General features: G+C 40.6%; 48 protein-coding genes, 1 tRNA gene and 1 pseudogene (1 of these 50 running past the window's edge). 14 read left to right on the forward strand and 36 right to left on the reverse strand.

Going from position 1 to position 57671, the window contains the following annotated elements; genetic code table 11:
- Positions 1 to 66: 66 nt before the first annotated feature.
- From HC725_RS13330 to prmB, 3 genes are all read right to left on the reverse strand, one after another.
- On the reverse strand, positions 67 to 747 hold the full coding sequence (locus HC725_RS13330; protein WP_190332317.1) for a hypothetical protein: 681 nt from the start codon (positions 745 to 747) through the stop codon (positions 67 to 69).
- A gap of 329 nt (positions 748 to 1076) precedes the next feature.
- Entirely contained in the window at positions 1077 to 2162 is a 1086-nt protein-coding gene (gene aroC / locus HC725_RS13335) for a chorismate synthase (protein WP_190332318.1), read from the reverse strand.
- Between the two features lie 251 nt (positions 2163 to 2413).
- Positions 2414 to 3346 carry a 50S ribosomal protein L3 N(5)-glutamine methyltransferase gene (gene prmB, locus HC725_RS13340; protein ID WP_190332319.1) on the reverse strand — a complete coding sequence of 311 codons (933 nt, stop codon included), beginning with the start codon at positions 3344 to 3346 and terminating at the stop codon, positions 2414 to 2416.
- Between the two features lie 115 nt (positions 3347 to 3461).
- Here prmB and smrB point away from each other — a divergent pair, with 115 nt between their 5' ends.
- Positions 3462 to 3992 (forward strand): endonuclease SmrB, encoded by a 531-nt coding sequence (gene smrB / locus HC725_RS13345; RefSeq protein WP_190332320.1) that lies wholly within the window; start codon positions 3462 to 3464, stop codon positions 3990 to 3992.
- A gap of 77 nt (positions 3993 to 4069) precedes the next feature.
- On the opposite strand, the gene sixA is transcribed toward smrB, so the two are convergent.
- From sixA to HC725_RS13370, 5 genes are all read right to left on the reverse strand, one after another.
- Positions 4070 to 4528, reverse strand: coding sequence for a phosphohistidine phosphatase SixA (sixA, locus tag HC725_RS13350; protein ID WP_190332321.1), 459 nt, complete (start codon positions 4526 to 4528; stop codon positions 4070 to 4072).
- A 134-nt stretch (positions 4529 to 4662) separates the two neighbouring features.
- Entirely contained in the window at positions 4663 to 5895 is a 1233-nt protein-coding gene (locus HC725_RS13355) for an ABC transporter substrate-binding protein (protein WP_190332322.1), read from the reverse strand.
- Positions 5892 to 7325 (reverse strand): ATP-binding protein, encoded by a 1434-nt coding sequence (locus tag HC725_RS13360; protein WP_190332323.1) that lies wholly within the window; start codon positions 7323 to 7325, stop codon positions 5892 to 5894. The genes HC725_RS13355 and HC725_RS13360 overlap by 4 nt, the downstream gene beginning before the upstream one ends.
- Positions 7312 to 8019 (reverse strand): response regulator transcription factor, encoded by a 708-nt coding sequence (locus HC725_RS13365; RefSeq protein WP_190332324.1) that lies wholly within the window; start codon positions 8017 to 8019, stop codon positions 7312 to 7314. The genes HC725_RS13360 and HC725_RS13365 overlap by 14 nt, the downstream gene beginning before the upstream one ends.
- Before the next feature lie 94 nt (positions 8020 to 8113).
- Complete coding sequence (locus tag HC725_RS13370; RefSeq protein ID WP_190332325.1) at positions 8114 to 9604, reverse strand: PTS transporter subunit EIIC; 1491 nt, start codon at positions 9602 to 9604, stop codon at positions 8114 to 8116.
- 341 nt (positions 9605 to 9945) lie between these two features.
- Here HC725_RS13370 and HC725_RS13375 point away from each other — a divergent pair, with 341 nt between their 5' ends.
- Positions 9946 to 12756: an insulinase family protein gene (locus HC725_RS13375; RefSeq protein WP_190332326.1), complete on the forward strand. Its 2811-nt coding sequence runs from the start codon at positions 9946 to 9948 to the stop codon at positions 12754 to 12756.
- Positions 12757 to 12834: 78 nt separating this feature from the next.
- The gene (locus tag HC725_RS13380; RefSeq protein ID WP_190332327.1) at positions 12835 to 14604 is read left to right on the forward strand and encodes a family 20 glycosylhydrolase; all 1770 of its coding nucleotides are present in this window, start codon (positions 12835 to 12837) and stop codon (positions 14602 to 14604) included.
- 118 nt (positions 14605 to 14722) lie between these two features.
- On the opposite strand, the gene fadJ is transcribed toward HC725_RS13380, so the two are convergent.
- Together fadJ and fadI are read right to left on the reverse strand one after the other, a co-directional pair.
- Positions 14723 to 16864, reverse strand: a complete 2142-nt coding sequence (gene fadJ, locus HC725_RS13385) for a fatty acid oxidation complex subunit alpha FadJ (RefSeq protein WP_238928507.1) — start codon at positions 16862 to 16864, stop codon at positions 14723 to 14725.
- Between the two features lie 92 nt (positions 16865 to 16956).
- A pseudogene (gene fadI, locus HC725_RS13390) lies at positions 16957 to 18261 on the reverse strand (acetyl-CoA C-acyltransferase FadI); the annotation flags it as partial.
- Between the two features lie 412 nt (positions 18262 to 18673).
- Here fadI and HC725_RS13395 point away from each other — a divergent pair.
- From HC725_RS13395 to HC725_RS13405, 3 genes are all read left to right on the forward strand, one after another.
- Entirely contained in the window at positions 18674 to 19222 is a 549-nt protein-coding gene (locus tag HC725_RS13395) for a sigma-70 family RNA polymerase sigma factor (protein WP_446751370.1), read from the forward strand.
- Positions 19215 to 19934, forward strand: coding sequence for a DUF3379 family protein (locus HC725_RS13400; RefSeq protein ID WP_190332328.1), 720 nt, complete (start codon positions 19215 to 19217; stop codon positions 19932 to 19934). The genes HC725_RS13395 and HC725_RS13400 overlap by 8 nt, the downstream gene beginning before the upstream one ends.
- A gap of 379 nt (positions 19935 to 20313) precedes the next feature.
- The gene (locus HC725_RS13405) at positions 20314 to 21645 is read left to right on the forward strand and encodes an outer membrane protein transport protein (RefSeq protein ID WP_190332329.1); all 1332 of its coding nucleotides are present in this window, start codon (positions 20314 to 20316) and stop codon (positions 21643 to 21645) included.
- 110 nt (positions 21646 to 21755) lie between these two features.
- Here the strand turns inward: HC725_RS13405 and HC725_RS13410 are convergent, their stop codons facing one another.
- The 11 genes from HC725_RS13410 to HC725_RS13460 form a co-directional block, all read right to left on the reverse strand.
- A complete protein-coding gene (locus tag HC725_RS13410) occupies positions 21756 to 22511 on the reverse strand; it encodes an MlaA family lipoprotein (protein WP_190332330.1) in 756 nt (251 codons plus the stop codon).
- Between the two features lie 142 nt (positions 22512 to 22653).
- Positions 22654 to 23889: a c-type cytochrome biogenesis protein CcmI gene (gene ccmI, locus HC725_RS13415; protein WP_190332331.1), complete on the reverse strand. Its 1236-nt coding sequence runs from the start codon at positions 23887 to 23889 to the stop codon at positions 22654 to 22656.
- Positions 23886 to 24416, reverse strand: a complete 531-nt coding sequence (locus HC725_RS13420; RefSeq protein ID WP_190332332.1) for a cytochrome c-type biogenesis protein — start codon at positions 24414 to 24416, stop codon at positions 23886 to 23888. Before HC725_RS13420 ends, ccmI begins: the two co-directional genes overlap by 4 nt.
- Positions 24416 to 24997 carry a DsbE family thiol:disulfide interchange protein gene (locus HC725_RS13425; RefSeq protein ID WP_190332384.1) on the reverse strand — a complete coding sequence of 194 codons (582 nt, stop codon included), beginning with the start codon at positions 24995 to 24997 and terminating at the stop codon, positions 24416 to 24418. The genes HC725_RS13420 and HC725_RS13425 overlap by 1 nt, the downstream gene beginning before the upstream one ends.
- A gap of 20 nt (positions 24998 to 25017) precedes the next feature.
- A complete protein-coding gene (locus tag HC725_RS13430) occupies positions 25018 to 27000 on the reverse strand; it encodes a heme lyase CcmF/NrfE family subunit (RefSeq protein WP_190332333.1) in 1983 nt (660 codons plus the stop codon).
- Complete coding sequence (ccmE, locus tag HC725_RS13435; RefSeq protein WP_190332334.1) at positions 26997 to 27530, reverse strand: cytochrome c maturation protein CcmE; 534 nt, start codon at positions 27528 to 27530, stop codon at positions 26997 to 26999. The genes HC725_RS13430 and ccmE overlap by 4 nt, the downstream gene beginning before the upstream one ends.
- Positions 27527 to 27733: a heme exporter protein CcmD gene (gene ccmD, locus HC725_RS13440; protein ID WP_190332335.1), complete on the reverse strand. Its 207-nt coding sequence runs from the start codon at positions 27731 to 27733 to the stop codon at positions 27527 to 27529. Before ccmD ends, ccmE begins: the two co-directional genes overlap by 4 nt.
- Positions 27733 to 28509 carry a heme ABC transporter permease gene (locus HC725_RS13445; RefSeq protein ID WP_190332336.1) on the reverse strand — a complete coding sequence of 259 codons (777 nt, stop codon included), beginning with the start codon at positions 28507 to 28509 and terminating at the stop codon, positions 27733 to 27735. The genes ccmD and HC725_RS13445 overlap by 1 nt, the downstream gene beginning before the upstream one ends.
- A gap of 129 nt (positions 28510 to 28638) precedes the next feature.
- A complete protein-coding gene (ccmB, locus tag HC725_RS13450; protein WP_190332337.1) occupies positions 28639 to 29307 on the reverse strand; it encodes a heme exporter protein CcmB in 669 nt (222 codons plus the stop codon).
- Positions 29307 to 29927, reverse strand: coding sequence for a cytochrome c biogenesis heme-transporting ATPase CcmA (gene ccmA, locus HC725_RS13455; RefSeq protein WP_190332338.1), 621 nt, complete (start codon positions 29925 to 29927; stop codon positions 29307 to 29309). Before ccmA ends, ccmB begins: the two co-directional genes overlap by 1 nt.
- A 281-nt stretch (positions 29928 to 30208) precedes the next feature.
- Positions 30209 to 31501: a DUF2254 domain-containing protein gene (locus HC725_RS13460; protein ID WP_190332339.1), complete on the reverse strand. Its 1293-nt coding sequence runs from the start codon at positions 31499 to 31501 to the stop codon at positions 30209 to 30211.
- 285 nt (positions 31502 to 31786) lie between these two features.
- On the opposite strand from HC725_RS13460, the gene HC725_RS13465 reads away from it, so the two are divergent.
- Positions 31787 to 31862: transfer RNA gene (locus HC725_RS13465), tRNA-Arg, on the forward strand.
- A 92-nt stretch (positions 31863 to 31954) separates the two neighbouring features.
- Here the strand turns inward: HC725_RS13465 and HC725_RS13470 are convergent.
- On the reverse strand, positions 31955 to 33805 hold the full coding sequence (locus tag HC725_RS13470; protein ID WP_190332340.1) for an ABC transporter ATP-binding protein: 1851 nt from the start codon (positions 33803 to 33805) through the stop codon (positions 31955 to 31957).
- 254 nt (positions 33806 to 34059) lie between these two features.
- Between HC725_RS13470 and HC725_RS13475 the strand changes: the two genes are divergently transcribed.
- The 4 genes from HC725_RS13475 to fhuB all read left to right on the forward strand — a co-directional run bounded on the left by HC725_RS13475 (position 34060) and on the right by fhuB (position 40182).
- Positions 34060 to 36174, forward strand: a complete 2115-nt coding sequence (locus HC725_RS13475; RefSeq protein ID WP_190332341.1) for a TonB-dependent siderophore receptor — start codon at positions 34060 to 34062, stop codon at positions 36172 to 36174.
- Between the two features lie 108 nt (positions 36175 to 36282).
- Entirely contained in the window at positions 36283 to 37053 is a 771-nt protein-coding gene (locus tag HC725_RS13480) for an ABC transporter ATP-binding protein (RefSeq protein ID WP_190332342.1), read from the forward strand.
- 97 nt (positions 37054 to 37150) lie between these two features.
- Entirely contained in the window at positions 37151 to 38083 is a 933-nt protein-coding gene (locus HC725_RS13485) for an ABC transporter substrate-binding protein (protein ID WP_190332343.1), read from the forward strand.
- 128 nt (positions 38084 to 38211) lie between these two features.
- The gene (fhuB, locus tag HC725_RS13490) at positions 38212 to 40182 is read left to right on the forward strand and encodes a Fe(3+)-hydroxamate ABC transporter permease FhuB (protein ID WP_190332344.1); all 1971 of its coding nucleotides are present in this window, start codon (positions 38212 to 38214) and stop codon (positions 40180 to 40182) included.
- Between the two features lie 41 nt (positions 40183 to 40223).
- On the opposite strand, the gene HC725_RS13495 is transcribed toward fhuB, so the two are convergent.
- The 5 genes from HC725_RS13495 to HC725_RS13515 form a co-directional block, all read right to left on the reverse strand.
- The gene (locus tag HC725_RS13495) at positions 40224 to 41012 is read right to left on the reverse strand and encodes a transporter substrate-binding domain-containing protein (protein ID WP_238928508.1); all 789 of its coding nucleotides are present in this window, start codon (positions 41010 to 41012) and stop codon (positions 40224 to 40226) included.
- A gap of 99 nt (positions 41013 to 41111) precedes the next feature.
- On the reverse strand, positions 41112 to 42506 hold the full coding sequence (gene yegD / locus HC725_RS13500) for a molecular chaperone (protein WP_190332345.1): 1395 nt from the start codon (positions 42504 to 42506) through the stop codon (positions 41112 to 41114).
- Between the two features lie 44 nt (positions 42507 to 42550).
- Positions 42551 to 43288 (reverse strand): siderophore ferric iron reductase, encoded by a 738-nt coding sequence (locus HC725_RS13505; protein WP_190332346.1) that lies wholly within the window; start codon positions 43286 to 43288, stop codon positions 42551 to 42553.
- A gap of 140 nt (positions 43289 to 43428) precedes the next feature.
- The gene (locus HC725_RS13510) at positions 43429 to 45591 is read right to left on the reverse strand and encodes a TonB-dependent siderophore receptor (protein WP_190332347.1); all 2163 of its coding nucleotides are present in this window, start codon (positions 45589 to 45591) and stop codon (positions 43429 to 43431) included.
- 240 nt (positions 45592 to 45831) lie between these two features.
- Positions 45832 to 46914 (reverse strand): ABC transporter substrate-binding protein, encoded by a 1083-nt coding sequence (locus HC725_RS13515; RefSeq protein WP_190332348.1) that lies wholly within the window; start codon positions 46912 to 46914, stop codon positions 45832 to 45834.
- A 191-nt stretch (positions 46915 to 47105) separates the two neighbouring features.
- Between HC725_RS13515 and HC725_RS13520 the strand changes: the two genes are divergently transcribed.
- Genes HC725_RS13520 through HC725_RS13530 form a run of 3 tightly spaced genes read left to right on the forward strand, consistent with a single transcriptional unit; the run spans position 47106 to position 50196 of the window.
- The gene (locus HC725_RS13520; protein WP_190332349.1) at positions 47106 to 48158 is read left to right on the forward strand and encodes a FecCD family ABC transporter permease; all 1053 of its coding nucleotides are present in this window, start codon (positions 47106 to 47108) and stop codon (positions 48156 to 48158) included.
- A 2-nt stretch (positions 48159 to 48160) separates the two neighbouring features.
- Positions 48161 to 48934, forward strand: a complete 774-nt coding sequence (locus HC725_RS13525) for an ATP-binding cassette domain-containing protein (protein ID WP_190332350.1) — start codon at positions 48161 to 48163, stop codon at positions 48932 to 48934.
- A 44-nt stretch (positions 48935 to 48978) separates the two neighbouring features.
- Complete coding sequence (locus tag HC725_RS13530) at positions 48979 to 50196, forward strand: MDR family MFS transporter (protein ID WP_190332351.1); 1218 nt, start codon at positions 48979 to 48981, stop codon at positions 50194 to 50196.
- Here HC725_RS13530 and HC725_RS13535 read toward each other — a convergent pair whose 3' ends face one another.
- The 9 genes from HC725_RS13535 to HC725_RS13575 all read right to left on the reverse strand — a co-directional run.
- Positions 50197 to 51228, reverse strand: coding sequence for a cytosolic protein (locus tag HC725_RS13535; RefSeq protein ID WP_190332352.1), 1032 nt, complete (start codon positions 51226 to 51228; stop codon positions 50197 to 50199).
- A gap of 80 nt (positions 51229 to 51308) precedes the next feature.
- Complete coding sequence (locus HC725_RS13540) at positions 51309 to 52082, reverse strand: cytosolic protein (RefSeq protein WP_190332353.1); 774 nt, start codon at positions 52080 to 52082, stop codon at positions 51309 to 51311.
- Between the two features lie 73 nt (positions 52083 to 52155).
- Positions 52156 to 53175 (reverse strand): AraC family transcriptional regulator, encoded by a 1020-nt coding sequence (locus tag HC725_RS13545; protein WP_190332354.1) that lies wholly within the window; start codon positions 53173 to 53175, stop codon positions 52156 to 52158.
- On the reverse strand, positions 53175 to 54479 hold the full coding sequence (locus HC725_RS13550; RefSeq protein WP_238928509.1) for a tetratricopeptide repeat protein: 1305 nt from the start codon (positions 54477 to 54479) through the stop codon (positions 53175 to 53177). The genes HC725_RS13545 and HC725_RS13550 overlap by 1 nt, the downstream gene beginning before the upstream one ends.
- The gene (locus HC725_RS13555) at positions 54476 to 55171 is read right to left on the reverse strand and encodes an energy transducer TonB (RefSeq protein WP_190332355.1); all 696 of its coding nucleotides are present in this window, start codon (positions 55169 to 55171) and stop codon (positions 54476 to 54478) included. Before HC725_RS13555 ends, HC725_RS13550 begins: the two co-directional genes overlap by 4 nt.
- A gap of 13 nt (positions 55172 to 55184) precedes the next feature.
- Positions 55185 to 55592, reverse strand: coding sequence for an ExbD/TolR family protein (locus HC725_RS13560; protein ID WP_190332356.1), 408 nt, complete (start codon positions 55590 to 55592; stop codon positions 55185 to 55187).
- Positions 55589 to 56131, reverse strand: coding sequence for a MotA/TolQ/ExbB proton channel family protein (locus tag HC725_RS13565; protein ID WP_190332357.1), 543 nt, complete (start codon positions 56129 to 56131; stop codon positions 55589 to 55591). Before HC725_RS13565 ends, HC725_RS13560 begins: the two co-directional genes overlap by 4 nt.
- On the reverse strand, positions 56131 to 57540 hold the full coding sequence (locus tag HC725_RS13570; protein WP_190332358.1) for a MotA/TolQ/ExbB proton channel family protein: 1410 nt from the start codon (positions 57538 to 57540) through the stop codon (positions 56131 to 56133). Before HC725_RS13570 ends, HC725_RS13565 begins: the two co-directional genes overlap by 1 nt.
- Before the next feature lie 11 nt (positions 57541 to 57551).
- A protein-coding gene (locus tag HC725_RS13575) for a DUF3450 domain-containing protein (RefSeq protein ID WP_190332359.1) crosses the window boundary here: on the reverse strand, positions 57552 to 57671 show its end. 744 nt of this gene lie beyond the right edge of the window; only the last 120 of its 864 coding nucleotides appear in the window; its start codon lies beyond the right edge, outside the window; the stop codon is at positions 57552 to 57554.

Raw genomic sequence — 57671 nt, forward strand, 5'->3', positions numbered from 1 at the left:
AGCTGGAATATTAGAAATTAGCAATAGCTGAGCAAATAAGTGGATCAATATTAAAACGGTGAATTTTTAAAAAAGTGGATCAGATTTCAACTGGTGTTGACAATTAATACCATGAACTAAAACAACCGGTGATGCTACGTCAAATTCCGCAGAGACCCAATCAACGGACATACACCAACCTTCATTGTTGACGTCCACATCAATTTTAATCGTATTGATTTGACCAAATCTAATTGTATCAATCGGAATCTCAATATTTGTATTTTGCCAAACATCATTCGATCCTTTTAACTGAGCAATATATTCACCATTAAAGTAAACCTTATCAATTTCTGGTCCATCGATATCATATGTCGGCATACTAATTTTTACATTGCCAGATATTGTACCTATAGATTGAAGTCTTCCTACATCGTCACTATTTATCTTCCCATTAGAATCCAGAACGCTATTATTTAATACTTGTGGGATATATAAGTTAATCATTAAGTCATCATTTGAACAACTAGTATCCAGCCCACCTCCACTATCAATAACATACGTTCCCAGCGATTCTTCAGGTGGAGTAAACTGAGAGGTACTAAATTTCGCCATAGCTCTCATCATTACAGAACCATTTATTGCTCCTGGGCCATCATTATTTGCATAGCTATTATTAGCGATAAAAACCGTACTACTAATAACTAATACTACTAATACTACTAATACTACTAATACTACTAATACTACTAATATCTTACTTACCATATTAATCCCTTAGTATAAAATCATAATGTTATATTAATAAAAAATATATTTATTAATCATGCTTTAAACATCCGAATAAAAATAACAACATTTAAATATAGGCAGTAATGGAAAAATTAATTTTTCTAGTTTATGAGATTGATAACGCAACAATGAATGAAACAAGTGTTTGTAGTCTAAAAAGTAATAACAATACTAATGATATTAAAGTAGTTAATAACCCTATTATTTATATTCATGTGTCATGATATAGGCATAAAAAATGGCTTATCTACTTTTTAATCAAAGCAAATAAGCCATTCAATGATTTCTGCAATCAATACATATGATTAAATCTTCGGTGTCTGTGTCTCCACGCCTTGATTCTGTCCACGATGGCGCAATAAGTGATCCATCAGTACGATCGCTAACATGGCTTCAGCAATCGGTACAGCGCGGATGCCAACACAAGGGTCATGGCGTCCTTTGGTGATTAAGGAGGTTGATTCGCCATTCCGCGTAATGGTTTCACCCGGGACAGTAATGCTTGAAGTAGGTTTCAGGGCGATACTTGCTACAATATCTTGCCCAGAAGAAATACCACCTAAAATACCGCCGGCATGATTCGATTTAAATCCTTGTGGCGTCATTTCATCACGATGTTGACTGCCTTTTTGGTTAGCTACTGCAAAACCATCACCAATTTCGACACCTTTAACAGCGTTAATACCCATAAGTGCATGAGCAATGTCAGCATCTAAACGATCAAAAATAGGTTCGCCTAAACCAACGGGAACATTGGTGGCAACGACTGAAAGCTTGGCACCAATTGAATCACCTTGCTTTTTAAGATCGCGGATCAACGCATCAAAAGCTTCCACTTTGTCAGCATCAGGGCAAAAAAATGGATTATTTTCAATTTCATGCCAATCTACTTTATCAATAGTGACATCACCCATCTGTGATAAATAACCACGGATTTCAATGCCAAATTCTTGCTTTAAATATTTTTTAGCAATGCCACCAGCAGCAACACGCATTGCCGTTTCTCTAGCAGATGATCGACCACCACCACGGTAATCACGCACACCATACTTTTGATGATAAGTATAATCGGCATGACCAGGACGGAATTTATCCATGATTTCTGAGTAATCTTTTGAACGTTGATCAGTATTTTGAATCATAAGCCCAATAGAAGTGCCTGTGGTTTGGCCTTCAAAGACGCCCGATAAAATTTCAACTTCATCTGGTTCACGACGAGCAGTCGTATAACGCGAGGTACCTGGACGACGACGGTCAAGGTCTTTTTGTAAGTCGGCTTCGGTAATTTCTAACCCCGGAGGACAGCCATCGACAATGCAACCTAACGCTTTACCATGACTTTCACCAAAAGTGGTTACTCGAAAATGTTGACCAATACTATTCCCTGCCATGAATCCCTCTTTTACTTTGCTCTTAATGCCGATCTTAATTTCTGTCTAGCTTGTCTATATGAACAAAGTCTATATAAACCAAGCCTCCATAAATAAAGTTAATCGACCAAATATTTATCATGACTAGATAGTGTCGCCATGACATAAACTTGTAAACCCTATTTATAAAAATAATCTGCGTTTTTTAAGATAAAAATGCCAGTATCCGAACAATACTGGCATTCAAAATTCATACTGGCTGCAATTTCTTGTTATTTTTTATAAATAGAGAACTCAGCAGCGTGCTCAACTAGCTGATCACGAGTTAATAAAAACACCCCATGACCACCATTTTCAAACTCAAGCCAAGTGAATGGAATGTGCGGATATTGCTCCATTACATGCACCATTGAATTGCCAACTTCACAAATCAAAATGCCTTGTTCTGTTAAGTAATCAGGTGCATCAGCAAGAATTCTGCGCATAAGTTTGAGGCCATCTCTTCCTGCCGCTAAACCTAGCTCTGGCTCATGGCGGAACTCTTGTGGCAAGTTATCCATATCTTCTTGATCGACATACGGTGGATTACTCACGATAATATCGTATTGATCTTGTGGTATATCGTTCAATAAATCCGAACGAAATGGGAAGACTTGCTGCTCTAGACCGTGATCGGTAATGTTACGTTCAGCGACATCTAAGGCATCAACCGAAATATCGACAGCATCGACCTCTGCGCCTTCAAATGCATAGGCACATGCAATCGCAATACAACCGCTCCCCGTACATAAATCCATAATGCGCGTTGGTTCTTGAATTAACCAAGGCTGGAATTTATTTTCGATCAATTCACCAATTGGTGACCGTGGAACGAGAACTCGCTCATCAACATAAAATTCAAGCCCACAGAACCATGCTTTGTTGGTGAGATAAGCCGTCGGCGTACGTTCATTTATACGCTGAATTACACGCTCAACAATACGCAAACGTTCACTATGAATTAGCCGAGAGCTTAATACATGCGGTGGGACATCAATCGGAAGATATAAAGTAGGTAAAATCAACTGAACCGCTTCATCCCAAGAGTTGTCTGTACCTTGGCCATAAAACAGACCAGCAGCGTTAAAACGACTTACCGTCCAACGGATCATATCTTGCAAGGTATGCAGTTCCGATACCGCTTCATCAATAAAAATTTTATCCACTTAAGTCTCCGGTCTTGTGTCCATCTAGTATTTATACGCACATCAACCATTACGATGCTCGCAACTTAGCCATGCTTGAGGTTACAATACTGCCCCTTATCAGTAAGGATTTTCCATGAGTGAAAAAGACACCAACATAGATGATGAATTTGCGCTGTTTCAACTAGAAATAAAGGGCGTAAAAAAGTTGCCACAGGATACCATAATCCATGAGCCTAAAAAGGCTTTACAGCAAAAAGAAATTCGCCGTACTTTTCGTGAAGCCAAAGATAATGAGTTCTACTTTTCGGATGAATTTGTGCCAATGCTCAGCACCGATGGACCAACACGTTATGCACGAGATGATGTTTCTAAATATGAAGTAAAACGCTTACGTCGCGGCGTTTATGTACCGGATGTTTTTCTTGATTTACATGGTATGACACAAAACGAAGCCAAACGTGAGTTAGGTTCAATGCTGGCTTATTGTGTCAAAGAAGGTATATCTTGTGCCAGTGTTATGCACGGTATTGGTAAACATATTTTAAAACAAAAAGTGCCACTTTGGCTCGCGCAGCATCCGGATGTAATGGCCTATCATCAAGCGCCACTTGAATTTGGTGGTAATGGCGCTTTACTTGTTCTTATTTCGATTCCTGAGAGATGAACACCCTCAATACACTCACCATCAAGCTATATATAAATATAAGCAAGCTATGCATAACCCAACTATTTATCCAAAAATTATAATTGCCAAAGAACCTCACCATTACGCGCCTCTAGATCATAGTCAATGCATACCATGCCAGATGTTGGGAACATAGGTGGATGAATACCTGTCACAAAATCTGCAGTTAAGTAACCAACTAATGGCAAATGAGAAACTAAAATAACGCTTTCTAATGTTTGAGCTTGAGCAAGTGCGCAAACATAATCAACTACAGAGTCAGAGTCTCCATACGGAGTAATATCGTCACATTCTTCAATCTTATTCGCCGTTAAAACCTGTGAAAGTATTTTCCACGTCTGCTGTGCTCTCAAATAAGGGCTAACCAATGCCAAATCAAATTGGTCTACTTTTTTTTGTTTGCAGTTTTTTGCCACTTGCAGTGATTGCTTCTGACCAAGTTCACTTAATGGTCTTTCCGCATCTGTCGCCGCAAATGGCTCAGCATCGCCATGGCGCATAATAAAAATCCGCATACATCACCTTACTAACAGTATTACGTCTAAATTGATAATAGCAGTATACCAAGATATTACGTGCGTTTGTCGATGCAAATAACACTCTGAGGAAATATCTTCTACCACTAAGTAGAATGCTCACATTGACGACTTTATTCTATTTTTGATATCGCAATAACATTGGAAATAAAAGCCTGCTCTGTCATTTTCGTGTTGATGAAGTACTTATAAATCTCATTCACTAAAAGACGCTGCTTTCTTGGATCGATGGCCATTGAATCCGTCATACTCGGTAATAACGTATTACTTACTTCTGAACGGGTATAATCTTGATTCGACTTTCGAGAACAAGCATTATAATCACTTACATCGATATCATTCCTTGGTGGAATTGAACCTTTCAATCTGTTGAAATCATGAAGGAATTTCTTTTGTGACAATTTTTTAAAGAGTTGTTCTACTTGATCAAAATTCTGACTACCACTTAAGCTAATTAAGCTATCCATATTGAATACAAAATTATCTTGTGTCTGTGGCGCAACAAAACAGGCAATATTATTTTGCGTTTTTTCATTTGCCACATTTAACTCACCAATAACCCAGTCGCCAGTAATTTGCATCGCAGCTTGACCTTGAAATAATTTATCCGTTTCTTGTTGCCATGTAGATTGAGTTAAATCTTTATTGATTGCCAAAGAGATCTCTCGGAAAACGGAAAGAACCTCATGAGTTTTGGCGCTATTAATAGTCTCTGCATTAATATCAACCAGCGCATTGTGATAATACTCACTACCACCTAATCCCAGTGCAATATTTTCAAATAAAATCGAAATTTGCCATGAGTCCTTTCCTAGCGCTATAGGTTGAATTCCCATCGATTTAAGCTGATGGATAGCAACCAGTAAATCTCTCCATGTAGTTGGCGGAGTAAGGTGACTTTGCTTAAAAACAGCCTTATTAAGCCACAGCCAATTTGTTCGATGAATGGTTAATGGGAGAGAAACATAACGACCTTCAAAGCTGTTAATCTGAGTGACCAACGGCCGCAGTGTATGTTGCCAGTCTTGAGTCTTTGCCAGTTTATCTAAATAATTAACAAAGCCTAACTGTGCCCAAGACAGAATGTCGGTGCCTTCAATCTGAGCAACTTCTGGTGGCGTGCCTGCTATCGCTCTAGCTTGTAAAACATACATGGCATTTTCACCGCCAGATCCTACAATCGATTTAGGCTCCCAACCAGAATGCTGTCTATCCATAACCTTCTCCAGGTAAGATAATGCATTGAGCTCACCTTTCGAAGACCACCAATGCAATAACTCCAATGGTTTAGCTTGCGAGGCAAAACTGAGAGTGATTAACAGTAATAAAGCGATAAATTTTTTCATACGTTATTGATAAATTTAAGTTGAACGGTAATGCCATCACCAGAATTATTTTGAATTGTTATATCGCCACCATGGGATTTCATAATGTTATAAGCGATACTCAACCCAAGCCCTGTTCCTGAAAGACTAAGCGCATTATCCCCTCTAAAATAAGGCTCAAATACTTTTTCGATATCGTTTGAATCTACTCCAATACCGTCATCAATAAAATTAATCTTGGTATACATTTCATCTTGCTCCACCGTAATCGAAACATGCTCCCCATACTTAATGCCGTTATCAATAATATTTTGCATACAGCGTTGAACGGCAAGTGGCTTACCTAAAATATAACATTCTGGATGGCTGGGTAGTTGAACTTGAGAGGCGCTATAAGGCGAAGCGCAATGCTTTAAAACCTGTTCAATATTGATCACATCAAGTTCTTCATGGATATCCGTATCCGACATGCACTGCAATACATCTTTTGCCATTTTATCTATATCATTCAACGATTTTTCAAACTTCTCTCGAGTAATGGGATCATCAAGCATTTCTGTTCTTAATTTTAAGCACGCCAATGGTGTACGTAGATCGTGAGAAATGGTTCGAAACAACATTTCGCGGTCAATAATAAAAGACTTTATCCGGCGATCCATTTTATTGAATGCATAAATTGCAGCTTGTATTTCAACGCTGCCCTCTTGCTTTAATGTGATACTTTTCGACTTTAAATCCATTTGAGTCGCGGCTTTCGCCAAATTACGAATAGGTTTAATTTCTTTACGCAATGACAGCCAACTGATCACAAAAATCAATACTGCGGAACACACAATTAAAAAAATCAGGCTGGAACTAATAGGAAAGCTATTCTCAGATAAATAACTCATTGGCAACATAGCGGCTAAATAAAACCAATCATCTTGCTTAATTTTTACCTGAATAACCAAAACGGGTGGATTATCTTCTTCATTAGAAAGACCAAAAGCCGACCACTGATTAGGTAACTCATTAATGAAGACTTCACTATTCAACACTTTCAAATCATCTTTTAAAGTGAAATCGACATTCACCATATCCAAACTCAATTGTTTAGATAACTCAGTTTCTACTTTTTGTTTTATGCTTCTCATTTTATCGGAGGCAGTCAATGTATTAGAGTCTATTTTGTGGTTGTTTAAGGACACAAAAAAACGATTCCCCCCGATGTCTCGCAACTGATTAATCACTAAATAACGATAATCACGAGGAATATTGACCAAAAAAGAGACGGTAGAAGATGAGCTCAACGCTAAGTTGATCGCTTCATTTTGCAGGCTTTTCAGCTCCATATTTTGGTTTTGTTTATACCAAAGAAAGCCCGTAAAAAGCTCCACAGAAATAATAACAACCATAAGAATAATACTGGTGCGGTTAACCAAAGACTTTGGCTTAAATTTATGCAGATTCATGATAATAATCTACCGCAAGTAAATAACCTTTATTACGCATGGTTAAGATAATACTCCTATCATGGTCATTAAGCTGAGTTCTTAACCTAGCAATTTGCACATCAATTGTTCGGCTACTTGGATCGGTCTCTCTGCCCCAAATTTCTTGAGAAATAACATCGCGAGAAAGCACCGAATTTCTATTCATAAGGAATAAGTTGAGTAGCGTAAAATCGGCACCTGAAAGCTGTTTTACTTCCCCATTTTTTCCTGTGATTTTCCGAGTAATACTGTCCAAGCACCATTGATCAAAGAAAAAATGACGAGAAGTAAACGAGGACTCAGCATAGCTAGAACGACGTAAATTAGCCTTAATTCTAGCCAATAACTCTCTAGGACTAAACGACTTCGTCACATAATCATCTGCGCCCATTTCTAATGCGGCTACCCTATCTGCCTCGTCGGTTATTGCCGTAAGCATGATAATTGGCACATGAGAAACTTTACGAATGTGGGCACATAGACTAAAACCATCTTCACCAGGAAGCATAATGTCTAACACAATAAGGTCGGGTTTTTGCACAGCAAATTGCTGCTTCATTTCACTACCATTGTGCGCCACATCCACAATAAACCCAGCCTTCGTTAAATACTCACTCAAGGCATCAGTCAGCTCATGGTTATCATCGACAACGAGAATATGTTTATAGTCCATAGCACCTTTCCGTTAGTCATATATCCGAAAGTTTAAATGACAAAAAACCGCTACCATCTCAATAGTAGCGGTTAAATTTAGCACGCTAACAGTATCAAGACTCGTTAATAATATCCGAGACAAACTGAGCTTTCGCACCCAATATGACTTGAACGCCAGAGCTCCCAATCATAATGACACCCATTGCGCCCAGATCTTCTAGTGCGGCAGAATCGACTTGAGATTGATCTTTCACTTCCAAACGTAATCGCGTGATGCAAGCGGCAGACGATAAAATATTTTGTTTACCACCAACATGGTTAATAATTAATGCCGTAAGATCTTTATCATCTAATGTGATTTCTTTACGCATTTTATCTTCGCGACCAACCGTTTTAACATCAAATTTACGGATAACAAATCTAAAGACCACGTAATAAAGGATCCCCATTGGCACACCAAATAAAATCACATTCAAATAATGCGTCTGATAACCATTAAGTGATGGCAAAATACCGAATGAAATATAATCAATAAGGCCAGCAGAAAACGACTTAGCAATATGTACGTCCAGCAAATACATGCTCATGTACGATACACCAGCCATAATGGCATTAAAGACATATAAAACTGGCGAAACAAAAATAAAGGCAAACTCAACCGGTTCAGTAATCCCAGTAAGGAAACATGTCAACGCCGCTGAAAATAAAATGCCCGCCGCAATTTTCTTTTGATTACTTTTGGCTTCGTGATACATCGCTAAACATGCGGCTGGTAATGCAAAAAGCATCAACGGGAATTCACCCTGCATAAACTTACCCGCACCGTGATAGGTTGAACTATCAAAAGATTTAACACCATCTTCGAACATTTTAAACCAAATCGTTTGGTCACCATGAATAATCTGCCCAGCTTCTGTCGTATAGTTACCAAAGGTGAACCAAAATGATGGGTACCATATATGGTGCAAACCAAGCGGAATTAACGCACGTTCAGTCATACCAAAAATGAATGTTGAAATAGCTTGGTTCTCACCATTAACCACGACAGATAAAGAGTCGATCCCCGATTGGATATACACCCAAACTGACGGTAAAAGTAGCCCGAGAATGAAAGCAAAAAAAGCGGTGGCAATTGGGACAAAACGTTTACCAGAAAAGAATCCTAGAAATTCAGGTAATTTAATTTTATGAAACTTATTGAACGTAACCGCGGCAAGTACGCCGGCGATTAAACCACCGAAAACCCCAGTCTGTAGGGTTGGGATCCCCATCACCATGGCATATCGACCACCTTCTGCTGCCATCTCAGGTGTAATACCTAATGATGTTCCCATTGTTCCATTCAGCACGAGCATCGCAACAACCGCCGCTAATGCCGCAATTCCTGACTCTTTTGCAAGACCAACCGCGGAACCAACTGCAAACAATAAAGCCAAATTATCAAATAAAACCCCACCCGCATTAGTCATCAAAGGCAAATTGAATTTATCACCAAATGCGAGTAACAAGCCGGCGGCAGGTAGAATTGAAATGGGTAACATTAACGAACGACCAATAAGCGATAGCTTAGAAATCGGTTTGGATAAGAGAGCAAGCAATGACATAGCAAATTCCTTTTATATTATAAACTCAGGAACATTGTACAAAGTCAGTCGCCACTTAAGGTTACATATTGAACTCTCTTTGTAAGCAAACTGTTACATAGCCAATGCCAGATAACCCATCAAGGTAACAATTTATACCGAAATAAATACAAATCATTTGCAGCCGTTCATTAGAAGGTCATAATTAGAAAATCGCTGAGTTTCTTTGTTTTGCCTAAATAAGATCGAAGCGAATTCAATCTAAAGTTGGATCAAACTAAAACTAATCAGCATTAAAAGTCCGTCTTCAACGATTAGTTTATCAATATCAGCCAATCGTCTTCATCCTGAGGGAGTACAAGGTGCATATAAGTCCAAACGACACCAAAAAATATCGTTATCTCACGCTTGAAAATGGATTACGTGTGTTGCTCATCCATGATGAAGATGCTCAAAAATCAGCCGCCGCCTTAGCCGTTAATGTCGGACATTTTGATGATCCTATCCACCGCGAAGGACTTGCCCATTATCTTGAACATATGCTATTTTTAGGAACCGAAAAATTCCCTCATGTGGGCGAGTTTCAATCCTTTATTAGTCAGCATGGTGGAAAAAACAACGCATGGACAGGTACCGAACATACCTGCTTCTTCTTTGATATTGCTTCAAATGAGTATCCCGAAGCGCTTGATCGGTTCAGCCAATTTTTCGTCGCGCCATTATTTAATCCCGAGGCGTTGGATAAAGAACGCCAAGCGGTGGAGTCTGAATTTCGCCTAAAGTTAAAAGACGATATGCGCCGTATATATCAGGTGCATAAAGAAGTGATCAATCCCGCTCACCCGTTTTCAAAATTCTCAGTTGGCAATGTGGAGACGCTCAGTGACATAACGGACTCAGATGGAAACCAAACCCATTCTATTCGAGATGAAATCATTGATTTTTATCAACAATATTACTCAGCAGATTTAATGACGGCTACCTTAATCAGCCCGCATAGCTTAACTCAACTAGAACAAGCCGCGAAGACGTATTTCGCTGCAATACCAAATCAAAATCTCGCTGGAAAATCAGTCACTCAACCATTATTAAGACCAGAAGATAACGCTAAATTTATCACCATTGAGCCAGAAAAAGATTCTCGGAAACTCATGATAAATTTTAACTTCCCAAGCATGAATCAATTTTATCAAACCAAACCTTTATCTTATGTTGCACACCTACTCGGTTATGAAGGTGAAGGCAGCTTATTGCAGCGTTTAAAAGACGATCAACTCATCACAGCGCTCACTGCGGGTGGTGGTATTAGCGGCAGCAATTTTCGTGAGTTCTCGATCAGCTGTTCGCTAACAAAGCTCGGGCTAACGCAAATCGATAAAATTATCACCACCATCTTTCAATACATTGAGCTTATCAAGCATTCGGGTATTGAAGAATGGCGATACAAAGAAAAACAAGCGGTGCTTGAGTCTGCATTTCGTTTTCAAGAACCTTCGCGATCAATAGACACCGCCAGTCATTTGGTCATGAATATGCAAAACTACCAACCTGATGATGTGATCTATGGTGATTATCAAATGGCAAAGTTTGATGGTGAGCATCTACAACAATTAATCGCTCAATTTACGCCTGAAAATATGCGCGTCATGGTAGTTGCCAAAGGTTTAAACTACGACCGACAAGCAAAATGGTACAACACGCCTTATGCTGTGAGACATCTCACCGAAAAAGAAATAACGCGATGGAGTACGTCTTATTTGCTATCTGACATCTCGCTATCTGACTTACATTTGCCTGAAGAAAACCCTTATATTTGTTATAACCTAGATCCTGCACCACTTGAAAGCACCAGTGAAACACCAGAACTGATTGAAGATAAACAAGGGTTTCGCTTATGGCACTTACAAGAAACCGAATTTAGAGTACCTAAAGGGTTAGCTTTTATCGCGATTGACAGCCCGCATGCCGTTTCAACGCCACGCACGATCGTCAAAACCCGCCTATGTGTCGAAATGTTCTTAGATTCATTGATCAAAGAAACCTATCAAGCTGAAATCGCTGGCATGGGGTACAACTTATACGCACATCAAGGCGGTGTAACATTAATGCTGACAGGCTTTAGTGAAAAACAACCTCAATTATTGGATGTGATTATTCATCGTTTTGCTTCTCGTGAATTTAGCCAATCACGCTTTGATTCAATTAAACGACAAATGCTTATCAATTGGCGTAACGCAGAAAAAGACCGCCCTGTATCTCAATTATTCAATGCAATGACCGGAATATTGCAACCTAACAATCCTCCTTATCCCGTATTAATTGAAGCATTAGAGTCTATAGAAGTCGATGAGCTACCTGTTTTTGTGGATAAGATGCTTTCAACATTGCATATTGAAATGTTTGTTTATGGTGACTGGACCAGAGGTTCTGCCATTGATCTTGCCACCAGCCTAAAGAAAGCCTTACAAGTTAAAGGTCAGACCTATAAAGAGTCATTGCGCCCATTAGTTATGCTTGGTGACAGTGGAACTTTTCAACGCGAGTTGCACTGCGAACAAGCCGACTCTGCATTGGTTTTATATTATCAATCACCAGATGTTAAGCCTCAACATGTTGCCTTATACACTTTGGCTAATCACTTAATGTCAGCTGCTTTTTTTCATGAAATTCGCACCAAGCAACAACTAGGTTATATGGTTGGCACAGGAAACATGCCGTTAAATCGACATCCAGGTTTAGCCCTTTATGTTCAATCACCGAATGCAGCCCCAAGCGATTTGCTTTCGTCCGTCGATGAGTTTTTAAATGCCTTTTACATGGTGTTGTTAGAGTTAAATGAAGATCAATGGCAAAGCAGTAAACAAGGCTTGCTGAATCAAATTCTAGCCCCTGATAGTAATTTACGTTCACGCGGACAACGTTTGTGGGTGGCGATAGGCAATAAAGATCTCAGCTTTAATAATCGTGAGATTGTTTCAGAAGCCATCGTTAATTTAGATCGTAGTGAAATGATCCGTTTTGTGGTTAATACGCTAAAACCAAGAACCGCGAACCGCCTAGTGATGCACTCCAAAGGATTAGAGCATCAAGACGCTGAAGACTTAGCCATCGGACTAGAAATTGGATCAATTGAAGAATTCCAACTCAGGCCTAAAAATGTTGATTTAGGCTAGTCTCCTTTTTTGCCCTCCTATGAATTATCCTCTAGGAGGGCTTTTTGTAAGTTTATTTTTTGAAATCAAGGAAGTGACATGGAACAAATAGGCCAATATTTATTCCCACGCCCACAGCAGATAATACTGCATCAACCCAAACAACCGAGCCAAGTATCACTCGCTATCGTGAATATTCCGAGCACGATTGATGCCAAGATCAGCCACTGCTCACAAGTTACATATCAACAAGATGCTACGTTGGCAAAGCAGTCATACCAGTTAACCATATCGTTAAATCAAATTCATATTGCCTATTGCGACTCCCAAGCTTTACTTTATGCACATTATGTACTGCGCCAGCTACTACACAACGGTCAAATACTTCACTGCTTAAAAATCAAAGATCAGCCTGATTTTTTAAAGCGCGGGATATTGTTGGATATTAGTCGCGACAAAATACCGACTATGGAGCGCTTACTTGAACTGATCGATTTGTGGTCTGAACTACGAATCAATCAATTACAACTCTATACTGAGCACACTTTTGCTTATCAGAATCATCAAACCGTGTGGCAAGATTACGATCCATTAACCGCGCAAGAAATTCAATTAATCGATCAATACTGCCAAACAAAAGGAATCGAATTAATTCCTAATCAAGCCACCTTTGGGCATATGGAGAAATGGCTCTGTCATTCTGATTATCAGCATATGGCAGAGCAAATCGATGGTTTTTATGACCAACGTGGGGATTTCCGGCCTCAATCCTTTGGGCTCAATCCTTGTCATTCTCAAGTGCCTCAATTCATTGAATCATTACTGAATGAATTATTGCCTAACTTCCAAAGTAATACGCTGAATATCAATTTTGATGAAACGATGGATCTTGGCGTAGATGGCAGCAAACAAGCCTGCGATGAAAAAGGTAAAGGGCAAGTTTACTTAAACTATCTTCAAACCATTTTGTCCATCACTGAATCTAAGGGAAAACGATGCCAGATATTCAGCGACATGCTATTTCATTACCCTGAAATTTTGCCGCATTTACCCAAAGATTTAGAACTGCTAAATTGGGGTTATGAAGAAGATCATCCTTATGATATTGAGCATAAAAAACTGTCAGAGTTTGGTTACCCTTTTCAAGTCGTCGTCTCAACGAACTGCTTTGCATCCGTTATTGGTCGCAGACAAGCGGCAGAAGTGCACATGCGTAGAGCCGCAATTTCCGCTAAAAAATATGGCGCACAAGGTTATATGATTTCAGAGTGGGGAGACATGGGCCACGCACAACCTTTTTGCGCCCCGCTGCCTTATTATATCTTTGGCGCAGCAATGGCATGGGGTGAATCTCAACATGCTGAACTTAATCTTCACGAGGGGTTATGCTATTTTTATCCGCGGGAAGACCCTGCATTATTTCAACATTTATTAACGCTACAAAATCGCTATTTGAGCTCTGGAGTGACCACTCCGAACTGTGCTTTTTATGGCCCTTTTATATTCGATCAGATATCTAAACGCCATATTAAACGCGCCGAAATACAAGATGAGCACACCTTAACATCTGCCATTAATCAACTTCAAAGTGATAAAATACAATTAAGTAAGCATCAAACAACGCCTTTGCAACAACAGTTGAATTGGGCTGTCGATACCATGATACTCGCTAGCCATATTGCCTTGTATTATCAACAACAAAACACCCGAGAACTTAACGAGTTATCTCACACCAGCAAAGCACATTTATTGAGCTTATTAACCTTAGTAAAAGATCCTTATTTCGATATCTGGCAACACGATTACCGACTTGGCGGTTGCCAACAAAGTTTCTCTCGTCTTTTAATATTGGAAGAGCAATTAAAATAATTAGATAAGATCCCCAATAAAAATCCCGACAAACTTATCCAATTTGTCGGGATCCTGATTGTTTAATATGAGCTTTAATTAACCTGACCGCGATTAAAATAACTCATATCCATTTTCGTTAAGAAGGATAGAACTTATCGCCCGTACCTGCTCTGGTTAATAAGCCATCTGAAGGTGCAAAACGTGAACCGTATTTACCTGCGTATTCATTCATGGTTTCAACCAATTTTTTCGCGCCAACTTTATCGATATATTTAAATGGTCCACCTAAGAATGGAGGAAAACCAATACCAAATATTGCGCCAATATCACCATCACGAGCGCTGGCTATAATACCATCATCTAATGCACGAACCGCTTCATTAAGCATTAACAATACACAACGCATCGCGACAACTTCTTCACTCAGAATCGATTCTGGTTTTAATTTCAACAAGCTATAAACTGACTTATCGACTTCTTTTTTCTTGCCTTTATAAGTATAAAAACCTTTTCCGTTCTTACGCCCTTTACGATTATCTTTGAGTAGAATATCAAATACGTCTGGCGCACTAAAACGCTCACCTAGCTCCTCTACCAAAATAGGTGTAATTTTGGCACCAATATCAACGCCAACTTCATCAAGTAAGGCAATTGGGCCCACAGGGAAGCCAAAGTTTAACAATGCTTTATCAATATGCTCAATTGGCTCGCCCGATAACAATACTCTTGCCGCTTCATTCATGTATGGCGCAAGAATACGATTCACATAAAAGCCAGCCTTATCTTTCACCACAATCGGGGTTTTACCTTGCTTGCGAGCAAATTTTACCGTGGTAGCAATAACCTCATCAGACGTACCTTCATGCGGGATCACTTCCACAAGCGGCATTTTATCCACCGGACTAAAATAATGCAGACCAATCACATTTTCAGGATGCGCGGCACCTTGCGCTATTTTTCCAATCGGCAATGATGATGTGTTACTGGCGAAAATAACGCCTTTCTTAGCATTGCTTTCAACATCTTTCACCATAGATTGTTTTAAGCTCAAATCTTCAAATACGGCTTCAATCACCATATCTTTGTGAGCAAAACCCGTAAAATCAGTACCGCCAGAGATATATTGCATCTGTTGTTGTAGCTGCGCTTTAGTTAATGAGCGGCGCTTAACTAACTTGCTTAATAGTTGGTAGCTATAATTCATCGCATGCAAAATACCATCATTCGATACATCTTTAATCCGCACTGGTACTTTGGCTTTGGTTGCCGACACATAACCAATACCTGCTCCCATTAAACCGCCACCTAACACCGCTACGTTGGTGACCGTTTTTGGTTTTGCATCACTACCGAAATCTTTTTTCATCTCAGTTGTGGCAAAGAAAATTGAGCGTAAAGCTTGAGATTCAGGCGTCATGACTAATTGGCCAAACTCATGAGCTTCCTTAGCAAAGCCCTTTTCAATACCATTCTCTAAACCATATTCAATAACTTTTAAAATCGCTTTTGTGGCTGGATAATTACCACGGGTTTTTTGCTTCGTTTTTTTCGCCGCTTGTTCAAAAATAACTTTACGACCCATTTTAGTATTCGCAATCAACTTTTCTTTAATGTCGATTTTTACTTTACGTTTAGGCTTTGCGATATAGTCCTTCGCAGCTTCCAATAAAATTGATTTTGGTACGCATACATCAGCAAGGCCTAATTTAACCGCTTTTTTAGCGCGTAATAATTTACCCGTTAAAATCAAATCTAGACTATTTAATAGACCAATAAGACGAGGAAGACGTTGCGTGCCTCCCGATCCTGGTAACAAACCTAACTGCACTTCTGGAAGCCCTAACTTAGTCGCACCATCATCACTACAAACACGATAATCACAACCTAAAGCCAATTCCAACCCACCGCCTAAACATGGCCCATGAATGGCAGCCACTACCGTAAATGGCAATGCTGACAAGCGAGAAAACATTTGTTGACCTTGCGTGGCAAGTTGCTCGGCTTCTAGTGAAGATTGGCATGCTTCTAACATTCGTACATCTGCGCCGGCAATAAAATTATCAGGCTTGAGAGAATGAACAATGAGGCCTTTCACTTCTGACTTCTTACTATCAAGCTGATCGAAAATAGTTTTCATTTGATCCGAAAATTCAGCTTGAAGCGTATTCATTTTTTCATTAGGAACATCAATGGCAAGCCAAGCAAGATTATCGCTATCAATAGTGAGAGTGAACGCCGTTTTATCCATTGAATTGGCCTTTACGTTTTCAGCAGTCATTATTTATCTCCTTTATTGCTTGTATTCTGGCTGGCTGCGCCGTGTTTTTTATCTGTACCTGAGACAGTTCCTGATTTATCCGCTTCCACTTTATCAACTTCAAGAATCACAGCTGCGCCTAATCCACCAGCCGCACATGCTGTCGTTAATGCCAAGCCACCGCCACGACGTTTAAGCTCACGTAACGTTTGAGTCATTAATCGCGCGCCCGTCGCTGCAAATGGATGCCCATAAGCAAGCGAACCGCCAAGTACATTAAATTTATCCATATCAATCACGCCGATAGCTTTATCGCGCCCAAGCTTTTCTTTGGCAAAGGTTTCGGAGGCAAACATTTTCACATTCGCTAAGGTTTGGGCTGCAAACGCTTCATGCATTTCGATTAAATCGAGATCTTTTAGTTCAATACCAGCGCGATCCAATGCAATTGGTGTCGCGTAAGATGGCCCCATGAGCATATCTTCATGAACATCAATGGCTGAAAAAGCATAAGAACGAATATAGCCGAGCACTTCTAAACCTAACTCTTTCGCCTTGCTTTCACTCATCATCAAAACGGCGGCAGCGCCATCGGTTAATGGTGTACTGGTTGCGGCAGTCACACTACCAAATTGACGGTCAAAGGCTGGACGTAACTTAGAATACTGCTCTAAGCTTGAGTTATTGCGAATGTTGTTATCCTTTGCTATCCACTCTTTGAATGGTTCAGGATACGCGGTCATTACTTCGTCTTGAATTAAACCATCTTCCCATGCTTGAGCCGCCAAAGAATGAGACCGGTGAGCTAAAGCATCTTGCTCTTCTCTTGGAATTTGATGTGTTTTTGCCATTTGTTCTGCGGTTTGTCCCATTGACAACCCAGTAGAATATTCCGCTACGGCAGGAGGAACCGGTAAGAGGTCTTTGAAAGATAACTTACGTAAAATAGACAATTTTTGCGGTAAGGTTTTTGCTTTACTTAATTCTAATAGGCCTTGAGCCAAAGCTTTCGATACGCCAATAGGAAGAACAGAAGACGAATCTGCACCACCTGCAATACCAATCTCAATGTTCCCTGCCATAATACTTTCTGCCACGTTGACCGCAGATTGGAAACTGGTCGCACAGGCTCTAGTCACACTATAAGCATCTGTCGATACATTCATCCCAGTACCGAGAACAATCTCACGAGCAATATTGGGCGCAGCAGGCATTTGCACCACTTGACCAAACACCACTTGATCGATGAGAGAAGGATCAATACCAGTACGAGCCAGCAATTCACTGACAACCATTTTACCTAAATCCACTGCTGGTACTTCTTTAAAGGCAGTACCTTGGCGAGCAAATGGCGTTCTTAGTCCAGAAACAATAGCGATACGATCACCATTACGAGTTTTCACTTCCTGCTGAGTCATGCTTTATCCTTATTTAAGTAAAATGAACATACCCTCGCCCTTTTTGGGCATAAATAAATGGGTCTACGTGAAATGGTCAATCATTGCAAAAAAAGAGGTCTGACCTGTCATTGTATACAAAACTAGAAAGCATAAAAACGTGATGCCAATATTGCTTAAAATATTAGTGCAAACTTGTGATCTTATCGATACTTCTGACGATTTAGTTACCTTGAAAAAGAAAACTCATACCTGATTAACATTTTTTGTAATAATGACTTCCTTTATACACTATAAGAAACCACACTTTACTAGTTCACACAGTCATTTTAGGGTCAAAACTGATAAGTAATCAAATAATTAGCAACCTCAATACTAATAAATTTTGTATGAGTAAAATATTAATAAGGGATTAATTGTGTCAATTAGCCAAATCTTTAGAAAGAAAAATGCACCTGACTCGGTCATTAAAGATATGGACAGACAAAAACGCTATGAAAGCTTAGTTCGAGCTTATCATCGAGATCTATATCGCTATGCCTATTGGCTATGCAAAGACAAACATATTGCCGAAGATTTAGTGCAAGAAACTTGCCTGCGTGCATGGAAGTCATTAGATAGCCTGTTAGATGAGAAAGCGGCTAAACCTTGGCTAATTACTATTTTAAGGCGTGAAAATGCACGTCGTTTTGAACGCAAACAATTCGATCTTGTTGATATTGATGAGCCGGGGAACAGTGGTTCAACCAACGATGACCCCCATCACCAACAACAATGGTTACAAAAGCAAATTATGAATTTAGAACTGGAATATCGTGAACCGTTATTTTTACAAGTTATTGCGGGTTTTAGTGGTGAGGAAATTGCACAGATCCTCGACTTAAATAAAAACACGGTAATGACTAGGCTGTTTCGAGCACGAAACCAACTAAAAGAAAGCTTGGAAGCATCAGAACACACTTTGGGAGCCCATAATGGATGATTTAGAGTTTCGACGCCGTATATTGTCAGATCCTAAAGACCGCAGTGACGAGGTGCTACACAAAATTCTTGCCGATAAAAACAATCGCCAATATGCAGATAACCTCTCCTCACTCGATAATAAACTTGAAAAAGCTTTCAGTGTAGATGTACCTGATGACCTTGCCGACAAAATTATTTTTGCGCATTCACCCGCCAAAAAACAGGTAAGCATGAGTAGCCGCATGTTTGCGCTGGCAGCATCCATCATTTTTACCATTGGCCTCAGCGTGGGGCAAATTAATTGGGGAACTATTCTAATATCTCCAGCACACGCTAGCTTAGAAGATATGGCCATGGAGCATATTACTCATGGCGAGCAATTTGCCTATGACATTGATGAGGCCAATTCAGAGCAAGAAGTAAATGCTAAACTCAGCACTTACGCTTATAAACTCAATGGTGCCTTTCCATATCATTTATACTATCTCAATCATTGTAGTTTTGGTGGTAAACATTCTGCATTACACATGGTTTTTGCGGGGAAAGAAGGGAAAGTAACCGCGTTTATTTCTAAAATTGAAGTACCGAAGTCTGATGTGTTTTTCCAACAAGGATTAAAAGGTGAAATAGTTCCGTTAGACAAAGGTAGCTTGGTTCTTATTGGTAATGAAAATGAAAATATCCAAGCACTTTCACAGAAAATAGCCTTATTACTCTCCCTCAATACATAGAGTTCGATATTAATTACTAAAAAATATCTGAGTAAAAAACCAATAACACATGTGAAATACTTTTCATTTTTCACATGTGTTTCTATCTATCTCCCCCAAAATCTGATTTTATAAAAACTTCATTTAAAACATGTCGATAACTAGAAAACCCAGTAGCACATACATTCCCCAAAAAGTGCAACCTTATCCTAAGATTCACACCACAAATAACAACAACAAAATAGCAACAAACAAAGTTAACAATTTTAGCATCACAATCTGCGACATTAAGCTCTTTTGCCTACCAATTAATCAATGGTCGGATATGTTCAATTAATCATCCCCCCCATAATGCGCATCCTTTATTGCTTCACCCCATTTTTAAATAGGTACATCTACTATGAAAAAGCTGAGTGTATTCACCACCTCAACGCTGACCGCTGCGATGATACTAGTATCCGCCCAATCTCAAGCGGCAGGCTTTCAATTAGATGCACAATCTGCCACTGGAGCTGGGCGTGCTTTTGCCGGTGATGGCATCATTGGCGATAATGCCTCGGTGATGGCAATTAACCCAGCAGCGATGGCACTTTTTGATAAAACATCTTTCTCGATGGGCGCGACCGCTATTAAGCCAAAGATTTCAGTTTCTGATGGTCAATACTCTAGTGATATTAACAATAACTCAGGTTCAGTAAGCTACGATGATGCAGGCAATTTAGCCGTCGCACCAAATATGTTTTTAGTGGTGCCATTAAACAACAAATGGGCGGTTGGCGCAGGTTTGTACTCTAACTTTGGTACTGCATCAGAATTTGATTCTTCTTTTCCTGGTGAGTACGGCGGCACTTCAAGCATCATCAGTGCGGATCTAGCCTTAGCCGTTTCCTATCGCTTAAATCAACAATGGAGCTTTGGTGCAGGATTAGATGTCATTTATGGTCATGGTGAGTTTAAACGAAACTTAGATATTAATACTTCAGGAAGTTTTAAACCTGAAGGCGCTGGTATGACATTTAATACAATTTGTAATCAACTTACTGGAAATTCAGGCAAAGGATGTTCATTACCATATAATGTAAATCATAATTTCAATGCTGCCGATGTTGATGCCAGTGGCGTAGGTCTTGGATGGAACGTCGGCACCACTTACGAATTAGACGAAAATAATCGTTGGGGATTCTCATACCATGCCAGCCCTGAAATAACCGCCAAAGGAAAAATGGATGGCCTTTTACATGCAACTGGTGCGGATGAACTATACGTTCCCCTTCCTGATTTTGCGCAATTTTCTGGTTATAACCGCTTTAAAGGTACCCGATTCGCACTAAGCTATACCGTTGGCTGGACCGATTGGAGCAAGTTTGACAAACTCACTACCAACGGAAGCCCTAATACGCTAGAAAAATTTGAGTGGCAAGATACTTGGAGCGTTGCCGTAGGTGCTACCTATTATTTGAATCAGAAATGGACACTACGTACGGGTTATAAATTCGATCAAGGCGCACAAGATCAAATCACCACGATTGCCGTTCCTGATTCAAACCGACATTGGTTATCTGCTGGCTTCTCTTACGCTCCAACAAAAGATTCTAGTATCGACTTCGGCTTTACCTATCTACTTGGTGTTGATGTTGATGCTGAACAAAGCTACGACAATATTTCGAGTATTGAAGCCACGACACACACAGATGCAATAATAACAGGGATTCAATACAGTAAATCCTTCTAAGTAATCTGAAATCTGGATAAAAGAACAGCCTCATCAATTCTTGACCAGGCTGTTTTTATTTTTAAGGGCCATGTTTTTAAAATCATAGCGTTGAGAGCTTTAAAACATCGTTAGTAATCATGTCCTAAATACTGATCCAGTAAATCTTCATCCACCACAGGTTCAGGTTCTTTTTCAATTTCAGCTTTAAAATCTTGATGCTGTAAATAAATACTGCGGCTTAACGCATATGGATCAGGAGAGTTACGGAGCATACCTTCTTGTGGAATTAACTCATAACGGGTTTCTAAGCCCTGAATTACCCATTTACCGGCACTTTGCCAAAAAGTCAGCCAATAGAGAGGCATATATAAACTATCCGCTTGGTCAGCAAGATCTCGCGGAGTTAAGGGCCCGTATGCTGGCATCATAAGATAAGGACCATTTCCGACACCATAATAACCCAGCACATCGCCAAACTCTCGGCTCGAACGAGTAATACCTGCTTCACTGGCGACATCAATAAACCCCAGTAAACCTATAGTGGTATTAATCCAAAAGCGATTGAAACTATCTAAGGCTTTACCACCATTTCCCATAAATAAATTGTTCAGTGCACTGGCGGGCTCCTCTAGGTTATCTAAAAAATTAGAAAGCCCAGCGGTCAATGGTGTTGGTAACCATTCCATATATGCGATGGAAACTGGACGTACTAGGTAAGGATCTAAAACGTCATAGTTTAGATCCCACATCGTCCGATTAAAGCCCTCCAAAGGATCATTAACAGTAGATGGATTTTCAGAAGATTCAGGCGCACTGCTGCACCCTATTAGTAAAAATAAGCTAAATATAGAGGAAAGAGAAAACGAGGCATTTACCTTGCTCAAATCACCACATCCTGTGAAAAAAGTATCGAATAAAAAAGGCAAGTCATAAGAATAACTTGCCTTTCATCTGTCACACCCAATATTGTACTAACGACTGGAATGTAACACGTAGCCTAATTGTATTGTATCTCTCTAGGTAATATCAATATTTCTTATCAATAGATATCACAACATTGTCACCTAAATGGACAGGCAAACTTTCACCATGCCAGTCATGATCACGTGTGGATACATTGCCGTCACTATCAATACGAGCACGAACCATGATATCAGATAAGCTTGATAACTTACGTTGCTTCATCATGCTATTACTATCATCAAGTACGACCGTTACTGGGAACTTCGATAGTGGGTAACGTGCAGCGGCAATTGGCATTGGAGCACCATCGGCGCTATGGATAGAGACAATCAATACACCAGATTCCGGTGTAGGCACATCAGGCGCGAGAGAAATAGTAATACTAACTGGCGTCCCTTCATGCTCTACTTTTTGTGGATGTTCTTCACCACTTAACTCACGCTGAGCCGTTTGGATACTGCGTTCTAACATCGCATACCGAGAATCACCTTCTCCAATTACATCTTGTAATTCACGCCAATACTGGATGGCTTGCTCGTATTGAGCATTTTCATAAGCATTAAAAGCCATCAAGGAATAGACTCGAGGATCGACTTCTGGCTGCTGTAATAGTTGATGTAAAATCGTACCTGATTTCTCAGTATTGACAGGATCTGATGAAAACATTAGCGCCTGTGCCAAGCTGAGTTGCACATCTGGGTTATTAGGCAGTAAACGATCGGCTTTGCTTAATGCTCCAATTGCCGTTTCAACATCACGATTTGCCATCGCAATACGTCCTAACAATACCCAACCTGTCCCATCATTAGGATGGCTTTGTAGGCGAGTTCGCATCGCAAGCGTCAAATCAGCCATTTGCTGATCAGTTAAGTCAACACCTTGAGGGTTCATTAAATTTTTAGTTAGTTCAGGTAAGCTATTCTCCACCTTTTTCCAGTGTGCGACTTGTTCGCTAGCACCAAAAATTGCATACATTCCATAAGCGGTGACGGCCATGAACAACATAAAAGGGATAACCATCCACTTCATTTTTTTGTGTGAAGTAGTAAGATCATGTTGAGAGTGAGGAATATCATCTAGCAAGGATTGTTTTAAATCCGTCACTAAATCATTTTTATCTTCAATGATGCCAGCAGAATCTTCCGCTTCTAATTCATCTAAGCGATCTTTAAAAAATGCTTTATTGAGTTCATCTCGCTGTGCCGCTTCATCAATATCTCTTGATTTGAACAAAGGATAAACTATAAATATCGCAGCAACTGCCAGTAATAAAACCGTACCAATCCAAAAAACTATCATGCGTCGTTACCTTTTTTATCATCCTTGCCAGCGGTCTCTGTGACATTTTCAGATGTCGTATTTTGCTTAGACAAAAGCTGTTGCAAACGTTGTTCGTGTTCCTCATCCCACTGCTCAGGGTTTTCTTTCTCGATCTTAGCTCTACTGCGAGTACGCAGAAAAATAAAGCCAAATCCAAATAAAACAATACCTAGCGGAGCCAGCCACAAAATAGCCGTTGAAGGGGTAAGAGGTGGATTATAAGTAACAAAATTACCGTAGCGAGCAACCATATAATCAATAATTTCTTGTTTTGATTTCCCTTGCTTCGTCATTAAATACGTTTTTTCACGTAAATCTTTTGCTAGCTCAGCATTGGAATCAGAAATCGAATTATTCTGACATTTAGGGCAACGTAACGTATGACTCAACTCTTGAAATTGAGCTTCTTGTGCTGGCGTATCAAAATCAAACACTTCGATCGCAGCCAGCGCTGGAAAGCTTAAAGACACGAGTAAGACAATTATCAATGAAGCGAATTTTTTCATTAGTTCTGCCCCATCGGTGTCGGTGGTAATGGACTTTTTTGCCCTGCTAATTTGTTATAGAGCGGCAATAAAGTCTCATTCCAATTATTAATATTCACATCACCAACATGACGATATTGTATCTTACCATCAGCATCAATAAGGAAAGTTTCTGGCGCGCCATAAACACCTAGATCTAAACCAAACATACCATTTCCATCAAACAGAACGATTTGATAAGGATCACCCAAATCTTTTAGCCACTTTTCCGCTTTAGTTCGGTCATCTTTGTAATTCAAACCGATGATATTTACACCTTGAGAAGACAATTTATTTAAAAATTTATGCTCGGCATAACAAGTAGGACACCAAGTCGCCCACACATTCAAAATAAGTGGCTTACCTTTAAACAAAGATTGATCGTAGGTCTTAGCTGGTTGGTATAAATCTTCAAGTTCAAAATCCGGCACTGACTTACCGACTAAAACGGATTCTAATTTTGTTGGGTCGTCACCTTTCGCATTACGAGTAAGCTGAGTAGCAAAGACTGCAACCAATGCAATGAATAAGACCAAAGGCACAAATAAAATTTTACGATTCATACTTTTTTTATCTGCCATCCTTACGCCTCCTGTTCAGATTTATTTGAATCATCAGACACATTCAATTTTTTTCTGAAACGGTAGCGTTTATCACTGATGGCTAAAATACCACCAATGGCCATAAAAATTGCACCTAACCAAATCCAACGAATGAAGGGTTTGTAATAAATACGCACTGCCCAAGCATCGCTGCCTTCAAGCTGCTCACCCATTGCAACATATAAGTCACGAGTAAAACCGCGATCAATCGCCGCTTCTGTCATCATTGAACGAGCCGTGTGGTAAAAACGCTTTTCGGCATGCAAATCATTCACATATTGACCATCTTGCGTGATCCGGAAATCAGCAATAAAACCATCATAATTCGGGCCATCATGATTGCGTAACCCCGTGAAATGAAATTGATAGCCTTGGATATCAAACGTCTGCCCCGGCTCTAAGCGTACATCACGCTCAATGCTATAGTTTTGCACCATAGCAATACCGATAATAGTAATGGCCAATCCAATATGTCCCATCATCATTGACCAGTGACTACGTTGCAGCTTAGTAATACCAACAAAGAAAGAATGGCGGTGTGTTGCTCGTTGGTATAATTCGAACGCGTGCATCGTCACGATCCAAATTGCCAAGAACCAACCTAACGAAGCGAGTGGCATAAACTGTTTTGAAGATAGCTGTCCAATTAAAGCCGCTAATGCGACCGATACGACCGCGGACACCAAAATAGGAATTTTAACGTTAGAAAGATTATCGCGCTTCCAACGAATCAGCGGGCCAATCCCTAAAATTAAGCTAAACGGCACAATCAGCCATGTGAATAAGCTATTAAAGAAAGGTGCACCAATCGAGACTGAACCCATACCAATTTGCTTGTGCACTAAAGGTAAAAGCGTACCAATCATCACGACAACTAATGCCGCAATCAGCAATATGTTATTAGACAATAAAGCATTCTCACGCGAGATTAATGAATAATTACCTCGAACTCGAACTTTTGAGCCTTTCAATGCAAACAACAATAATGAGCCACCAATTACGATAGCTAAGAACGCCAGAATAAACATTCCGCGTGCCGGATCAGAGGCAAATGAATGCACAGACACCAAAATACCAGAGCGAACAAGGAATGTACCCAGTAAACTTAATGAGAATGCGGCAATTGCCAGTAAAACAGTCCAAGCTTTAAATGTGCCACGTTTTTCCGTTACTGCTAATGAGTGCATTAATGCAGTACCAGCAAGCCAAGGCATGAACGATGCGTTTTCGACTGGATCCCAGAACCACCAACCACCCCAGCCAAGTTCATAATAAGCCCACCAAGAACCCAGTGCGATGCCAACCGTTAGAAATACCCAAGCGGCGGTAGTCCAAGGCCTTGACCAACGAGCCCATGCCGTATCTAAACGACCTGTCATTAATGATGCAATAGCAAAAGAGAATGCCACAGAGAAACCCACATATCCCATGTACAACATTGGTGGGTGGATAATTAAACCTGGGTCTTGTAACAATGGGTTAAGGTCACGCCCATCAACAGGAAAGTACGGTAGAACACTTAAAAATGGATTTGAGGTTAAAATGATAAACAACAAGAATCCGACTGAAATCATGCCCATAACGGCAAGTACACGAGAGATTGACTCAAGTGGCATACCACGGCTGAAAGTCGCCACCGCAATGGTCCAAATCGCTTGAATCAACACCCAAAGCAACAAGGAGCCTTCGTGTGCACCCCATACTGCTGTTAAGCGGTAATACCAAGGAAGCTGACTATTTGAATTACTCGCCACATACTGCAACGTGAAATCATTGGAATAAAAAGACCACAATAAAGTACCGAATGAGAATGCCAACATGAGGAACATTCCCCACGATAACGGTCTCGCCATTCCCATCAAGGTTCTATTATTGGTGCTCGCGCCATACAGTGGAAAAATACTGAGTAATATTGAAAAGCCCAACGCTAAGATTAAGGCAAAGTGTCCAAGTTCAGCAATCATTGCCCGCTTCCTTGATTAGTTTCAGATTGATTCATTTTAGTTTCAGAGGTGACAGATTTAGGATCTGATGTTTCAGTGTTATAACCTGGTTGATGCTTTTTCTTCATTGCCTCTTCAATTTCTGACGGCATGTAGTTTTCATCATGTTTGGCTAATACTTCAAAGGCATTAATGGTGGTAGCATCAACTAATGTGCCTTGAGCTACAATGCCCTGCCCTTCACGAAATAAATCCGGCAAGATACCCGTATAATTAACCGTGACTTTAGGGCCTATATCTTCTAAATCAAAACTCACATTCAACGTTTCAGGATCACGTTTTACCGACCCAACCACAACCATACCACCAATCCGTAATTTCTCTCCAACATGAGGCATGGTGCCATCAGGTTTACCATTAACGATTTCTGTTGGCGTATAAAATAAGTTCATATTTTGATTTAACGCATACATGATTAAACCAACGGTGCCCGCTACGCCAATTAAGATGGCAAGTACAATAGCAAGTCTTTTCTTACGTCTTGGAGTCATAGTGTATTTTCCATTTTTTTTGCCGCTTGAATGCGTTCTTCACGATCCATTTTTTGTTGGATCTCTTTAAATAAAGCCCGATGTTGAGACAGGCTACTCCAGCATAAAACCAATAAGCTTAGGAACGTAATACCAAATGCGCTCCATACATAGGCCGCATACCCACCCATCGCAAAGAAATCAGATAAAGAATCAAAATACATTAATTCACCTCACGTTTTGTCGACGTCGATTGAGTTGGAAAGCGTGCATGAACTAACGCAATCACCCAAGGTCGGTTGCTTTCAGATCTTAATATTTCAGTACGAAAACGCACTAAAGCTAATGCAACAGAGAAACAAGCAAAGCCAGCAATACTAAACAATAATGGCCATAACATATCAGCTGCCATAGCAGGTTTACCTATCTTGCTAATAGTGGCTCCTTGATGAAGCGTATTCCACCACTCTACCGAATAATGGATAATAGGGATATTGATCACACCTACAATCGCTAAAATACCGGCAGCTTTCGCGGCTGTTTTTTGATCATCAAAAGCATGATAAAGCGCAATCACGCCAAGGTATAAAAATAATAGGATTAACTCAGAAGTTAAGCGTGCATCCCACACCCACCACGCACCCCACATTGGCTTACCCCAAACGGAGCCTGTAACAAGCGCAATAAAGGTAAAAACAGCACCAATGGGAGCCATCGCGGCTACAGCCATATTCGACAATTTCAGTTGCCACACCAAGCCAACAAAAGCGGCGATTGCCATGGATACGTAAATTCCCATCGACCACATCGCAGCAGGTACATGGATATAAATAATTCGGAAACTGTCTCCTTGTTGGTAATCGGCAGGAGCAAAAGCCAATCCCCAGATCATCCCTATAACCAGAAAAATCGTGGCAAAAATAGAAAACCAAGGCAGTAATGAACCACAAAGCTGATAGGTTCTTTCAGGCTTCGCATAAGGATGTAGCCATTTCCACATGTTGCTTCTCACTGTATAAAGTTAGTTTTGAACGTGCTATCCAAACTAATCATGCTAATTTAAATTTTTTATGCCCGTCTACTTAATGTTGTGACTTTGGGCATTGATCTTATATTTGATTCTATATTTCTAATTCACACTTATCCGTAAAGAAGCACTAATCGCAAACGGTGTTAACGTCATAGAGCCCAATAGCATCGCACCTAAAATGGCTAACTGCCCAGAATACGGAAAACCACCACTAGCAGCATCAATTGCAGAAGTCGCAAAAATCAAAATAGGAATATACAGAGGTAAAACTAATAAACTGAGTAATACCCCGCCTTTTTGTAACCCTACGGTAAGCCCTACGCCAATCGCTCCGATAAAACTTAATGTTGGTGTACCAATCAATAAAGTAATGACAACCGCCAACCAAGTGTTGAAATCAAGGGACAACAATACGGCAAGCAATGGGCTAATTAAAATAAGTGGCAATCCAGTTAGCAGCCAATGAGAAAGCACTTTTGCCATCACGACCAAAGGAAGTGGAATAGGTAAAAGCATCATCTGCTCTAACGCACCATCGTGAAAATCGTCTCGAAATAAGCGCTCTAACGATAACAGAGCTGAAAGCAATGCCGCTACCCAAACAATACCTGCAGCAATACGTGCTAACAAATTAGGTTCAGAACCAACGCTTAATGGAAAAAGAGTAACAACAATAATGAAAAACCATAATGGATTAAATACATCGGCTTGACGACGATAAGCAATCAATAACTCACGACGAATGATATGCCCCATATTCGCTATCATTACGAACCTAACTTTATTTTTTTAAGCGAATGTAGATCCGTAAACATGTCTTGGTGAGTCGTAAACAAAATCATTCCACCTTGCTTTGTATGCTCCAAAAATAATTCTTCAATTACTTTGATGCCTTGTTTATCAATTGCCGTTAATGGCTCATCTAAAATCCATAAAGGATGCTTACTTAACCAGAGCCTAGCCAAAGCAACACGGCGTTGCTGACCAGCTGAAAGCTTAACTGAAGGAATATCTTCTTTACCTGCCAAGCCTACTTTTGCTAATGCTAGCCAAATATCTTGTTCAGTCACGCCTTTAGAACCATTTACTTGTTGATAGAAAGATAAATTTTCAAACGCAGTCAGTTCTTTTTTTACACCCGTTTGATGCCCTAAGAACAATAAATCTTGATGAAAGGCATCCCGATCTTTTTGAGTGTTTGTTTGTTTCCATAAAATATGTCCGTCATCACAGTCAGCAAGCCCCGTCACTATACGCAATAAGGTGGTTTTACCTGAACCATTTCGACCTTCTATTTGTACCAAATCATTTGGTTTTACAGAAAACGAGATATCACGAAACAGTTCTTTATCATCACGAATGGCAGTTAAACCACTAACTTCTAGCATTTGACATCATCTATCGTTAAGGAAAGGACATATATTACCACAGGACCTCTGAGTCGGAAGCCTCACAATACAAACCTTCTGGGTAATGTTTGAATTGTCACAAAAATACAATTTAAACATCGACATTTAAGCCCAACAGCATAAAAGGGCTAAGTAATATCGAAAGAAGCCCTCACCTCTAGCTATCATTCGGCAAATAAAAAGAAATGAATATAATCATAAATAGGTATAGTTTTGATTATTTGAAACTTTATTGTTTTTAGTCAAAATAGCGAGTGATATTACTCTGGTTTTGGTTTTGGTTTCGCTTGCACCTTAAACATACTGATATTGCGAACAACCTGTAAATCCTCAGGAAGAGTTAAAGCACTTTCGCTACGTTTTAACGACATTTCCGCATGATGTTTCGCCGCTGTTTTCATCGGTTCATCACCCAATAAATGCAATGCAGAAAACGCTTTTTGTAAATGCGTTACAACCTCTAAACAACCCGCACCATCACGAGCAATGGGCGTAAAAGCATCATCAAACATATCAGAAATTTTCACCTCAGGGACTTGCACGCGATCATAACAAGATTCTTGCGCATCTTTTTCTTGTACAGGCTCTGCCCATGTCGCCAGCAATCTCACTAAGCTGCCAATAACTTTAATCGCCGATCCCGGATCATTCACCGCAGGAGATAAGGCTTTACTGGCAATTTCAGATAATACAATTAAGCCAAATCGTGGGTCATCATCAAAAATTCGATCTACCCCAATTTGGAATGCCGCAATAATATCTTTGTAATCAAAATCTTCTTCTTTTTCATCATAAAGCACTTTTGCCAGAACCGTTCCAGGTGCAACAAAATCCCCCGGAAGTACATCCAGTACAATATGCATATCCCTCTTTTCTGCCCAATTATGCAAACGGCTGATATCAATATGCTGCACATAACCAACCTGAGTGGCGACCACCGTTTCTCCTTCATCAGTATCAACACAAGGCGCTCCAGACAAATTAGGTGCATTTCTCTGACGTATTAGGGCGCCCATCACTACATTCTCGACTCTATCCACCGTATTACCGACTCGCCCAAGCCTGGCTAAGCGGTCGACCCAACGAATAAACGTCAATACAACTAAAGCAAACACCAATACAGTTAACACAAATAAAACTAATAAACCTGGCGATTCGAAGAAATCATTCTTTACCGCAGTCAACGCTACAATGCTAAAAATAAATGAACCTATAAAACGAGACAGTGCATTTTTAGAAACATCATCAGCAACCACTAAAGTAAACGCCCTAGGAGTAGCAGAGTTACTGGCAGAGGAATAAGCTGCTAGCATCGAACCAACAGAAAAAGTCGCGATCACTAACATGCTCGATGACATGATCTCTAATAAAGCGACTAATGAATCAAGACTGAGTGGTAAAACGAAAAAACCGATATCCATGTGATCGGCAAATTTTGCGACAAACACCGCCAAAATAGAACAAACACACATCCATAATGGCTTAACCCAAAGCTTTTCTTTGAGGCGGTTCACCATAAAACGAATATGGTCATGAGAAAAACTAGCTGCCATAAATTTTTCCAACTTAAATAGATAATTTCTGAGAAGAGGAGGTAATCAATAAACTGTTTTATTTATTAAAAGGTTAAATCGGGAATTACGCAATACATGAACATCAAAACTACGACCTTGATAGTCACCCTTTTTACTTGAAGCTAGCAGTAAAAATCCGTATTATCCTCGGCCATAGAATGTTAGTGGCATAGAATCGTTGGTTGGTATAAAAAGTTAATTAGCACAAAAACTTAACCTACATAAAAATATTCTCTGCAAAACGTTTGACCATAGATGAAAAAAGTCCCCTTAGTTCAGCTGGATAGAACAAGGACCTCCTAAGTCTTAGACGTGAGTTCGAATCTCGCAGGGGACACCACCGTATTCCATTTAGCTAGAATAAAAAAGGCCAAGTGATCGCTCACTTGGCCTTTACGATATTTAAAACACTAACCGTTCAGAAATCATACGTTATGCTTCAATAACATCATCTTCCATACCGATGAAACCGCCAGTTTGGTGAGCCCAAAGTTGTGCATAAACGCCACCTTGTGCAATCAATTCTTGATGAGAGCCTTGCTCTAAGATTTGTCCTTTATCTAATACGATAAGTCGATCCATCGCAGCAATAGTGGATAAACGGTGCGCAATAGCAATAACCGTTTTCCCTTCCATCAATTCATATAAGCTTTCTTGAATCGCGGCTTCCACTTCAGAATCTAACGCTGAAGTTGCTTCATCCATAATTAAGATTGGAGCATCTTTTAACAATACTCGAGAAATCGCGATACGCTGACGTTGACCACCAGACAGTTTCACACCACGCTCACCCACTTGAGCATCGTAACCAACATTACCGAAAGTATCTGTTAAGGTTTCGATGAATTCATGTGCATGTGCTTGCGCCGTTGCAGCTAACAAATCAGCTTCGGTTCCTTCTGGGCGACCATACATAATATTTTCACGAATACTGCGGTGCAGCAGTGAGGTATCTTGCGTGATCATGCCAATATTACTTCGCAACGAATCTTGTTTCACCTTGGAGATATCTTGTCCGTCGATGCGAATCGTGCCACTTTCTAAATCGTAAAAGCGTAATAGCAAGTTCACTAACGTCGATTTACCTGCACCTGAACGCCCTACCAAGCCGACTTTTTCACCCGGCTTAATATTGAAATGCAAGTCATTGATAATCGCTTTATCTTTTTCACCGTAGTGGAAGTTCACATGGTCGAATTCAATACCGCCTTTTTCAACGCTTAATTCAGGTGCTTGAGCCACATCTTGTGTGCTAACAGGTTTCGACAGCGTATTCATACCATCAACTACAGTACCAATATTTTCGAAAATGGCGCTGATTTCCCACATAATCCACTTAGACATGCCTTGAATACGCAGTGCAAGGCTGATCGCAATCGCAATCGCTCCGACCGTGATCATGCTGTTCATCCATAATCCAATCGATAATGCTGCCACAGAGAATAAGAGTAAGTAGTTGAGCATATCAATACTGAATAAAAATACGGTCGCTAAACGCATTTGAGCGTACACCGTTTGCAAGAAAGACCGCATGCCCTTCTCTGCGTATTCAGTTTCACGGTTGGTATGTGAAAACAACTTCACAGTGGCGATATTGGTGTAACTATCCACAATTCGCCCCGTCATTGTAGAACGAGCATCGGCTTGAGCGGTAGCAATACGCTTCATTTTAGGGACAAAGTAAACTTGAGTCAGAACATAAGCAGCTAACCAGATAAATACCGGGATCATTAGCCACAAATCCGCTTGACCCATTAAGACAATCATCGACACAAAATAGACCGACACGTACACCAACATATCGGCAAATTTCATCACTGTTTCACGCACAGCCAATGAGGTTTGCATGACTTTAGTAGCGATACGTCCTGCAAAATCATCTTGATAGAAAGTGACACTTTGATTCAATAAGTAGCGGTGCGCTAGCCAACGAACCGACATTGGAAAATTACCTAATAAGGTTTGGTGCATGATCATGGAGTGGAAGAAGCCAATCACAGGAATGACCACAATAATAACCAGTCCCATCCCCATGATTTTGGTGCCTTCCGCTGCCCACAAAGTTTCCGGAGTATGCTTTGAAAGCATATCAACAATCGAGCCCATAAATCCCATTAAAGCCACTTCAATAATGGCAATACATGCGCTCAAAAGTGACATCAAAATGATTGGACCGAGAAAATCACGACTGTAATGCATACAAAAAGCAAACAAAGTATTTGGCGGTGTTTCTACTTTATCTTTGGGAAAGGCTGAGGTCAGTCCTTCAAAAAACTTGAACATAAAGTGGTTTCCATTAACAAAAGAGGTGTTTAGATAGGAAAAAGAAACGACTGTTGCCTCTTCTTTTTGATGGCTCTTATGATAATCATAAACACATCACATTCCTACCTTTGATTTTGATCATTGTATTTTCATTTTTATTGATATTTTTCTAATTAACACTGTTAATTATCCGAATAAAGAAATAAAATAACAAATGCTAACGATTCTCAATTAGAATCGCACTTGTATTTGAATAATGGACTCTAAACACAATGCATACTAAATCGCACCCCTTATCAAAAGCCATCGCAGCTAGTTTTTCGCCTGCTATTGGTTTAACTTTGGCTCTTTTCGCTTTACCCACTCTAGCCGAAGATGCAACAACCGATTCTATCGATACCATTACCGTTTCAGCTTCTGCGCTTAAAATGGAAACACCTGATAGCCAGACCCCTAAATCGGTCACTGTTATCCAGCAAGAAGATTTAAAAATACACGATGTCAATAAACTCGATGAAGCCTTTCGATATAGCCCAGGTGTAGTATCGCCATATGGTTCTGATGTAGATACAGATTGGTTATTAGTCCGAGGATTTGAACCAAGTGTTTATCTAGATGGAAACCGTTTATATAAAGAAGGTTTTTTTGGATGGTCAACTGAAACTTATGGGCTAGAAAGTGTTGAATTATTAAAAGGCCCAAGCGCTATTTTCTATGGTGACTCACAGCCAGGCGGTGTATTGAACTTAGTTCAAAAGAAACCTACCGATGTCCCACAAGGAAATATTAATATTTCCGGTGGCAGTAAAGACTATATGCAGCTTGGTGTCGATGTGTCTGGTTGGGCTAGTGATGATGGAAGTCAACGCTATCGTCTAGTTGCAATGGTTAATCATAAAGACGGTGCATTAGATGGTACGAAAAACGAACGATTTTATATCGCACCCAGCTATACAATTGATTTCAATGAGTCAGCAAGTCTTACTTTATTAACTAGTTTCACTAAAGATACAGGGGTTCCTCAAAATGGATTTTTCCCTGTTGACGGTACTTATTCAGCATTACCTGATGGCGGTCGTATTGATCCAAGTACCAATTATGGAGAACCAGACACGGATCGTTTAGACCAAACTCAAGTTTCAGCAGGTTATTTATTCAAATACGATATCGATGACGTATGGACTTATAAGCAAAACTTTAACTTTGCTTATAAAGAACTGTATTTACGTAGTACATCTGCATATCAAAATAATTATGACCCTGCATTTGGCGGCGACTCAGATCCAAATACATTATTACGCTCAACATTAATCAATGATGGCAATTCTCATAGTTATACTTTTGATAATAATGTCACCGCAGATTTCTCAACAAAATTAACAGATAACAAATTCATGGTGGGTATCGATTATCAACACCATAATAATGATTGGATGGGAAATGGTTTAGGTGTAACTGTCGGTACTCCTATCGATAGCCGTCATCCAACATATGACAACGGTGTTCCTGCCGACCTTTCTGCTTCAATGTATCAAAATGATATAACGAAGGAACAAATTGGCACTTACGCACAATTTCAAACCATTTTAGCCCAGCGCTGGGTTGCTAACCTTGGTGCTCGTTACGATTGGCTCAAAGTAGAAAATACAGGTCAATACGAAGATAAAATTGATGATGGCCAATTCTCATTCAATACAGGTTTAATGTATTTAGCAGATAATGGTTTATCACCTTATGTCAGCTATTCTAGCTCTTACTATGCTTCCGCTAGCCTGGACTTTACAACCAACAAACTTTACCTACCAATTGAAAGTAAACAAACGGAAGTAGGTTTAAAATACGCACCTATATGGTTAGACGGCTATTTCAATATAGCTTGGTTTGATATTAAACAAGATAATGCAACCACCTCCGTTACCGATGCGAATGGTGTGCTAGGGACAAGCCAAACAGACCAAAAAAGCCAAGGAATTGAGCTTGAAGGATCTGTTTATGCTACAGAGAACTTAAAATTAACCGCAAGTTATACCTATACAAACTTAGAAGAAAGGGATCCGAATGGCGGATACCGTCAAGCTTCATTAGTCCCAGAGAATTTAGCAACTGGTTGGGTTCAATATGATTTTACCTCAATCGGGTTACCTGATTTGAGAATGGGAACAGGCGTTCGTTACCTTGGTTCAAGTGTGAATTCAACTACAGGTGATAAAGTATCTGACACCACCTTATGGGATGCGATGGCGAGCTATCAATTTACTAAACAAGTTCAACTTCAAGTGAATGCGAACAATCTATTAGATAAAGAATATGTAGCAAGTTGTTCGAGTACTGTATGTTACTACGGTGAAGATCGCCGTATTACGGCTAACCTAAATTACAGTTGGTGATCCAATAAGAGATAAACACTAGGTGAGTTTACCTTCACTTAGTGTTTTCTTTTGTGTTCATACCTAAACGAATTATAATTACACCTTTAATTTATATGGATTTACCACATGTTCAAACTAAACCAAGTCCGTATTCATCGAGACAATCGTGATATTTTATCGATTGATGATCTCGCCATCCCGACAGATGGATTTACGGTAGTGCTTGGTCATAATGGCAGTGGTAAATCGACACTGGTCAACTTACTTTCAGGGCAAACTCAACCAGACTCTGGCAGTGTCTATCTTAATCAGACCGAAATCTCTCAACTATCTCAAAAACAACTCGCGCGTGAAATTGCTTTTCTACCACAAAAACTGCCCGATGTTGCCGGTTTAACCGTACAAGAGTTAGTTAAACTAGGTCGTTTCCCTTGGCGTGGTGTGTTTGGCCGCTGGCAAGACAATGACAAGCAAATAATCCAACAAGCAATGGAAAAAACCGGCGTTGAACAATATGCTGATAACCTTGCCGATAAACTTTCTGGCGGTGAACGTCAACGTGCTTGGGTTGCCATGTTACTGGCTCAGCAATCTCCTGTGCTGATTCTCGATGAACCGACCTCAGCCCTCGATATCCATCATCAATACCATTTAATGGATTTGCTGCAAGAGCTGAATCAGCAAACTGGCTGTGGCATTTTAGTTATCTTGCACGATCTGAATTTGGCGCTCCGTTATGCCACTCATATCGTGGCGCTAAAGCAAGGCAAAATAGCTTTTAGCGGCGCAAAAGAATTACTACTCGATGATCAACGATTAACGGATTTATACGAAACCGATATCCAACTTTTAGATCACCCACAGCAAGGTGATCAAAAAATAGCCGTCGTGATTTGAATCGGAAGCAAGTTCCTAGTTGCTAGTCACTAGGAAAAGATATTCAGCAACCGCTCTTCCTAGAAACTAGGGACTAGGGCCCAGGAACGTATTTAATATGAAGAAACTCATTAAAATTCCAACTCTCTTAATAGCTTCAGTTTTAACTTTGTTTATCGCCTCCCCAAGTTTCGCGTCGATTACCGTCACCGATAGCCTTGGCGAGCATCAACTTAATGATCACCCTAAGCGAATTGTCGCTTTAAACTGGGATCTCGCTGAACAATTACTTGAGTTAGGCGTAACGCCTGTTGGTGTACCGAATATCAAAGACTATACCACTTGGGTGGTCAAGCCTGAGATCCCTGCATCGGTTGAAGATCTTGGCACTCGTGCAGAGCCTAATTTACAAAAACTAGCCGAGTTAAAACCAGATCTCATTTTAGCCGCTTCCCCACAAAAAGATTTGATTCCCCGTCTGCAAACTATTGCCCCGGTTCTATATTATGAGTCTTATGAAGGGCAAGCCGATAGTGCGCAAGAAGTGATTAGCCACTTCAAAAGTATCGCGAAAATTGTAGATAAAAGTGACGTTGCCGAACAGAAACTCAATGCGATGGCCGCTCGTTTTTCTGAGTTAAATAAGCAGCTCACTACGGCATTTGGTGACACATTACCTGAGGTGCTCGCCATGCGATTTGCCAATCAAACAGCCGTGTATGTTTACACTGAAAATTCAACCACAAATTACGTGTTAAAACAGCTAGGCCTCACTCCTACTATGCCATTACCAGCCCAGCACTGGGGGATCAGCCAAAAACGCATTACCGATCTTCAACATATTAAAAATGGCTATGTGATTTACTTTGGTCCTTTTTCTGATGCGCAAAAAGCACAATTAAATAAATCGATGTTATGGAAAGCGATGCCATTTGTCCGCAATGGTCATGTTAATGAAGCCGACCCAGTTTGGAATTATGGCGGGGCAATGTCGATGCAATATATTGCAGAATCAATTACTAAAAGTTTGTTGGAAGTAAAGGGTCCCTAGGTTCGAGTTCCTAGACTCTAGGAAAAAAATAAGTCGCAAACATACTGCTTCACGAAAAATTAAATATAAACACCTAGTTCTTAGCGTACACACCTAGGAACTAGGTACTAGAAACCCAGGAACTCTTGATGCGCCGCATTCCAACTATTATCACAATTGTCCTCGCATTCGCTATTATCGCGGTCGCTAGCCTACAAATCGCCAACCCACTCTCCATTTCTCAACAATGGCATTTATTGATGGGTGCGGAAGCGCAAGAGTTTGCCGATTTCAATTTTGTTTATGCGCAACTACCTCGTGCGGTGATGGCGATTATCGTCGGTGCGATGCTTGGTTTAGTCGGTAGTATGATGCAGCAATTAACTCAAAACTCACTCACTTCACCATTAACACTTGGCACCTCATCCGGCGCTTGGCTGGCATTAATTATCGTCAATGTGTTCTTTCCATCACTTGCGGCCGATCATACTGCGCTGGCAGCAATGGTCGGAGCCTTGTTTGCAATGGGCTTAGTGATAACGATTGCTGGGCCTAAAAACATTACAGGTTTACCCCTGATTTTATCCGGTATGGTGGTCAATATCCTCTTTGGCGCAATTGCGACCGCGATCATTTTACTCAACGATCAATACGCTAAAAATGTCTTTATTTGGGGAGCGGGTGATTTAGCTCAAAATGGTTGGGATATGGTGCATTGGTTATTACCGCGTATTTCTGTTGCGGTATTGCTACTTATTTTTGCCCCACGAATCTTAACCTTAATGCGTCTAGGTCACCAAGGTGCAGCAGCTCGTGGTTTAAATGTGATCCCGTTTTTTATTGTGTTGATAGGCTTAGGTTTATGGGTGGTATCTGCATCGATTACTGCGGTTGGTGTGATCAGTTTTATTGGCTTGTTATCACCGAATATCGCCCGAGCTTTAGGCGCTAGAACCGCCAAATCCGAACTATACACCAGCATGATCATTGGCAGTATGGCGTTAATGCTAACCGATATTTTGGCGCTATTACTCAGTCAATTAACCTTAGAAATGATACCAAGTGGCACGACCGCAGCCGCGATTGGCGCGCCAGCATTAGTGTGGTTTAGCCGCCGAGCATTAAAAGCACAAGATCAAATATCAATCAAATTACCGCCAAGTAAAGCGCAACTATCCCATTGGGCAATTCCATTATTAATCACATTTACCGCAGTGATGTTGTTCGTTTCCACCACCATAGCTATGAGTGATAACGGCTTACATTTTGCTATTCCAGACAGCTTTAGTTGGGCGCTTCGCTGGCCTCGTTTTATAACTGCCCTATCCGCCGGAATTGCTCTGGCTGCAGCAGGAACAGTATTACAACGACTCATTTATAATCCACTTGCTAGCCCAGACATTCTAGGTATTTCCGCAGGTGCGACGTTTGCTTTAGTGGCAGGTACTGTATTTTTTGGTGCTAACATTTTTGCATTCGGATCGTTGATTGCATTTGGTGGAAGTACTGCGGTACTGATTTTGTTGCTGTTACTCGGTCGCAAGAATCAATTCGCGCCATCAAGCATGGTGTTGATTGGTATAGCCATCACCGCGCTAATTGATTCTTTAGTACAGTTTGCTTTAGCTAAAGGCACGCAAGACAGTTACACCATTATTGGTTGGTTGGCCGGTTCAACTTATCGAGTCACTAGCACCGGAGCCGTAACTTTATCTATTAGCGTATTAATAATTTTCATTGGACTCATTTGCGTTTCCCGCTGGCTTACATTAATTTCAGCCGGACGACAATTTGCCGCCGCGCGCGGTTTAAATGTACAAGCCACCAGCGTTATTTTATTGTGCAGCGTGGCTTTGCTGTGTGCGTTAGTCACCACAACAATGGGACCTGTTGCTTTTGTAGGGTTACTGGCACCTCATATGGCTGTGATGCTAGGCGCCAAACAAGCGCGTTCACAATTGATCGTAGCAGGACTTTCAGGCGGGTTGTTAATGCTAATGTCGGACTGGATTGGCCAGACTATTTTATTCCCAATGCAAATTGCCGCCGGAACCGTTGTATCGATTGTCGGCGGCAGTTATTTCTTAGTGTTATTAATTCGAGGACAAAAAAGAGGCTAACCCATTTTATTTAAAGCAATAGCCTCTTTTTGAAGATAGCTCTATTGGCTAATACCCCAATGCGTCACTAAGGTTGTTTTATCTGAGCCTTCGAGCCAAATATTCACTTTTTCAAGTAAGCGGCTATTTTCCTTTTTCATCATGTAAACTTTGACACTTTTCGTACCTTCTAATATCGATGGAGAAGATACACAAAACACACCTTTTTCATGTAACTGATAATAGTTACCTTCAATTAAATCAGTGATCATGACATCAGCAGTGTTATCACGAATTCCCTGTAGGTTAGCCACGTTATCTTTCGTTCGAATGATTTTCGCATCAGTAATATGCTGATCAACGTAGGTTTGATTGGTGCCACCAGGGTTTACAATAACGCTAACACTAGGCTGATTAATATCTTGTAAGCTTGTTAATGGTTTATCATTGGTGCAATTACTTAGAATGATTTTTCCATTTTGTGCAACTGAATCAGACAGAGAAAACTGTTCTGCCCGCTTTGCTGTTTTCGTCACACCACCCGCAGCTATATCAAATTTATCTGCGGCAAGATCTTGCGAAAGTGTTGGCCACGTCGTCTCCACAAAGCGTACTTTCAGGTTCAATGAATGCGCAAGACGCGTCGTCATATCCACATCAAACCCTTCCAAGTCACCTGATTTATTGTGGTATGAAAGGGGTGAATAATCTCCAGTTAAACCAACTTTAAGTTCTCCACTTTGTGTTATTTCATCCCAAGAGCGAGCTTGCGCACCTTGTGACATCAATAAAGCACACGCCATAAGGGCTAAAGGTTGCATCACTTTTCTTTTTTTATTATTTAATCTCATCCGTATTTACATCCATTGTTTAATCGGTTTCATTATGATCACCACGAAGTCATTCGCTATGATTGTTTATTTTCACTCCATCAAACTATACCAATATTACTAAAAAATCACCTGTGCCCAACGTGCTAGTCCTGCCGTTACTGAACCAAAATAGTTACCACTGACAATGGGAATATTGGGCAATTGTGCTTCTAATGCTTGGCGCAAGAATGGAGAACGAGCACTTCCGCCTGTCATAAAGATCACATCCGGTTGCTTATTCGTTGGAGACAAGCTCGCTTGTGCCATGACTTCGGTTACTAGCTCCATCATTTTTAAGGTTGGACTTTGCACCGCTTCAACCATGTCATGGTGGTTAATATCCAACTCTAATACTTCTTTAGCGACTGGAATAAGTAATGCGTGTTTATCACTATCCGATAAACCGATTTTAGCTTCTTCCGCTTTACGCACGATTTGGTAACCCAAAGTATGTTGATACACCGCCAATAGACGCGCCAACTTATCAGGATCTTGAGCTTCTTTTTTCAATAGGGTCAACGCTTTGAAATTGCTGGATTGGTAGAAATCTTTTTGCGCCACCACGTTGTTAATGGCAATAGGATTCCAAAATTGGGTGATAGGCATTTCGATACCACTATTTTTTGAAGAACTTAGCGTCTGTGAGCCCTTAATTTTAGAACCGAGACCAAACAGTGGCATGATTTGTTTAAAAGCTAAGTGAATATCCAGATCGTTACCGCCGACACGTTGGCCACTATGCCCTAACAAACTGGAGGTGCGGTCTGCCATTGATACAAAACTTGGCCCCATCTCAATCAATGAGCAATCGGTCGTACCACCGCCAATATCAACCACTAATACCGTTTTATTTTCGCTGAGGGTGCTTTCATATTCCAAGCCTGCCGCCACTGGCTCAAATTGGAACTCAATATCTTTAAAGCCCGCGCGACTCGCCGCATTGCGTAAAATACCTTCGGCTTGACGGTTGGCCTCTTCCCCACCACGGCCATGAAAGTTAATCGGACGACCAATCACGGCTTGTTCAATGTCTTGTTGGGTTGTGTTTTCGGCTTTGGTTTTGATATTTTTCATCATGGCGCAAACCAAATCTTCGAAGAAACTCAGTTGCATTGGTTGCAAGCCATTTGCGCCTAAAAATGATTTAGGCGATTTGACGTAATACACTTCTTGGGGATCATCAAGGTAAGTATCAAGCGCTTGTTGGCCAAATTGCATATCGCCAAGTTGCAGTTGAATATCTTCTTCTCGGTTGAGGTTTATCGCTCGACGTAATGCTTGTTCACCTTCTGTATCTTTTGGCTGAACTTGCATGAAACGATATAAATATTCAGTGACAGATTCACGGGTTGGGGCGCAGAGCGTCGAGGGAATATAATAATTGTCTGCTTCTAGAGGCAATAATATTGGAGAGTTGCCATCCATCATAGCAACGGAACAATTTGCTGTCCCATAATCAAAACCAATAAACATCTAAAGCCTCGCTCACCAAATCTAAAAAGGCTGGCGATAGTACCTTATTTTTCTTTACGAGGGCAATTATCACATAAATTACGACCTTCACACCGATATACCATGCAGCAGGTGGTACGAACAAAACGCCATTGATTGGTGGTAAGTTCAAAGGTAAGTGATTGCAATGCTTTTAAAGGAAGACCAAAGGCTTGCAGCCATAACTGAGCTTGTTCGGGGATATATTGTTGCGGTAAATCTTTATGCAGCTCTTGCAAGCGCAATAAAGCCACTACCAATGCATCCGCCAATAAGTGATTGGTAAAGCCTGGGCGAATTCGAATATGTTGGTCTAACTGCTCACGGTAATGCTCAAAGAGCGGTTTTAACTCCGCAGCGGCAGTAGCAATAAGATGTTCAGGTGTGCCGTCATGCATAGGCACATCTTGAAGCGTAAACCCTGCGACAAAATTAGCCTCACCTTTCCAATGCTGAGTCATTCCCGATAACGAGGGAAGAGCATTAAGGCTATAAATACTGATAAAACTAATATAAACCGGCTGCCAAACGAGCAGGGTCCATGTACGATTTAACCAATACGCATGCCCAGCTTCTGGATGTGCGACTTGTAATTTGGCATAAATTTCTTGCAATAAATCCTGATTATTTTTATTCGCAAACAGCTTATCTTCAAAGCCCATATTGGCATTGAAACTAGCATCCTGATCCAGTAATTCACCTCTTAGATAAGGTGTCACATGGTCAGCAAAATGAAATAATTGTTGGTAACGAGGATCACTCACAAGATATCTCTACAAAAATCAAGAAAGGTAATGATACTGATTTGTATTTACATGTAAAGCATTTTGAATTCGATATTTGCTCTATATAAAGCTTCATTGACACAGAGCAAATATCTTATCTATACCCGTTTTACTTGAAGCTAGAAATTATAGTCAAACTTCAATTCAACGGTGCGCTCTTGGCCATACCAACAGTTGGTGGAGTCATAACAAGTAAAATTATCAGTATCGAAGATATTATTGGCACTTACGCTGACTTGTGCGCCTTGTAAATTATCGCTTAGGTTCGATAAATCATAACCAGCAGATAAATCAACTAAGGTGTAATCAGGCACTTTATCGGTATTGGCCGCATCCATTTCACGTTCACCAATGTAGCGAACACCACCACTTAAACGAGTACCCGCCAGTAAGCCGTTATATAAATAATAATCGGTCCATAAGCTAGCAGCGTGTTTCGGTACATAAATCGGTGCGTTACCTTCTAAACCTGTCGTATCTTTGGTGACTTCCATATCGGTATACGCATAACCGACATTAACATTCCAGTTTGCGGTTAACGCAAAGCGCCCTTCTAGTTCCACACCTTGAGAGCGAACTTCGCCTATCTGCATTTTATCTTGATAGGTTGGATCGTTTGGATCTGCAACCACCACATCACTTTTCACAATATGAAACACTGAAGCGGTTAATGAGGTTGCGTAATCTGCAGAAAGATACTTAACACCACCTTCCACTTGCTGACCAATCGATGGGTCAAACACCTTCCCGCTTGCATCCGCGCCAGCAACAGGTTCAAAGCTGGTGGCGTAATTGATATATGGCGACCAACCACTATCAAATTCATACAAGGCACCTACCCGGTAAGAGAAATTATTTTGATCAATATCAGTTTTGGTCCCCGCATAATCGCTGGTTGATTGATAGTTATCAAACCGACCACTCGCGATCAAGACCACCTTATTAATCCGCATTTGATCTTGTAAATACAAACCTAATTGTTCGACTTTAATATCATCGATATAAACACCAGCTTCCGTCACTTTAGAGCGATCAATCTGATTATTATTCGGGGCGAACGCATTGAAACTTGGTGCGGTATAGCCACCGTCATAACCATAACTGGTATAATTCGAGCTGCCTTTTAAGTATTGATAATCCACACCCAGCAATACATTATGGTCCACCGAACCGGTGGCGAATTTACCCGACAATTGGTTATCAATGGTAAAACCTTTTGACTCTTCATCAGTGCTATAAATATAACGGTCTAAGTTTCCAGTGGTTGGATCCCAACCAGATGCCGAGTGGTACGTATTTTCTTGATAAAGATCGGCTTTCATAAAGCGTGCATTTTGTAAGAATGACCAATTATCACTAAAGGAATGATCAATCTTATAACCCGCCATCCAGAACTCACGCTCAAAATCACTCCAATTTTTATCCCCCATATAAGTATCTTTATCAATGCTGCCATTCGGGTTATCAAACACCGAACCCGATGCAGGCATGGCAGAGTTCATCCCCATTGAAGGATCATTTTGATAATAAAAATTGAAGTTAATTAGCGTGCTATCTGTAACATACCAATCAATTGATGGCGCAATCACATAACGTTCTTCTTCGGTATAATTAACCTGACCATCTTTTTTACGCGCTTTTGCCACTAAGCGATAGTACACATCACTCGCACCAAACTGCCCAGTGGTATCAATGGTCGCTTGTGTCAAATTACCAGTGCCAGTCGAAACAGAAACATCCGTGTTACTTTGCTTTTGAGGAGCTTTCGCCATTAAGTTAACCATGCCACCTGGCGGCATAGATCCATATAACACTGAGCTTGGCCCTTTAAACACCTCAACTCGTTCCAAAGCAATAGGATCGATTTGTGGCTGTAAGTTCCAACCGACTAAATACTGCAACACCAAACCATCGTAGTACATTTGGTTGTTATCAAAACCACGGATGTTGTAGTTGTCATACATGCTGACACTGCCTCCTTTAAGTTCAGCATTCACACCCGGCGCATAACGCAACGCTTGTTGAACCGTTTCGGCTCCACGAATATCCATTTGGTTAGAATCGATCACCGTAATGGCTTGCGGAGTTTCCTCTGGTTGTAGTGAGGTTTTCGTCGCAGTATTACGATACATTTGACCTAACACGGTAAGATTTTCTTGGTTTGTTTCCACAGTTGTATTGTTATTTTCTTCTGCCATTAAAGAAGAGGTAAATAAAATACTGGCGATGGCAAAAGCAATGGGACTAACACGGTAGAATGGTTGGGAGGTAGAGCTTGGCATATTCCTTTCCTGCACAATAAATACAAATGATAATGGTTATCATTATGCATTTTAATAGACAGAAAAGTTAACAATTTGGGGCATGTTTACAATTTTGGGGAACTTTTATTGGTTAAACCTATCCTCGTTAATAATCACATCTCAACATAGGTCTTTGGTAGATTCAATATTGACTATTTCACTGAAATACCGGGTGAACGTGATCATTCATGACATAAACGACCACGTTCTTATCAAAAATTATAAGTGAGTAACAAATGTCCCTTCAGGAACGACAGGTAAATATTTTTTATAAAAATCACGATAAGCAGCTTTAGGGTCAAGATCACTAAAAAGATCTGGGTACAACGCTTTCGCATAAAATTGCAGCATAGCGCCATCTAAAATAGTTCGACATGCACCATGATAAGCAGCGTACATGCGATTATTTTTTACCGCTGATATTGTTGACCATCCTGTACGATTTTTAAATTTAGCTAAACGTTGCTTCGCTAAGTTTTCATCAACGCCTTGTCCCATCAACATAGAATCATTACCTGAACCTGATTCATAACCGGTAATAACGATAACATCTGGATTCGATACGATGATTTGCTCTGGATTTAATTTGCCCCACCACTCAACAAAAGGGGCTGAGATATTATCGCCTCCCGCCATCGTTGCCATTGCGCCCCACATATTTTTACCAAAGGTATACCCAATTTCATTAACCCCAGATGCGCCATATTCTGTATAAATTTTTGGTTTAGGTAAATTCGCCTTTTTTAAACGATCAGTGATCATTTCTAAATTCTGCTTATATTCATCCGCAATTTTTTTTGCTCGCGCTTGTTGCCCGGTGATCACACCAATTAACTCAGTACTCTTTACATGGTTTTCTAACGTTTGTGCATTGTAATCCACGACTAAAACAGGAATGCCCGCTTCTTCAATACGAGTAATATCAGAGCCTAAACCTTTATATTGCCACTCAGCGAGCATCAATAAATCTGGACGGAGGCTAATTACCTTTTCGACTGAAAAAGTATTGGTATCAACACGGCCTATTCCCGGTATTTTATCTAAAGATGGTCGGTGTTTTACATAAAGTTCCCAATTAGATGAACGTGCTTGCCAAATATATTTCGACATACCCACCACATTGTCGTATGCCTTTTCAGTTCCTATCGCCATATAATCTTCAGGATAGAACCCAACAATTACTCTTTGAGCGGGAGCATTGAATGTCACTTCTCGCCCAAGGATATCGGTTACTGTAGTGACTTGTGAAAAGACAAAAGAACTAAAAAAAAGAGCCATAATGCTCAAGAGTTTTATATGCATGTACCAAGCCTTTTATAAATGAGAAGGAATAAAAAAGTAGGCCACGATTCTAGCTGTATAACAAATAAACATGCAAATAGTATTTATTATCAATTGCATTTATAGGGTTTTGACATAAAATACATTGCCGTTGATTACCCCATCAATATTTCCATTCACAGTATTAAGAATCAAGTAATTAGGTCATTGTAATGCAAAGTACCATGCTGCTAGAAGCGATTGAAAAACAAAGAAAAAGTGAACGTCGACGTATTATGATTATTAGCCTTTTCTGCTTTATTCTTCTGGCTTCATTTATTCTCGATGTCATGACTGGCCCTTCAATGCTTGATGCATCTCGAGTGATCAATGCGTTATTAGGATCCATCGGATTACCTTTTCAAGTTGATCCTTCAACCCATGTCATCGTGACAAATTTACGTTTGCCGATTGCATTAATGGCTATTATTGTCGGCGGCGCTCTAGGAATGGGCGGCGCTGAAATGCAAACCTTATTAAATAACCCAATGGCGAGTCCATATACGTTGGGTATGGCAGCGGCGGCTGGATTTGGCGCGGCACTGATGCTCTACATCGGATCATTGGGAATGAACAGCGATTATGCCGTCCCTATTGGTGCATTTGTATTCTGTATGCTCTCCGCATGTTTCTTATTCGCACTTGCTTCAATGAGGCATATTACTTCAGGGCAGTTAATCCTTGCAGGTATCGCGCTGCTATTTTTATTTCAATCCTTACTATCTTTAGTCCAATTCATCTCATCCCCTGAATTAAGCCAACAAATACTATTTTGGCTATTTGGAAGTTTATCCAAAGCAACGTGGACTAACGTAGCGATTACATCCGTTGTCATCATTGGTGGTTTCATTCTATTAATGAAAGACTCTTGGAAACTAACCGCGTTACGACTAGGTGAAGAACGAGCGAAAAGTGTTGGCGTAAACGTGGCGGCTCTACGATTAAGAACCCTCTTTATTGTCGCGGTAATGACCGCAACAATAACCAGTTTTGTCGGAATTATTGGTTTTATTGGGATCGTAGCCCCTAATATTTCAAAAATACTGGTTGGTGAGGATCAACGATTCTTTCTGCCTCTCTCTTTTTTAATTGGCGCATTTCTTCTTTCTACCGCATCGGTACTATCAAAAGTTATCGTCCCCGGAGCCTTATTTCCTATTGGGATCGTCACTGCCATCATCGGAGTTCCTTTCTTTTTTTGGCTTATTATTATGAAGCGAGGTTAGTCGTGCTCATTGCAGATCATATACATATTCAAATAGGCACATTAACTCTCGCTGAAGATATGAGCTTTCGTTTACCCCAAGGGCAAGTCACGGCTATTTTAGGCCCAAATGGCACCGGGAAAAGCACGCTACTAAAAGCATTATTTGGTGATATAAAACTCGATAAAGGTAGCATCAGTCACTCACAAGAATCTCTCTCCTATCAGTCTCTTTCTCAATGGCGAAATCGATTTGGTTACATGCCTCAAGACATTCATCTTGATGTTAATTTAACCGTTATTGAAGTCATATTGTTGGGACGCTTAGATGCTCTTAGTTTACGTGTTGATGAAAGCATGCTAACAGAAGCATTGAACATCTTAGATAATATGGGACTGTCGCATTTAGCGAACCGAAATGTCAGTACATTAAGTGGCGGGCAAAGCCAAATGGTGCTGTTTGCTCAAGCATTAATGAGAAATCCTAAAATCATGATGCTAGATGAACCTGTCAGCGCCCTCGATTTACACCATCAGCATGTCTTGCTTAACCACCTTTGTTACAAAACTCGTACTCAGCAATATATTTCTATTATGGTATTACATGATCTAAACCTTGCCGCTCAGTATGCGGATAATTTGCTCGTGATGAAACAGGGAAAACTCGTCGCCTTTGGCGCACCATCCGATATATTAACCTCAGAATTAATACAAGATGTGTACAACGTAGAAGCGCAAGTATTCATCGATGACAGTGGCATTCCATTTGTAAGAACTCTACGGACACAAACGGCATAAAAGCATCACATACAATGTCTTTTGAATAAGGTTACAACTCTAAAATGAAATTGAATCATTTACAGCGCGATTGGAATTTATTGTCTGCCGCCGGGCGAGTTTTAGTCTTCAATAGTTTTAGCTTTAATCTTGGCTTTTATATGTTATTGCCTTATTTGGCGGAACATTTACAAAACTTAGGCTTTAGTGGTTGGTATATTGGATTCATCATTGGTCTGCGTGTCCTGAGCCAACAAGGATTATTTCTGGTTGGAGGAACTCTCGGGGACAAATTTGGTTATAAAACCATGATCCTTTGGGGTTGTATTATTCGTATCATTGGTTTTATTTTACTGGCGGTCAGCACAAACTTTACCACGATTGTATTAGGTGCATTTTTTACTGGATTTGCTGGTGCCTTATTTACCCCAAGTAGCCAAGCTTACCTTGCTTCTGAGTACCCAGATAACCAAGAAAGAAATCGCGTTTTTGTTCTACAGCGACTCGCCAGTGAAGCTGGTATGTTAATTGGTCCATTGATCGGATTAAGTTTATTCACAATGGATTTTTTATGGGTTGGCATCAGTTCAGCGGCTATTTTTTCCATTTTACTGGTATTACAATGGCACTACTTACCGACCAATACAAAAGTACAACACTCAGATCCAAAGCAGCTATTTTTGCTTGATTGGTGGGTAATGTTACAAAACAAACCTTTTATCTACTTTGCCCTCGCGACATCCGCTTATCCAATACTTTTCCATCAACTCTACCTAAGTATTCCACATCAAATTAGAACTCAAACCGGCGATCCATCGATCATCACAGTGGTATTTATGGTGTCATCATTAATGGGTGTATTACTACAACTTCCAACTAGCCACTGGGTAGAGAAAAAGTTAGGAGTCGCAAAAGGGATGGGTTTAGGTATATCGATTATGGGTGGTGCATTTCTGATGTTAGATCTGAACACCCCATTTTGGCCTTCATTACCATTTGTTTTATGTGCCGCCTTACTCAGTATAGGCTCGATGATGATTTATCCACTTATCGGCGCTTACATACCTCGATTTTCCACCCCATCACGTTTAGCCAGTTATTATGGTTTACATTCCTGCATTGGTGGTTTCTTCGCTTTTCTCGGTAATTGGATTGCAGGCTGGTTACTCGATATACCTGACTTTAATCCCATGTGGCTATGGGTCGGATTCTCGTCTATCAGTATCGCTTCAGGAATTTGGCTGTACCATCAAATACTTAGCAGCAATACCTCGCAAGCCTAACTACAACAGTAGTTGTAACTTGTGCTCTATCACTGGATCATCCGGTGCAATCTGTTGCGCGACTTCCAAAAGTTGTACGGCATCTTGAGGGTTTGCTTTTTGATGCTTAACGGCAATATTTACTAAAGTCTGAACATCAATTTTTGCCTGATGTTCTTGTACATGTTCCTTTTTTTCATCAATCAAAACATTGTGTGCCTTGCTCAGTAGTTGCAAACGATGAACAGAGTTAGCATTCGCCTTATTGAGTTTATGATAATAGTCCTCTTTCAAGCGAAGTGTTTTGGTTTGATGACGAAACTGAGCAATATCTATTTGTTGATGGCGAATAAAATCCACAGCGACTTGCTTATAAAAACCAAATTTATTGAGATAGGTTGCATGAGTGCCATGCCCCATTCCAAAGACTCTTAAATGCGTCAATTCAGGGTAACGCTTTGCATGCAATCGATCGATTTTATTGGTCGGATCATAAATAATATAACCTTTGGCATTCCCAAGATCCAAATCGTGATAATCACCTTCCCAATCAAACTGTTGAGCAATTTCAGTGCTGGTTCTGTTATCCCATGGGGCAAGATCTTTGTTCTTAGTACTGACAGGATGAAATAGCAGTACCTGATTTAATTTAAGTAATTTCGAAAAAGCACCAATAGCGAAACCACCTCGACTCAGTCCATAACCTAAACGAGACTCAAAGGGCGTAAGTAATGTTGATAATTGCTCGAGAAAGAAAATGACGTTGCGATTACGAAACCAGTTACTTTTACCCAGATGCTGAAAGGCAATAATGTTAACGTTTTGTTTCTGGGCAAGTGTATAGCCCCAAGGCGAAAAGTCCGAATGTAAGTCCTGTTCTTGTAGATTGGTGCCAGCAGGCGAGAAGGTGAACAGTAAGGGTTTGTTAAGATCAACAAATTGATATTTCACAAAAACACCGTCAAGTATATCCTCTCCAGACATTGGTAGCCTGGCTTGCTGCTCTTGTCGAGCAAGCGCTGACCATTCATCCAACCAATACAGTAACTTCATTTATCCTCCATCTAAATTGCCCTTAAGCAATTGTCTTAAAATTTATTATTTATGTGTCATATTCATCATAAACGGTGTCATCAGTGCTCTTTTAAAAACTGGGTTTTGGCTTGTTCACTAAATTGAGAAATATCTATTTTCTGGTGCTGGATAAATTGCTCGACCATCTGGTTGTAAAAATCTTTCCTATCCAACTCATTAGGATGTACGCCATGGCCCATGCCGACGACTTTAAAGTGAGTCAATTCAGGGTAACGTTGTGCATGACGCCGATCTATATCGTTGGTGGGATCATAAATAATATAACCATCGGCTTTTCCCAGATCTCGATCATGATAATGATCTTCCCAATTAAACTGCTGTGCTAATTCAGTGCTGGATCGGTCATCCCATGGCACTAGAGATTTATTTTTACTGCTCACAGGATAAAACAATAAAATATGGTCAAGCTTGAGCAGATTAGCGAACGCACCAATGGCAAACCCTCCTCGGCTTAAGCCATAACCTAAACGGCACGGAAAGGGCATCAACATCATGGATAATTGTTCAAGAAAATCGATTAAGTTAGAGCTGCGGAACCAATTGCTAACACCGAGGTGTTGGAAAGAAATAATATTCACTTGTTGCTGTTGAGCTAATTGATAACCCCAAGGAGAAAAGTGAGGGTGTAAATCCTGCTCTTTTATATCGGTGCCGGAAGGAGAAAAAGTAAACAGTAATGGTTTGTTTAAATCCACTAAATCATATTTAACAAACACGTTATCTAGTAGGCTGGATCCGGAGAATGGTAGTTTGGATTGCTGATCTTCTTGAGAAAGGGATATCCATTCACTCAACCAGTACAATAACTTCATTTATCCTCTCTGTTGAGCTGTATGGACGGCGCACTTTATCAAAAAAGTAAGAAAAATGATAGATGACAGACTTCTACGCAATCGGCAGCCAATACTCCATATACGCTTGCGGGCTATCTGCTTGATAATCCGGGCTATACATTTCCAACTCAATTCCATCGATGCCACGGTAACCACTGTTTGGCAACCAATGTGAGATCAGCCATTCCAATCGGTGTTTTAATCCGCTAATTGGACCAACATGAGGTAGCACAACATATTCTTGTGTTGGAACCTCGAAATAATGAAGCGAGCGTTGGTCTACGTTGGTGTTGGTGTTGGTGTTGGTGCTAATAGATAGACTACCGGTAGGTAAGCTGTCAACAGGCATGCCAGCCCAATAGTCTAGAGTTTGCGGTTCAAGGGACGGATATTCAATAACATCACGGGAGGCATCAACGACTCCAATAAAGGTTTGAGCTAATGGAGATATAAAACATGATGAGTGTTGATGAAATCGCTGCCAAATTTTTGGCACTTCACTCTCAAAATTAGGGTTGAGAGAAAAGAGTCCTGTTATTGCGCCGCGGCAGCCTTCAATGAAAAATTGTGGTTTATGCTCGATGCGGATCTGAATAAATCTGGGATCGATTGGGCTATCAAACAATGTACATCCAACACTATGATTGGCTTTTGAGGCTAGCATTAAAGCGGTTATCGGTTGGCGTAATCCAGTGCGCAAACCTCTTTGTTTATACGCCCGAGGGGAACAAGAAAAGAACTGTTTAAAAGCACGACTAAAACTGATTTCCGAACTAAAACCAAATTGAAAAGCAATGTCTACAATTCGTTCTGAGCGTGAGTACAATAATAACTCTGCAGCCTTACTTAGTTTAATCTCACGAACATATTGCGCGACACTCAAGCCAGTTTTGGCACTAAATACACGCTGTAATTGCCAGCGAGACCAACAACTTTTTTGGGACAAATCATCAAGTGTTAACGGTAAATCCAAATGATGGTGGATATAGTCCAACACCTTTTCAATACGATTAAAGTGCGCTCCAAAATTAGCGCTGACCTCATCATTCACTTTCACCTCAACAGCAATCATTACGCGGCAAACGCCTCCGAATCGTGCTCTACTTTTGAGGATTCATCTTGTTGTTCTTTATTTTCTAAAAAGACAATCCAAGTTTGCGCTGAAGCCGATGGTTGTTTTTCATTTAAACGTTTTGCTTCTGCTAATGCATCGTTGTATTTCTCTAACCGATACAGTAATTGAATTTTTGCCAATCCAAATTCCTTCACTTTCGCATAAGGTTTAGCTTTATCTATCACTTTATTGGCTTCTACATAATGCTTTTGCTGAATTAATAATTGCGATAATGGCCAATAATATTGAGCATCACGATGCGCTAGAGATTGCCAAGTTTCAATCGCTTTCGGCCATTCACGCGCTACCTGCCAATATTGCGCTTGAAGTTTATGATTCGCGATGGTTTTGGTCTCTGGAAATTGGTTAAACATCTCACCTAAAATACGTGCAGCACGTTCTGGTATTTTATTTTGTGCATACAATTGTGATAAGACTTTATAGTCATTCGCGGTAAAATCTAACGCTTGTTTTTTGGCTAAGGCATAAGTACTTAAAGCCGCCTCATTACGCCCTTGTTGTAATTGAGCAGAAATCTGTTGTTGCCACCAGCTCTTATTATCCGGTTCAAGTCGGATCAAGTTACTCAATGTGCTTTCGGCATTTTTCCATTGTTTTAATCGTAACTCTGCCACCACTTGGATCCGTAGCGCTTGAAGTTTGTGTTTAGGATCTTGCGTTCGGTACAAAATAATATAGCGCTTAACTTGTTGCCAATTCTGTTGCTGGTAATAACTGGCTGCAATACGAAAATATAGTTGATTAACATCTTTGGCATGCGATAATTTTTCTTTGCCTGTCGCGTCATATTTCACCGCTAACGTTTTTTGATAGGCTGAAACCGCACCAGAAAAATCTTGCTGAGAATATAAAATATCGCCCAGCATTCTTTGTGTTTGCCACTGCGCTTTCGGCTCTAACGCCTTTAAGTTAACCGACGTGGTTAAAGCTTTGATCGATTGTTTAGGCTGCTCAGCCTGCCAATAATAAATACCTAAAACTCGATTAACGAACGCAGTGTCATAATCATTTTTTGGCGTAAAACTGCTGAGTACTTCAATCGCTTTCGGCAAATGTCCTTCTTGTTCTAATTGGCTCGCTTGAACCAACTTCTTTCCTGTATATGGAGTGACATTTTGACTAAATACTAAGCTAGAAAAACTAAGTAATAGGCACAGAGTCACAACCTGAAAGCAGCATTTAGCCACATGAGAAAATAGGCTATTGAGTTTGCATATTATCGATTGAGTTGACGTCATCATTGGCTGATCTTAAATTCAATTTTCACTTGTTGATTAGGCTGCTTCACGGCTTTACCACCTTCGATCTGTGGTTGGTATTTCCAATTTCTTAATGCTTGCACCGCAGAACGAACGAAAGCTTTACTTGGCTGCGCTTGAACCACTTGAATATCTTCCGGTCTACCCGATTCATTAATGGTAAAAGACATCACGACAAACCCTTCCACTCGACGTTGTAACATACGCGATGGATAATTGGGTTCAGCTCGATACAAAGGCATCGCTTGTTGCTGCTGACCGATATCACCCATTGAAGGCCCATTTGCCATCGAGGTATCAATGGTTGGCATATTAACGGCAACACCAAAATCGGATAACGCCAAGCTAGTATCGAGTGTCGCTTGTGGTGCATCCAGCTGAGGACTTGCCATTGCAGGACTTGATGGCGAAGATAATTCCTGTGGTTGCTCGGGCACTTTTGGCGGCTCTGGCAATTGGCGCTGCCGGCGTTGCGATTGAGAATCTTGCTCTTGCATCACCATATCAAACATCAAAGCTGGCCCATTATCAGTGGCGCCTTTTTTCACGCTACCCACCATCCACGACATAAAACAAAACAATGCTATCGCCGTGACTAAAGCTAAAGGGATCGCTATCAACATCCGCTTGAGAGAATGATGTGCATCCAACTGAGGATTAAATATCTCACTCATCGGTTAATCACCCTTACTGCTTCGCTTGAGTGGCAATAGCAATTTTATTGATACCAGCACCTTTCGCTGCGTCCATCACTTCAACCACAGTGCCGTTATAAGCATGTTTATCCGCTTGAATCACTAAACTGGCATCAGGATCATCCAGCGCCAATTTTTCGAGTGTGGCTTGAACGCGTTCCACATCCACACGGCGCTTATCAATATACACATCATTGCCTGCCGTGATGGCGACAAAAATGCCGCTATTCTTTTGACTGGTTGAATGTGACGCTGCCGGGCGGTTAACTTCCACACCCGACTCATGTACAAACGAGCTGGTCACGATGAAGAAAATCAACATGATGAATACGATATCAAGCATCGAGGTTAAATCGACTTGTGCTTCTTCTTTTGCTTTTGTGGGACGAACTAATCTCATTCGCCGCTCCTTAATTGTTGTTCTAAGTGCAAGGCTTTACGCGTTGTCACTTTAACTAATCGAGAATGTGCAAACATGCCAGCCAATGCTGCGACCATGCCTGCCATTGTAGGAAGGGTTGCCATTGAAATACCAGATGCCATCAGTTTTGGATCGCTGCTGCCAGAAACAGACATTAAATCAAATACCGCGATCATGCCTGTTACGGTGCCTAGCAAACCCAACATAGGGCACAAGCTCACGAGAACTTTTATCAAATCTAGATGTTGATTTAGCATCAAATTCGCTTGCTGTAACATGCCCTCTTTTTGGGCTAACGCGAACCATGAATCATGCTCATTGCGCAGCTTCCAACGCTCTACCCAACCTGCTTTAACATGCTGATAAGAGAAACTCAAAAATAGGATTCTCTCAATGATCAATAACCAACAAATAAAGACGACAGCAGCCAACCACCATAAAACTTGCCCACCACGGGACATAAATTCCCATAGTGTTGATGATAAAAGGTCAGGGAAATAACTTGCTAGCCAGGCCATTACGCACGAACCTGATCTGAGCTGTTATTGTCACGATTATGGTTATTAAGATTACATGAATCGGACTCTTTTTCTGCACGCTGAGCGACCAAGCTTACGCCTTGTTTTTCTAACGTATTACGAATGCTTTCCGCGCGGTTAGACAAAATATTGTGAGCAAGTAATAGAGGCATCGCGGCAACTAAGCCTAAAACCGTGGTGATCAATGCCATTGAAATCCCACCCGCCATTACTTTCGGATCACTATTGCCAAATTCAGTGATCACTTGGAAGGTTTCAATCATGCCCGTCACGGTACCCAATAAACCGAGCATTGGCGCTAATGCCGCAAACAATTTCAGCATCGATAAACCACGCTCAAGCCCTTGTTGTTCATCCAGAACACTTTCAAGTAAGCGTAGCTCTAATGATTCAACCGATTGTTTTTTCTCTTTTTGGTACACATTTAAAATGCGGCCTAATGGGTTATCCGTTGGACTCTCAGGCTGTTTAAGCTGCGCTGAAATTTGTTGTTGAGTTTGCATCAACTTCACGCCACGGATCACGGCAATAACCAATCCGATAATAAGCAATGCCAAGATAATCTTTCCAACAATACCTGCTTGATCAATACGTTGCATCAAGGTTGGTTGGTTGGCAAATTGTGCTAATAGAACGCCACGAGTCGGGTCGAGTAATACCGATTCAGCACCCTCTTTTAAACTTTCAGTTAAGCTTTCTAAGCTAGGTGCATCAGAAGGCAGAGCTAGATAATTAGAAGCTTGCTGACGAGTGAAATCCCAATGTAAATACCCCTGCGGCGAAACTAAACCGATGTCACCAAGGCGAAGCGCTGGCATTGTCGCCGTTTTACCATCGCCTTGTACGTAATCAATTGAAACTGATTGTAATTGGCTACTGGTGGTGATTTTGTAGGTCATCGCTTGCCAAAGATCCGTTAGTAGCGGCAATGATGGTAATGCATCGGTACTGATCACTTTATTAAGCTGAGTATCAAACGCTTTGCCTTTCTCGCCTAACAAAGAATCTTGATAGTTACTCTGAACTTCTTTTGCCGCCTGGCGCACTACACCAAACAATTCACCTAAGCTGCCCGTTGCAAGCTGTAGATCCTTACTTTTTTGCGCAAGTATTTCTTCATTAGCTGCAAAAGTTTTACTCAGTTTTGCATTTTCGGTTTCAATTTGAGCAAGCTGTTTGGCAAGTTGATTTCGCTTGGTTTGCAATGCCGCTCGTTGCTCTGCACTTAATGCGACACGCTGGCGATTATGCGCATTCTCGGTAGTTTGTTCCGTTTTGGCTTTTGAGCTTAATGCTGCTAAATCATCAGCATTTGCGCTAAAACTGATGCTCGATACCGTGATCAATAACGTCCCGATTAAGGCCGATTTTTTAATTATATTATTCATGAAAGCGATCATTATTTCGCCTCCTGTGTTTTATTTTCAGATACGGCTTTCACTTGGGTAATGGAAAGTGGCAAGTTTAATAACGTTGGCGCTTGTTGTTTATTGGCTAACGCATAAGCTTTATTAATTTC

It is taken from the genome of Vibrio sp. S17_S38 (genome assembly GCF_014694375.1).
GTDB lineage: Bacteria > Pseudomonadota > Gammaproteobacteria > Enterobacterales > Vibrionaceae > Vibrio.

Bases quoted from the DNA above. Each gene is read 5' to 3' on its own strand.
- HC725_RS13425 (WP_190332384.1), bottom strand. From the start codon at position 24,997: ATGAATCGTAAAATTTTATTTGTGCCTTTGGTCTTATTCATTGCATTG.
- HC725_RS13400 (WP_190332328.1), top strand. From the start codon at position 19,215: ATGGATGATTTAGAGTTTCGACGCCGTATATTGTCAGATCCTAAAGAC.
- HC725_RS13545 (WP_190332354.1), bottom strand. From the start codon at position 53,175: ATGATTGCTGTTGAGGTGAAAGTGAATGATGAGGTCAGCGCTAATTTT.
- HC725_RS13370 (WP_190332325.1), bottom strand. From the start codon at position 9,604: ATGTCATTGCTTGCTCTCTTATCCAAACCGATTTCTAAGCTATCGCTT.
- ccmE (WP_190332334.1), bottom strand. From the start codon at position 27,530: ATGACTCCAAGACGTAAGAAAAGACTTGCTATTGTACTTGCCATCTTA.
- sixA (WP_190332321.1), bottom strand. From the start codon at position 4,528: ATGCGGATTTTTATTATGCGCCATGGCGATGCTGAGCCATTTGCGGCG.
- HC725_RS13485 (WP_190332343.1), top strand. From the start codon at position 37,151: ATGAAGAAACTCATTAAAATTCCAACTCTCTTAATAGCTTCAGTTTTA.
- HC725_RS13480 (WP_190332342.1), top strand. From the start codon at position 36,283: ATGTTCAAACTAAACCAAGTCCGTATTCATCGAGACAATCGTGATATT.
- aroC (WP_190332318.1), bottom strand. From the start codon at position 2,162: ATGGCAGGGAATAGTATTGGTCAACATTTTCGAGTAACCACTTTTGGT.
- ccmI (WP_190332331.1), bottom strand. From the start codon at position 23,889: ATGATAGTTTTTTGGATTGGTACGGTTTTATTACTGGCAGTTGCTGCG.
- HC725_RS13555 (WP_190332355.1), bottom strand. From the start codon at position 55,171: ATGAGTGAGATATTTAATCCTCAGTTGGATGCACATCATTCTCTCAAG.
- HC725_RS13530 (WP_190332351.1), top strand. From the start codon at position 48,979: ATGAAATTGAATCATTTACAGCGCGATTGGAATTTATTGTCTGCCGCC.
- ccmA (WP_190332338.1), bottom strand. From the start codon at position 29,927: ATGCTAGAAGTTAGTGGTTTAACTGCCATTCGTGATGATAAAGAACTG.
- ccmD (WP_190332335.1), bottom strand. From the start codon at position 27,733: ATGTATTTTGATTCTTTATCTGATTTCTTTGCGATGGGTGGGTATGCG.
- fadJ (WP_238928507.1), bottom strand. From the start codon at position 16,864: ATGACTGCTGAAAACGTAAAGGCCAATTCAATGGATAAAACGGCGTTC.
- yegD (WP_190332345.1), bottom strand. From the start codon at position 42,506: ATGTTTATTGGTTTTGATTATGGGACAGCAAATTGTTCCGTTGCTATG.
- smrB (WP_190332320.1), top strand. From the start codon at position 3,462: ATGAGTGAAAAAGACACCAACATAGATGATGAATTTGCGCTGTTTCAA.
- HC725_RS13520 (WP_190332349.1), top strand. From the start codon at position 47,106: ATGCAAAGTACCATGCTGCTAGAAGCGATTGAAAAACAAAGAAAAAGT.
- HC725_RS13355 (WP_190332322.1), bottom strand. From the start codon at position 5,895: ATGAAAAAATTTATCGCTTTATTACTGTTAATCACTCTCAGTTTTGCC.
- HC725_RS13330 (WP_190332317.1), bottom strand. From the start codon at position 747: ATGGTAAGTAAGATATTAGTAGTATTAGTAGTATTAGTAGTATTAGTA.
- HC725_RS13365 (WP_190332324.1), bottom strand. From the start codon at position 8,019: ATGGACTATAAACATATTCTCGTTGTCGATGATAACCATGAGCTGACT.
- HC725_RS13495 (WP_238928508.1), bottom strand. From the start codon at position 41,012: ATGAGATTAAATAATAAAAAAAGAAAAGTGATGCAACCTTTAGCCCTT.
- HC725_RS13515 (WP_190332348.1), bottom strand. From the start codon at position 46,914: ATGCATATAAAACTCTTGAGCATTATGGCTCTTTTTTTTAGTTCTTTT.
- HC725_RS13570 (WP_190332358.1), bottom strand. From the start codon at position 57,540: ATGAATAATATAATTAAAAAATCGGCCTTAATCGGGACGTTATTGATC.
- HC725_RS13540 (WP_190332353.1), bottom strand. From the start codon at position 52,082: ATGAAGTTATTGTACTGGTTGAGTGAATGGATATCCCTTTCTCAAGAA.
- HC725_RS13560 (WP_190332356.1), bottom strand. From the start codon at position 55,592: ATGAGATTAGTTCGTCCCACAAAAGCAAAAGAAGAAGCACAAGTCGAT.
- HC725_RS13535 (WP_190332352.1), bottom strand. From the start codon at position 51,228: ATGAAGTTACTGTATTGGTTGGATGAATGGTCAGCGCTTGCTCGACAA.
- HC725_RS13475 (WP_190332341.1), top strand. From the start codon at position 34,060: ATGCATACTAAATCGCACCCCTTATCAAAAGCCATCGCAGCTAGTTTT.
- HC725_RS13430 (WP_190332333.1), bottom strand. From the start codon at position 27,000: ATGATTGCTGAACTTGGACACTTTGCCTTAATCTTAGCGTTGGGCTTT.
- HC725_RS13420 (WP_190332332.1), bottom strand. From the start codon at position 24,416: ATGAAAAAATTCGCTTCATTGATAATTGTCTTACTCGTGTCTTTAAGC.
- HC725_RS13510 (WP_190332347.1), bottom strand. From the start codon at position 45,591: ATGCCAAGCTCTACCTCCCAACCATTCTACCGTGTTAGTCCCATTGCT.
- fhuB (WP_190332344.1), top strand. From the start codon at position 38,212: ATGCGCCGCATTCCAACTATTATCACAATTGTCCTCGCATTCGCTATT.
- HC725_RS13470 (WP_190332340.1), bottom strand. From the start codon at position 33,805: ATGTTCAAGTTTTTTGAAGGACTGACCTCAGCCTTTCCCAAAGATAAA.
- HC725_RS13405 (WP_190332329.1), top strand. From the start codon at position 20,314: ATGAAAAAGCTGAGTGTATTCACCACCTCAACGCTGACCGCTGCGATG.
- HC725_RS13550 (WP_238928509.1), bottom strand. From the start codon at position 54,479: ATGATGACGTCAACTCAATCGATAATATGCAAACTCAATAGCCTATTT.
- HC725_RS13360 (WP_190332323.1), bottom strand. From the start codon at position 7,325: ATGAATCTGCATAAATTTAAGCCAAAGTCTTTGGTTAACCGCACCAGT.
- HC725_RS13380 (WP_190332327.1), top strand. From the start codon at position 12,835: ATGGAACAAATAGGCCAATATTTATTCCCACGCCCACAGCAGATAATA.
- HC725_RS13565 (WP_190332357.1), bottom strand. From the start codon at position 56,131: ATGGCCTGGCTAGCAAGTTATTTCCCTGACCTTTTATCATCAACACTA.
- ccmB (WP_190332337.1), bottom strand. From the start codon at position 29,307: ATGATAGCGAATATGGGGCATATCATTCGTCGTGAGTTATTGATTGCT.
- HC725_RS13460 (WP_190332339.1), bottom strand. From the start codon at position 31,501: ATGGCAGCTAGTTTTTCTCATGACCATATTCGTTTTATGGTGAACCGC.
- HC725_RS13445 (WP_190332336.1), bottom strand. From the start codon at position 28,509: ATGTGGAAATGGCTACATCCTTATGCGAAGCCTGAAAGAACCTATCAG.